Here is a 57,671-nt window from a genome sequence, read left to right as displayed (position 1 = left end):
GCCGCACGTTAACATTGGTACCATCGGCCACGTCGATCACGGTAAGACTACCCTGACCGCCGCCATCTCCAAGGTTCTGCACGAGGAGTTCCCGGACATCAACCCGGAGTACGACTTCAACCAGATCGATTCCGCTCCGGAAGAGGCCGCCCGCGGTATCACCATCAACATCGCCCACATCGAGTACCAGACCGCTAAGCGTCACTACGCTCACGTCGACTGCCCGGGCCACGCCGACTTCGTGAAGAACATGATCACCGGTGCTGCCCAGATGGATGGCGCTATCCTCGTTGTGGCCGCCACCGACGGCCCGATGGCTCAGACCCGCGAGCACGTGCTGCTCGCTCGTCAGGTGGGCGTCCCGAAGATCCTGGTCGCTCTGAACAAGTGCGATATGGTCGAGGACGAAGAGCTCATCGAGCTCGTTGAGGAAGAGGTCCGTGACCTCCTCGACGAGAACGGCTTCGACCGCGACTGCCCGATCATCCGCGTCTCCGCTTACGGCGCTCTGCACGACGATGCTCCGAACCACGAGCACTGGGTCGAGCAGATCAAGAAGCTCATGGACGCTGTCGACGAGTACATCCCGACCCCGGTTCACGACCTGGACAAGCCGTTCCTGATGCCTATCGAGGACGTCTTCACCATCTCCGGCCGTGGTACCGTTGTCACCGGTCGTGTCGAGCGTGGCCAGCTGGCCGTCAACACCCCGGTCGAGATCGTTGGTATCCGTCCGACCCAGCAGACCACCGTCACCTCCATCGAGACCTTCCACAAGACCATGGACGCCTGCGAGGCTGGCGACAACACCGGTCTGCTGCTGCGTGGTCTCGGCCGTGACGATGTCGAGCGTGGCCAGGTTGTGGCCAAGCCGGGCTCCGTCACCCCGCACACCAAGTTCGAGGGCGAAGTCTACGTGCTGACCAAGGACGAAGGCGGCCGTCACTCGCCGTTCTTCTCCAACTACCGTCCGCAGTTCTACTTCCGCACCACCGACGTCACCGGCGTCATCGAGCTGCCGGAAGGCGTCGAGATGGTTCAGCCGGGCGACCACGCTACCTTCACCGTTGAGCTGATTCAGCCCATCGCAATGGAGGAAGGCCTGACCTTCGCTGTGCGTGAAGGCGGCCACACCGTCGGCTCCGGTCGTGTGACCAAGATCCTCGCCTGATTCTTATAGAATCGCGAACGATCTACGCTTGAACTAGCGTTATAAGAAATCCCCTTCGAGGAAACTCGGAGGGGATTTCTTATATATACGGCAATGTGAATCAAGACGTGTGGCGTAACCATGCCGTGCACATATTCGCGCTAGCTGAAAGAATCTGCCTATAGTAGTCGAGAGAAGCAGGAAGGCGAACCAATGCGGGTATTTGATTTCGACGGAACAATCTACGACGGGGAAAGCCTGTTCGACCTATACCTCTTCAGCGCCCGCTACGATATGAAAGTCTTTCGCCATCTTGCGCCGGTGCTGCGTTACGCCATCAAATACAAGCTCGGCCGGGCCACATTGGAACAGATGGAACGAGGTGTAGGCAAAGTCGCGAGAAAATACCTACAGGATTTGTCAACATCAAAATCCATCGATGAATTACGCGTACGTTCGTTGAACAACGCCGCAAAAGCCGGCCTGGACACGGATATCCTTACCGCGGATGCCTCCATCATCAGTGCAGACGATTTAAACGGAGGCTTGAAATCATTGGTCAGTGCATTCTGGGATCGTAACATGTCCAAGATCAAGCCTTGGTACAAGCCACAGCCGGATGACGTGATTCTCACTGCCTCGTTTGACGTAACCGTAGGGGAGGCATGCCGCAGGTTGGGCGTGAAACGGTTGATTGCTTCGACGATTGATCCCGCGACATTTGAAGTGACGTACCTTAATTTCAACACCAATAAACCGAAGCGCCTACGCCAAGTGGTTGGCCCGGATGCGGTTATCGATGAATTCTATACGGACAGTGCATTCGATCAGCCAATGATCGATATGGCGCGCAAGGGATTCATGGTCAAAGGCAACACGATTACACAGGTCAAATAGCGTCCAATAGAGCCGGAAGTGTAATGCCATAAGCGTGGGGCATGGCTGCACATGGCTGAAGGTTATTGGATATTGCTATCGAATAGTTGTTCAATAGGAACCAACGCCAATAACCAAAGGAGCAACAATGAGCGAGACCATGAAAGCTGCCATCTTTGTTAAGCCTGGACAGATGGCTGTGGAAGAGATGCCGAAAGCGCGCCTTGAGCAGGATGATGATGCGGTTGTGCGCGTCGTGCGCGCTTGCGTCTGCGGTTCTGATTTGTGGTATTTCCGTGGGCTGAGCCCGCACCCGGAGCATGCGCAGATCGGTCACGAATCGATTGGCGTGGTCGAGGAAGTAGGTTCGGCAGTCACCTCCGTGAAGCCCGGTGACTTTGTGGTGCTGCCCTTCCCGTACAGCTGCGGCAAGTGCCCGGTGTGCAAGGCCGGCTTCGAATCCGTATGCCCTCACGGTGGCTACTTCGGCGCCAGCCAGGCCGAATATGTGCGCGTACCGGAAGCCGATGGCACCGTGGTCAAGGTGCCCGGTTCTCCTGAGGATTACGATGATGCCACGCTTGCCTCGCTGCTGACCATCGCCGACGTGATGTCCACCGGCTACCATGCAGCGGTTTCCGCCGAGGTGAAGCCCGGTGACACCGCCGTGGTGATGGGTGATGGTGCAGTCGGCCTGTGCGGCGTGCTCTCCGCGCACATGCTTGGTGCCAAGCGCATTATCGCGATGAGCCGCCATGAGGATCGTGCCGCGGTTGCCCGCGAGTTTGGCGCCACGGATATTGTGGCTGAACGCGATCAAGCTGCCATCGACAAGGTATTGGAGATGACCGGCGGCTATGGCGCAGATGCCGTGCTCGAATGCGTGGGTTCCAAGCAGTCCTTCGACACCGCCATCGGTCTCATTCGCCGCGGTGGCGTGATCGGCCGTGTTGGTCTGCCGCATGATGTCGAGATCAGCGCCGAGGGCACGTTCTACGGCAACATCGGCATCAAGGGTGGTCCGGCTCCCGTGCGCCATTATGATTTGCAGTCCGGTCTGCTGGACGCCGTGGTGAAGGGCGAAATCAATCCCGGCCGCGTGTTCACCGCCGAGTTCGACCTCGACCACATTCAGGAAGCCTATGAGGCTATGGACCAGCGCAAGGTCATCAAGTCCCTGATTCGCTTCTAAGCCAGATAGAACATTTGAAACTGCATCATACTTCTGATACACTTTAGCTGTATTAGAAGTATGGTGCAGTTTTTGTTTGGTCAAGGATGATTAAGCAGCGAAACTGTCCGTTTGCGGAATAAGGTGATTGCGATGTCAGTCATGGCTTCTTGGGTGATTGTGGCAATGCTTATCTGGCTGTTGATGCTGGTGCTCACCATAACAGTACTCGTGCTGGTAATTAGGGCGTTGCTGCGCATGAATCATGAGCCGACGCTATCGATTGGGGTGGAGCAGTTTGGTGGGGATGCTCGATTTTCCGTTGACGGTCCGGTGTCCGTGGCTCGGCATCGTGTGCTGATAGCGCTGTTTGCCGGTGCTGCCGTGCTGATCGTGGGTGTCATTATCAATGCTGTGCTATCTCAAAGCATGTATCTCGTTGCGGCTATGACACCGGGGCTTGCCGCCTGCGCAGTCATGATTGTTGTCTCAATGCCATTGCCGGACGTTCCCGTGCGTCCTGGCAGCGGTGTGCGCGTTGCATCGTTGCAATCGCGTGAACCGTGGACCTATGCTCGTCGATATGTGCTCATCCAGCCATTATTGGCCGCAGGATTGCTTATCGCATATTTGTGTTTCACTATGGCTACAGCCAGCCCCGACGATTTCGGCCTGATGCGTAGCATCTCGTTAAGCAACCAGAACGGTGAAATGATTGCCTCATCCGGACCTTATCCGGGCGCGTATTATGCAGTGCCGCTGATTGTCGTTACTTTGATATTGACGGGAGCGACCTGCTTGGCGCTGTGGCGTATTGCACACGTTCCCAGTTCTCCGGATCCGCGATATGCCAAAGAAGATAAGATATGGCGTGTGTTGCTGACACGGTTCGTAGTATTCCTGTCTTCAGGTGCGATGCTTGCCTATGCGGTCGGCGTGCTGGAGGTAGCCGGTATCGCCACCGTGCGCGTCGGTACTAATAATGGCTCGTTGTCACCTGCCTATGCTGATGACGTGTATCCCACGCTTGGTAATGCACAAATCATTATGGGTGGTGTTGTAGCTGTGATTGCCTGTGCCTATTTGATCATGGCATGCGTCTGTGTCGCCCGTCTCTGGACTGCGCCCAATGGCAGGGCTCGGCGATGAGTGGCGGTGGAGACGAGCTGCGTCTGGTGATTCGCGAATCGTCGCCGACGCCCGTCTACGAGCAGATTCGCGCGCAGATTGAAAGTATGGTGAAGGCTGGCAGTTTGCGTAATGGCGACAAACTTCCTTCGGTGCGTCAGCTTGCCGGAGACCTGCGTCTGGCTCCTGGCACTGTGGCCAAAGCCTATGCCGAGTTGGCTGAGAATGGAATCATTGAAACCGCACCCGGCCGTGCGGCTCGCATCAAGCATGTTGCTATGCTTCCTGAGCCTCTGCTTCAGGCCGCGAGCATATACGCCAAACAAGCGCATCAACTTAGTGCGGACTTTGAAGACGCGCTCAGCGCTTTGCGTGCTCAATGGAAGTGAGGCATCGTTGCCGCAGCGAATCATTCTCATTAATAACTGTGCGCGGATTGTGCACGCAATCGAACAATGTCACATTGCTGCAATCGTTGGAATGGCAGGAAATATGCGGCTGCGATGTTCGTTTGATAGTGCGTCAATCCGCGCACAGTTCTTATTGAGAACCATTCGCTGAGGTATCAGTTACTACTGATCGTGCTGAGCTTCTGATTAACTCGGGTTTGCACTTCGATATAGTACTGCAGTTCTTCGTCGGTCAGCGAACCATCGTCCACGGCATCGAACTTTTGCACCATGTCGCTGTACTGCTTGGTCCACTTGGCGTAGTCGGCAAGCATGGAAACCGGATGACCTTCGGAGTTGTACTTGTTCATGAAGTCCACGTAATCGTTCATGGTTTTCTCGTAGCTATCCATTGCGGTCTTGAAATCGCTTTCGGATAGGCTGGAAGACGCATTGGAGTCGGTGTTCGCGGAATCATCAGAGGCTGTGGAATCATCGGTAGAGGAATTTGAGGAGTCTGAAGATTCCTCAGGCGGGTAGATGGAAATATCCATCACATCCGTGTTGTATTCATTCACCGACGCATGCACACTGTAGCCGGCTGCATTCTTAGCTGTAAACGCCTCGTCGGACTTGGAATAGTCGACTGTAAAGCCCTTGTCCTGCAATGCCTTTACATAAGCCGTATATGCAGTGGAATCCGTATCGCATACGGAGATGGAGAACAGGCTGGAGCTTTCGCTTTCGATCTTACCGGTGGCGGATTGTGGTTGCGGCAGCTGTGCGACCAGGTCAGAGGACGGCCAGCTGTACGCTTTGCACGTCACCTTCATGGATTCCTTGAATGCTGCATCATCGGTTGCGCTCTTAGCGCCGGCGCGCACAATGCCAACGCCGCCGATAATCAGCGCCACTGCGGTAATGCCGACTGCCACCCAAGCGAGTATGCGGCCTTGAACTTTGCCGTCCTTGCGAGTTACGTAGAGGGAGAAGCCAGACAGTAATACCGGCAAGAGCGCGAAAAATACAAGCATGGACCAGGAATTCATGCCAAGGAATGTGGTCAGCAGAAATACCGCTGCCACAATAATGGCGAAAATCGCGAGTTTTGAAGTCTTCTTATGCGGCTTTGGTTGCTGAATGGCAGGATTGTTCGTTGGAATTCCTGTAGGGTTAGCGGGTCCGTTCGGATACACAATTGGTGTAGTGGGTTGGCTGGGCTGCCCGTTCGGTTGATGTGCCGGAGCCGGCTGATTGAATTGATTGGTCATAGTATCTTCTCTCCTTTCCAATCAAAAGCCACTAATCTCGCGGAAATTATTGCGTAGAACCAAACAGCATTCCTCAGCTGGCTGCTGAATTGCTCAGTTGCCAACTGAATTTCAGGGAATTTGTTTGATGGCTGACTCTGCTCGCCTGCAATACAGCGGTATAAAGGAAGGCATGAGAACGAACGGTACTTCAGGCGAGAAAATCCTTACCGAAGAACTGCTGGACCGGTTACTTGCCAGCAACAGCATCGAGGCATATCTGGATGAGGAGAAAATCAAGGACCGCGAGCTGGTTGATTATCTGCAGTTTCTGTTGGCTCGGCATGGTCTAAAACGTGCTGATGTGGCTCGAGCATCCGGCCTGAACGCCACGGTGGTGTATGACATTTTCGCCGGTAAGAGCAGGCCTGGACGCGATCATGCGATTATGCTGGCGTTCGGTTTGCGGTGTGATGTGCGGGAAACCCAGCGTGTGCTGCGCTTTGCCGGTGTATCCGAACTGTGGTGCCGGCAGCGTCGCGATGCCATTATCTTATGGTGTGTGCAGCAGGGTTTCGATCGGGCGTCTACGGATGATGAACTGCATCGATTTGGCGAACCGACGTTGCTGAGTGTGGATTAGCATAGAGAAAAGTATGGAGCGTGCAATGTTTGCAATGCTCCAGAAACTAAGCGATTGCGGCACTGGGGGAGGGGCGCGTCATGGATGATATGCAAACAATGCATGCCATGATGCTGGACGATGCCTACCATGTTGAGCAAGTGTTGGCGAACGGACAGTATGGTATTACCGAGCTGGTTACGCTCGATGGTACCGGCCCGTTTGTTCGTAAAAAGATTCCTCTGCAATTCGCGCGCAGACGCTTATGGTCAACGATTGCCGAATGCCGTTCGCCACGCTTGCCGCAGATTGAAGCCACATACGAACTGCCTGACTGGTTTGTGGTGATTTACGATTACGTGCAAGGCGTCACGCTCGAACAGTACATGGCCGAGCGCGGACGTTTATCTGCTGATGCGGCGATTCGCATTGTTGCGCAATTGTGCGAAGCGGTAGATGAATTGCATCGATGTGACATCGTGCACCGCGACATCACCCCGGCGAATATCATCATGGCCGCTGACGGCGTGCATCTTATTGATTTTGGCATTGCGCGCGAACACAATGGCACTGATGGAGCGAATGGCATGCCGCGCTCGCATGATACGACCACGCTGGGTACCTGGGGCTTTGCAGCTCCGGAGCAGTATGGTTTTGCGTCCACTGATGCTCGTAGCGACGTGTATGCCATCGGATGTGTATTGGGATTTTTGGTTACCGGTGTGCAGCCTTCAGATAAGAATCACTATGAGCGGCTGCTTGCGGATGCTGATGTGGTTGATTCGCGCATTCGCGCCATTGTGCAGCAGGCATGTGCGTTTGAGCCGAGTGCTCGACCGCAGGATGCTGCGGCTTTGCGTCGATTGCTGTATTCCGCGAATGCTGGATCGACAGGCGCGCATGGCAGTGGGGAAGCGCCTGATGCAGTAGATGGGAGTGCCACGCAGCGTAAACATACGCGATGGGTGATGTGGATTGCTGCGGTGCTGGTAATGGTGCTGATTGTGGCCGGTGGCATTACCGGATATGTGCTGTTGCATGGGAATCTTGGCGGTGGGCTTGCACAATCGAGCCCCGATACGCAAACTTCAACCGGTAAGATTCCTGATAAGAACGGTGGTGATTCATCGTCAGGTTCCTCGGATTCATCGTCGGCTGGCAGTAACGATGTGGAGGAAGCGCTGCAGAACAATCCTCTCGAACTGACCGAATCCGGTTGGTCGGCACCAAACGGGTATGTGGAATATGCGCTTGCTCTGCGTAATACAGACACTACACATGCCGTGCAATTCCCTCAGGTCACGGTTACCGGTAAAAGCGCCGATGGGTCGGTGATGTTTTCGCATACGCAGGTGTTCGCTATTGTGTATGCCTCGGAGACTGCGTATTTCGCCGGGCAGGCCGGGGACGGCGAGAAGCCGGCGAGTGTGGAATTCACGATGGAGACACCATCGGCAGATGATTTGTTGGATACCGGTGGCGCGGAGTCGTTCACTGTTCGGGGAGCCAAAGCACGCAAGATCGATTTAGGTGGCACGACCTTTAGCGGGGAAGTGGTGTGCGAGCGTGATGATGATAACGGCAAAGGTTTGTATGCGGATGACATCAGTGTGACGCTTGTTTTGCGTGATGCTAAGGGGCGAATCGTGTTCGGACGCAATGCCTATGTTGCCAAACCAGCCAAAGGCAGTGCCAAGGCGTTTTCCATCGAGACATATGATCTGCCGGCGTATGCATCATACGATGTGTACGCGCATGTGTACTAGAGCATTAGGGTACGGTATTGATGTATCGTTACATCAAAAGTGTGCTCTACTGACGTTGAGGTAGGGGAGGGCCTTATGGCATTCGTGACCATTCGAGATATTGCGCAGGAAGCTGGCGTTTCCGTCACGGCGGTTTCGCAGATTTTGCATGATAAGGGCCGTTTCTCTGAGCAGACACGCGAACTGGTGCGTCAGACCGCTGAACGATTGGGGTATGTGCCCGATCAGCGTGCTCGCGCGATGCGCTCGGCCTCGACTCAGACTGTAGGGCTTCTGGTGCCGGATCTGCGTAACCAGTATTTTGCCGACATGGTTTCCTCGATGGAGGAGGAACTATATAGACGAGGTTTCACTACGTTGATTGGTTCCTATGGGGAGCGAGTGGACAGGCAGGATGCATTCCTGCGCAGTCTGCTCGGCCAGCGCATCGACGGGGCTATCGTCGTGCCACAGGGCGGGCTTTCCCAAGGATTGCAACTGCTGATTGAACGTAAGCTGCCATTGGTGTTCGTGGATCGCCTTGTGCCGGGGGCGGATAATGTGCCATTTGTGGTGTCTGACCCCAGGCCTGGACTGGAGGAAGCGCTGGATCAGCTGGCCAAACTTGGGCATCGTGTGATTGGATTCGTTGCTCATTCCGCATTGGGCTCATTCAGTGTGAATGAGCGTGCGAAGGCATTCTCTGCTGCGATTCGCGAACGGATTCCTAGTGGAACCGGAGTGGTGGTCGATTGCAATTCCACGGTCGAATCGAGGTCTTCAGCGTTGGAACGTTTGCATAATGCAGGGGTAACGGCGATTATTTGCGCCTATTCGCCGGATGCCATCACAATGCTGGGGCTGTTGCAGGAAAGGGGCATCGCAATTGGCGATGCAGTGTCATTGGTTTCCTTTGATGACATTGCGGCATTCCGTTTGATGATTCCGCAGGTGTCGGTGATTTCTCAGCAGGCCGATGAAATGGGGCGGCTTGGCGTCGAAATGCTGATACGGCGTATCGCTTCGGGAACCGAAGCGGCCGCGCATACGCACTATGTGCCCACGATATTGCATATGCGCGGATCATGCGGTATCGCAGTCGCATGATGTTTGGTCTGACGCACCGGTTAGCAAGAGTGTCTGCTATGGATTGGGGAGTTTGTCGGCCTGATACGTACATAGGTTGGGTACTGTCGTGCTGATATGCAACACGCTGAAAAGGTCAATGGTTATTTGACAATGGTGATTTAACGTTTTATCTTTGATGTTGTTAGATGATAAAACGTTAAAGCAAAGGCTCTTAGAGAGGCGGAAACGCTCGTCATCACCGGTCATGGAAGACCGGTTCAACGCCATCAATGAAGAAAGGCAAACTTAATGAAGAAGCTCATTCTCGACCTCGATACCGGTGTGGACGACGCTCTCGCCATCTCCTATGCGCTCGGCAGCCCGGAGGTCGAACTCATCGGCATCACCGGCACCTACGGCAACGTGCTGCTCGATCAAGGTGTGCGCAATGCGCTAGCCATTACCGACCTGCTTGGTCACCCTGAAGTCAAGGTCTATAAGGGCCTGCCGCATTCCAGCACCACCGATTCCTTCGAAGTGCTCGACATTTCTGCTTTTATCCACGGCGAGAACGGTATCGGTGACGTGGATATTCCAGATTCGCCGCGTCAGCCGGAAATCGAATCCGCGGTGGATTTCATCATCGATGCGGTGAAGACCTACGGCAAGGACTTGATCTACGTGCCTACTGGTCCAATGACCAACATTGCTGCTGCTCTCAAGAAAGCCCCTGAAATCAAGGATGAAATCGGCAACATCGTGCTCATGGGTGGCGCACTGACCGTGCCGGGCAACTGCAACGCTTGCATGGAAGCCAATATTTCCCAGGATCCGGAAGCGGCGAACGAACTGTTCCATTCAGGTGCTCCTGTCACTATGGTCGGCCTTGACGTAACGCTGCGCACGCTGCTGACCTATAAGGAAACCCAACAGTGGCGTGATCTTGGCACCAAGGCTGGTGAGTTCCTCGCGGACATGACGGACTTCTATATCAAGGCCTATGAGACCACGTCGCCACACCTCGGTGGCTGCGGTCTGCATGATCCCCTCGCCGTGGCGGTGGCCATCGACCCAAGCCTTGTCACGCTGCTGCCACTCAATATGAAAGTCGATCTGGAAGGCCCGACCCGCGGCCGTACCATCGGCGACGAAACCCGTTTGAGCGAACCGGCCGACACCACCAAAGCCGCCGTGCAGGTTGACGTGCCCCGCTTCCTCAACGAATTTATGACCCGCATCACTAACCTCGCCAAGGCCGCCGAGTAATATCACCATCGCATATATATAAGGATTTCCATCATGTCGAATACCGCAACTGTGCCCGCAACCGCATCCGCTGATCCGTGGGCTGATCCGGAAACCAGCAGCAGCATGGCCGTCAAGGCTCTGATTCCACTGCTCATCACCTTCATCCTCGGCACCCTGTGCCTGCAAGGCTTCAATCTGGTCTTCACCCAGGTCGGAGCCGACGTTGGCGCACCGGCGCAGGCCTCGCTGATCACCGCCATCCCCGGCATCGTGCTCGGCATCGTCTGCTTCATCTACGGCTCGCTCGGCGACTTCGTCTCCCTGAAGAAGCTCGTGGTCGTGGGCCTCATCACCCTGTTCATCGGTTCGATTTTCGGCTTCGTGGCGAACTTCTTCTTTGCCGCAAACCTGTGGACTGTAATCATCGCCCGCGTATTGCAGACCGCAGGCGAACAGGTGGCTGGTTCCGCCTTCCTCGTGGTGGCCAGCAAGTACCTGAAGCCATCGCTAAAGGTGATTTTCTTCGGCCTGTTCACCGCTGGCTACCAGCTGTCCGCCTCCATTGGCGTATTCGCAGCCGGTATCCTGAGCTCCATCGCATGGCAGTACCTGTTCCTCATTCCTTCCGTCACCATCGTTTTCCTGCCGCTGCTGCTCAAGAACCTGCCGGATAAGCAAGGCAATGGCGAGAAGGTGGATTGGCTCGGCTTCACCATCTTCGGCGTGGCCACCGCATTCCTCACCCTGTTCTTCTCCTACATGGCATGGTGGATGCTGTTCGTGGCCATCGCTCTGTTCGCGGTCTTCGCTGTATACATCACCAAGGCTGCCAAGCCGTTCGTGACGCCGGACTTCTTCAAGAACAAGCGTTGGTTGTGCGCCATCAGCCTGATTCTGGTGTTCTACTTCACCAACTACTTCATCTCCCCGATGTTCAACGCCATCGGCACCACCATCTACGGCATGACCACCACGCAGGTCTCCCTGCACATCGTGTTCGCCTTCCTCGTGGCTGCCGCGTTCGGCATCTGCTCGGGCGGCATCGTGGGCAAGATCGGCATCCAGCGTGCACTGCCCATCGCCGGCACGCTGATGGCTGTGGGCTTCATCGCTTCCGGTCTCGCGGTCAACTCCGGATTCGTGGTGCTGACCCTGTGCGCATGCTTCTTCTACGCAGGCTGCGGCCTCATGTACTCGCCGGTCGTCACCACCGTGCTCGGCACCCTGTCCGCTGACGAGTCCGGCCGCGGCGTAGGCATGAACGATCTGGCCATGAACGTCAGCCCTTCCATCGGCATTGCACTGTTCTCCAGCCTCATGGGCTCGCAGGCGTTCTCCGGATTCAGCGTGATTGGTGCCTCCGGTGCGGCCGCCAGCTACTCCAACATCCTGATTCTCGCCGGTTGCGCGCCGATTCTCGGCCTGATCGTGTTCTTCGCATTCCGCAAGAAGATCTACACCGAAAAGTAAGCAATACTTCCGATGGACCCATCGGACGGCTGTAATACTACGGCCGAATACCAGTAGCCATACCAAGGCCGTTGGGCCGGTCTTATATCCGGTTCAACGGCCGTTTTTATGCGATTTCCATCCAATCCACCTCACGAAAAGGCAACTCTCATGTCTGATTCCGTTTCTTCTCTCTTCCCTTCCACTGCCACTTCCGATGTTGATGTGCTTGCCTTGCTCGACCGTATTCACGGTTCGGTCAGCGTGGTCGGCTCAATGAACGCTGATTACACCGTCGCCGCACAGCGGCTTCCGGGCCCAGGTGAGACGGTTGCAGGCGGACCGTTGCAGATCTTGCCCGGTGGCAAGTCCGGCAACCAGGCTGCTGCGGCCGCGCGCATAGGAGCCAATGTGCACATGTTCGGTGCAGTCGGCTCGGATAACAACGCTGATTTTCTGCTCGGAGCTTTGACCGATGCCGGTGTGGATATTGCCAATGTGCGTCGCGTGTCTGGTCCAAGCGGCACCACCGTCATCATGGTGGATGCGGCGGGGGAGAACGCCATCGTGTACTCACCGGGCTCCAATGCACAAGTCACCGTGGACTATATCGAAGCCTCACGCGAGGCATTGACCAGTGCCAGTGTGCTCGGTTTGTGTTTGGAAAGCCCTATGGAAGCTGTGACGGCGGCGGCACGCATGTGCCATGAGGCCGGAGTCAAGGTGCTGCTCAATAATTCACCGTTCACGCCGGTCTTGTCTGCCGAACTTATTGAAGCCTCCGATGTGCTGTTGGTCAACGAACATGAGATGGTGCAGTTGCTGGGAATCACCGCGCCTGAGAATGATGATTGGTCAGCGTTTGACTGGGAAGCCGCGCGGCAGCGTATGCACGAATACGGGTTCGAGCAGGCGATAGTCACCTTAGGCGGTGATGGTTCGATGGTGTTGGACTCCACTTGCACGCGCATTGCACCAGTGAAGGTCGATGCCGTGGACACCACCGGGTGCGGCGACTCGTTCATGGGCACTGTGCTGGCGGGGCTCGCTTCCGGCTTGGAACTACGCGAGGCAGCCAGCTTGGCATCATATGTTTCCGCCTATGCAGCCACCGGTTATGGTGCTCAGGCGTCCTATGGCACGGCAGCGCAGATTAGGGAGCGCTTCGCCGCCACCGCAGCGAATCATTCTCATTAAGAACTGTGCGGGGATTGTGTACACAATCGAACAAAATCACATTGCCATAATCGTTGGAATTGCGGGAATGATGTGGCTACGATGTTCGTTTGATAGTACGTCAATCCCCGCACAGTTCTTAATGAGAACCATTCGCTGCGGGGTCTAGGAGGACCAACCATGGCACAGGGGCAGCAGCAAAAGCCGACTTCGATTGAGGTGCGTGGCGCTCGCGTGCATAATCTCAAGAACATCGATGTCGACGTGCCATTGGGAGAGCTGGTCGGTATCGCTGGCGTCTCCGGCTCCGGCAAAAGCTCGCTGGCACTGGGCGTGCTCTATGCAGAAGGGTCCCGCCGATATCTTGAAGCGCTCTCCACCTATACGCGGCGGCGCCTAACCCAAGCCTCCCGCGCGCAGGTAGACGAAGTGCTGCATGTGCCAGCTGCGCTCGCCTTGCACCAGCGGCCGGCGGTCCCTGGCATTCGCTCGACCTTCGGTACCATGACCGAATTGCTGAATGGCCTCCGTTTGCTGTTCTCCCGCTGTGCTTCGCATGTTTGCCCGTATTGCGGCGCTCGCCAGCAGCCCACATTGAATGTGGCCGCTGAACTGCCGATTACCTGCGCAAGCTGCGGCAAGGAATTTCATGCTCCGGGCGCAGAATCACTGGCATTTAATTCAGCCGGCGCATGCCCGACCTGCTCAGGCACTGGCATTGTGCGCGAAGTAAATCGTGCGGCTTTGGTACCGGATGAATCCAAAAGTATTGACGATGGGGCCGTACTGCCGTGGGGTTCCCTGATGTGGGATCTGATGAAACAGGTCTGCGGTGCAATGGGCGTACGTACCAATGTGCCGTTCAAGGAACTGACATTTGAAGAGCGGGACATCGTCTTCAATGGTCCGGCCGTCAAAAAGCACATTCTGTACCGGCCAAAGAAAGGCGACGATTTTGCCGAGCTTGACTTCACCTATTACAACGCGGTCTACACGGTGGAAAATGCGCTTGCCAAAGCCAAGGACGAGCAGGGGCTGAAGCGTGTGGCGAGGTTCCTGCAGGAAAAACCATGCCACGACTGCGGTGGTACGAGACTGAGCGCAGCGGCCCGAGCGCCGGAAATCCGTGGGATAAATCTGGCTCAAGCAACTGCCAAAACCTTGGATGACGCGGTGACATGGGTGAAGGACGTGCCAGAGTTCTTGCCTGCCGACATGCGCCCAATGGCCAAAAATATTTGCGAATCATTCCTTGACGTGGCCAAACGATTGCTTGAGCTTGGGCTTGGTTATCTTTCGCTTGACCGCGCCGGTGCGACCCTGTCCACCGGCGAACGGCAGCGCGTGCAGCTGGCACGAGCAGTGCGCAACCGCACCACCGGCGTGCTGTATGTGCTGGATGAGCCATCCATCGGCTTGCATCCCTCGAATGTAGACGGCCTGCTCGGTGTGATGCACGATCTGGTGGCAGACGGCAACTCCGTGGTCGTAGTCGATCATGATGTGCGTGTACTCAAAGCCGCCGACCATCTTATTGAAATGGGCCCGGTCGCCGGTGCCGACGGTGGTCATGTAATTGCGCAGGGGACTGTTAAACAGGTGGCTCATAGTTCGCACAGCCGTATTGCGCCATTCCTGAGCGAAGACGGGCAGCAGCGGATTCGAGCGCGAGTTACTGAAGACATATTTGCCAATGGCCGCATCCATATGGAAACCAGCCCGCTGCACACCGTCAAGCCGCTGACTGTGGATATTCCGCGCGGGCGGCTCGTGGCCATTACCGGCGTCTCCGGCTCCGGTAAAACCACAATGGTGTTGGAATCACTGATTCCGGCGTTGAAAGCCGCGGCTGCTGGAGAAGCGTTGCCGCAACATGTGCACGCACTGCAGGCGGAAGGCATTGTGCGAGCCAATCTCATTGACGCCACACCAATCGGTGCCAATGTTCGCTCCACTGTGGCCACCTATGCCGGCATCCATGATGAATTACGTCGGGCATTCGCACGCTGTGAGGAAGCCAAGGCCGCTGGCTATAAAGCTGGTGACTTTTCCTATAACACCGGTCGACTGCGCTGCCCCACCTGCGATGGCACCGGTTCGATTTCGCTCGACGTGCAGTTCCTGCCGGATGTAACTATCGCTTGCCCGGACTGCCGGGGTTCTCGGTATGCGCCGGAAGCCGGCAACATTCATCGACCGGTGAAGAATCTGAAACCCAAGGCCGGCCGGAAGTCTGCGGCTAGTGCAACGGATGTGCTCGACGCGTCACATTCGCTGACAATGCCTCAGTTGATGTCAATGAGCGTGGACGAGGCATTGGCCGTGACCGCCGATATGCGTAAAGTGCATGCTCGGCTCACCACCTTGCATGATTTGGGACTCGGATACCTGACGCTCGGAGAACCAACGCCGGCCCTTTCCGGCGGCGAGGCACAACGGCTCAAGCTCGCCAGCGAAATGGGTCGCGCACAATCCGATGCAGTGTTTGTTTTCGACGAACCGACCATTGGACTGCACCCGCTGGACGTGCAGGTGTTGCTCAGCGTATTCGATCGACTGGTGGCAAGCGGTGCCACGGTTGTGGTCATCGAGCATGATTTGGACGTCATCGCCAATGCCGACTGGGTGATTGATTTGGGGCCGGGCGGCGGCGAAGCAGGTGGACACATCGTGGCCACTGGTACGCCCGAACAAATCGCGGCAAATCCAGCGAGCATCACCGGCAGATATCTTAACGTGCTCTAACCTCTACAGCACTTTTCGCGCGAAAAGTGTGTATGAAGGCCGGTACAGGCAAGATTTGCGTACGTTTCGCACGAAAAGAGCGGTAGGGAGTGGGGTTCGTGCCTCGCATGGCGGGCGAAAGGCGGAGCTTGGGCGCGGTGGGGGAGTAGGATAACCGGCGTGAATCAGGTACATGGCATCAAACGCGCAAGTGCGGACGCAAAGTACCATCAGATGACCGAACAGCCGATTCCCTCGCTGATTCTGACGCTGAGCGTGCCGGCGGTCGTCTCCAACCTGGTAACTACCGCCTATAATCTGACTGATACATTCTTCATCGGCCAGCTGGGCACTTCGCAGTCGGGCGCAATTGGTATCGCGTTCTCCATCATGACCGTGCTGCAGGCGTTAGGCTTCTTCTGCGGGCAGGGTGCCGGCAATTCTTTGAGCCGCGAACTCGGCAAGCGCGACATCGATCGCGCGTCCAAACTGCTGGCCATTGGATTCGTGGCGGCGTTCAGCTTCGGTTTGCTGGTGGCGATTATCTGCCTCGCGACTCTGCGGCCTCTGGTGATGCTGCTGGGTTCCACGGCCACCATCGCCCCATACGCCGTGCAATATCTGACGCCGATTCTGGTGGCCGCACCTTGCGTGTGCGGCTCATTTGCATTGAACGGATTGCTACGATATCAAGGCCAATCCGCGTATGGCATGATCGGACTGGTCACCGGCTCGCTACTCAATTTCCTGCTGGCACCGCTGTTCATTTTCGTGCTTGACATGGGTATTTTCGGTGCGGGTCTTGCCACAGGCGTCTGCCAGACGGTGAGCTTCATCATCCTCGTGGTGATGAGCGCGAAGTTCGGTGTGCTGAAGCTTTCGCTACGCAACTTCAAACCGGACCCGTTGCTGCTGCGCGAGATCCTGGGCGGCGGTCTACCGTCGCTGATCCGTCAAAGCGCGGGTTCCATCGCCACCACATGTGTGAATATCGCCGCCAACCCGTTCGGCGACGCCGCCATCGCCGGCATGGCCATTGTGATGCGCATCATGCTGGGTGTCAACTCGGTGATCATCGGTCTCGGCCAAGGATTCCAGCCAGTGTGCGGCTACAACTATGGCGCTGGTAAATTCCATCGCGTGCGCGAGGGATTCTGGTTCTGCGTCAAGCTATCGACTGTGGTTCTGGTGGTACTGGGAGCGCTGATTTGGGTGATTGCTCCGCAGCTGGTGGAGATCTTCCGTTCCGACCCTGCCGTGGTGGCGGTAGGCGTGGCCGCACTGCACTTCCAGTGCCTGTCGGTGGCACTGAACGGTGTGAACATGATGGGCAATATGATCAGCCAGACGCTTGGCAAAACCGGCATCGCCTCATTCCTCGCGGTTTGCCGCACAGGATTATATCTGGCGCCGGTGGTGCTGATTCTGCCGCAATTCATGGGCGTCACCGGCGTGGAGGTGGCGCAGACGGTTTCCGACGTGCTGACTTTTATTACCACCGTGCCATTCATGAGGTATATCTTGCATAAGTTCCTCGCACAGAATCGCGCCTAGCGGCAAGTGTGCGGGGGAAAAGGGACATTCCCGCATGGTTCTTATTGAGAACGATTCGCTGCGGGGTAGGAGAGAGCAATGGGACAATTTGGCGTAATGATCGGCCAGCTGGTCGGCTTCTTCATCATGCTGATGGTGGGCTACGGCTGCGTGCGTCTGCGCTTCTACGGCAAAGTGGCGCTGGACGGCATGTGCTCGCTGCTGCTCAACGTGCTGATTCCAGTGCTGGTGTTCTCCAATGCCGTGGATGGCACTGATCGCTCGCATCTGGAAGCCAACTGGGGCGTGATGCTGCTGACCGCCGTGATGTACGGGCTGTTGATCCTGGTGTTTTGGGTGCTTGCTCATGTGCTGCGGCTCAAAGGTTCACGCAGCCATATTTTCCAGGCCTCGCTGATTTTCGGCAACGCCGGATTCATCGGCATTCCGCTGATTATGGCGCTGTTCCCGAAGGAAGGCGCGATTTACGTGGCGCTGATGTCCATCATCGATCAGGCGCTGCTGTGGACGTACGGTGTATGGCTGTGCGAGCCGGTGAAGGAAATCGGGAAAAGCCATGAGGCGCAAGGCGTTGGCGTGGGTACCTGGTTCCGCGAGCTTGGCTCCCATGTGCTTGGACTGCTACGGCGCTTCGTCAATCCGGCCTTCATCGGTGTGATGATCGCGCTTGCTTTGATTCTGCTAGGAGTCAAGGTACCGCAGATTATTCTGAAGCCGCTGCATACCATCGGCAATATGGCTACGCCGATGTCCCTCATTTATCTGGGCGGTCTATTCGCACTGACTCGCTGGTGGAAGGTGCTGAAACGTTATGAACTGTATGTGGGGCTCGTCGCCAAGATGATTGTGTTCCCGCTGGCTTTTTACGCATTGCTTACCGCCGTTGTGGCGGCGTTGCCATTCGCTGTGCCGATCACCCATGACATGTTGCTGATGATTACGGTGATTGCAGGCCTTCCTACCATGACCACCATCGCGATGTTCACGGGACGAAAAGACAATATGCCTGAATACGCGGTGGGATTCGTGCTGGTGAGTACGCTGTTCTCCCTGTGCTCGTTGGCCGTGGTTTCCGCAATCGTCTTTTAGACTAACGGGCGACGGTCGATGCGACGATGTCAATGTTGATGAACTGCCGGCCGGAACTCCTGCGTTGACGAAGACGGCAAGGGGTGACTAGACTTGTAGAAACGTTTCGACAATGCATCGAAAGGATGTGCAATGGCGGGCATCAAGGATGTGGCGGCGCTGGCAGGGGTTTCGATCAGCACGGTTTCGTATGTCATGAGCGGCAAGCGCTCGATTGGTGAGGCAACCAAGGCCAAAGTGATGGCGGCGGCGAAAAAGCTCAATTATATGCCCAATGCGCAGGCCCGCAACCTGCGCGGTGAACCTACCAAAGTGCTGGCGTTGAGCTCGCCGATTCATGAATACACCGATTACTCCAATTATGCGGTGTTCTTCTTTGCTCTCGCCATGCGGGCCAAGCGCTATGGATATGACATTCTGCTGCTCATGCATGAGTATGGTGATCAGGAACTCACGCGTATCGCCTCGAGTGGTATGGTCGACGGCATTCTGCTGCTGGACGTGGTGATGTGTGATGCCCGTGCCGATGTGGCCAGGACCCTGGATCTGCCGGTAGTCGCGGTTGGCTACCCGAGCAACTCCGATGGCATCTATTCCGTGGACCTGGACTTCGAACGCATGGGGCGTGAGGCCATTGAAAAGGCGTATGCATTGGGCCACCGCCATGTGCTGATCGCGGGAACTGACCAAAGCGCTTACGAGGACGGTTCGAATTATCTGGTGCGTTTTCGTGACGCGGCCGCGAAAAAGGGCGACGATCTTGGTGTTTCCGTATTGTTCAAACCCTCCACCGGATTTGGACGCGACGATGTGAATCTGATGCTGGACGAGGCCCTTTCCGAAGATCCCGATATCTCGTTGATTATCTGTCAGACCAATGCCGTGCATATCACCAATGTGCTCAATGCGTTGCATATGCGTGGATTGCGGGTGCCTGAGGATGTCTCAGTGCTCGCCGCCTGCACATATGGTCTGGGCTCGCTGCCTCGCAAGGTCGATGAGTTGCCGATGCTGCCGAATGAGACGTGTTCTCGCGCCGTGGACATCATGATGGAGGTGCTGCAAGGCAAGCGCAATGATGTGGGTCATGTGGAGCTGCTGCCCTCCCGGTATCAGGCTCGGGGCACCGTGGCCGCGCACTGATTGCGTGTCTGCTGGTGCATTATCGTTCGCGCTATTGCCGTTTCGGTGGTGTCGCGCGGTAGCGTTGATAGGCGTTTCGTTCAGACTTCCATGTTTTTTTGGGGGGGTGCGATCGGAACGCCTTTGCTGTATAGTGCCTGATTCCCGCTGAGATTAAGCTATTACGTGTTTCGACGGCTTTTCGTCCACCCGAGTATTTCGAATCGTTTCGACTGTGGGTGTGGGCTATTGGTTTGCTTCGGTGGAATACTTCTTTGTTTCGTTTTATGTTCGCATATGTTCAATAGGTAGAAGAGTCTGAAAAGCCTTATTTCGTCTATATCATGAACAATTTCATAGTGAGCGTTCACAGAAGGCTGTTATCGCTCATATTGTTTATTCACTGAATTAAGTTATCGAAATCAATCGAAATAATTTGCGCGCGATGTTATCAATCCGTTATCTTAATAACTGAAAACATTCGAATCGTTTCGAAGCTTTTCAATCAGTAATGGCGCTGAATAAGGAGAAAAGATGAAAGCTACTCGCAAATTTGTCGCTGCAGCTCTCGCAGTAGCCACCATGATCGGCATGGCAGGCTGCGGTGGCAGCGAAACGGCTCAGGAGGAGAACCCCACCTCCATCAAGATCTGGCACTACGAGGAAGACAATGGCGCTCAGGGCAAGGCCTGGGCCAAGGCCATGGAGATCTTCGAGAAGGAGACCGGTGTCAAGGTCGAATTCGAAAAGAAGTCCTTCGAGCAGATTCGCCAGAACGCTTCCCAGATCCTGAACTCCGACGAAGCCCCGGACGTCATGGAATACAACAAGGGCAACGCCACCGCCGGCCTGCTTGCCAGCCAAGGCCTGCTGAGCAACCTCAACGACTATGTCTCCAAGTACAACTGGGACAAGAAGGTCTCCGGCTCCCTCGCCGACACCGGCAAGTACAACGAGCAGGGCATCATGGGCTCCGGCGATTGGTACGGCATCACCAACTACGGTGAAGACATCGTCATGTACTACAACAAGGACATGTTCGACAAGTACGGCATCGCCATCCCGACCACCATGGATGAGCTCGAAGACGCCATGCAGAAGTTCGTGGACGCCGGCGTGACCCCGCTTTCCGAAGGCGTTGCCGAATACCCGCTGCAGCACCTCTGGTGGCAGCTGGTCCTGCAGAAGGCCTCCGACAAGTTCCTCAAGGCCTACGAGATGTACGACGGTGATGTCGACTGGCAGGGTGAGGCGACCACCTACGCCACCAAGACCATCAAGGATTGGGTTGACAAGGGCTACATCTCCAAGGATTCCACCGGCCTGAAGGCCGAGGACGCCGGCCAGAACTTCATCAAGGGCAGCTACCCGATGTTCTTCTCCGGTACCTGGTGGTTCGGCCGCTTCCAGTCCGACATGGCCAACACCAACTGGACCTTCTCCCTGTTCCCCGAATCCAAGAAGGTCGTCGGCTCCTCCGGCAACATCTGGGTCATCCCTGAGAACTCCAAGCGCAAGGACCTCGCCGCCAAGTTCATCGACATCACCCTGAGCGAAGAAGTCCAGAACCTCATGGGCAACTCCGGTGGCCTGCCGATCGCTGCTGATCCGGACAAGATCACCGACGAGAAGACCAAGGAACTCATCACCTCCTTCAACGGCGTATTGAAGGACAACGCCCTCGGCTTCTACCCGGATTGGCCGACCTCCACCTTCTACGACGAGCTCAACTCCTCGCTGCAGGAGCTGGTCAACGGCACCTCCGATGTCAAGACCGTGCTCGGCCAGATGGAAGACAACTACAACAAGGGTGTTGAAGCCGCTGGCGTCAAGCAGCAGTAACAACGAGTTTTCCCCTTCCTCCTCCAACACAACCAGGGTTTTGCCGGCTTTCCTCCAAATTCCTAAGCCGGCAAACCCGCCTTTTACCTTTCATTTCTTTCAGGCCCGGCGTGAGCCTACCCAAAATCAAGCCACTCGCACATCGCAGTGCCAAATTCCAATACCAATGACGTTAACGGAAGTGAGCCGTTATGAGCGCAACAGCGAACACCAAGAAGCATGTGCAGGATGCCACTGCACGTGAGAAGGGAATGTCCCGCATTCCGGGCAGTCCATCAAGCCGATTCTGGCTGTACCTGATTCCAGGCTTCGTCATGCTGCTGTGGATCATCGTGATCCCGGCTGTGTGGAACATCTATCTAAGCTTCACTAACTACCGCGGCATCAAGCCGCCGACCTTCGCGGGCCTGACCAACTGGGCCCGACTCATGAAGGACACCACCTTCTGGACCTCGTTCCGCAATTCCATCTGGATGATCATCGCCATGGTGGTCATCCCGATTCTGCTCGGTCTGATCCTCTCCTCCCTCGTCTTCGACGTGGTACAGAAGAAGTTCGGCCCGAAGGCCGCATCCACGATGCGCGCCATCTACTACTTCCCGCAGCTGCTGCCTATCGCAGTCGCATCCCTGGTCATGGGCTGGATCTTCCGCCCAGAAAACGGCGCACTGAACGCTCTGCTTGAAGCCATAGGCCTTGGCAATCTCCAACATGACTGGCTCGGCAAACCGGATACGGCATTGATCTTCCTGATGCTCATCATGATCTGGATTCAGGTGGGCTACCCGCTGGTCATCTTCATGTCCGGCCTGCAGCGCGTCGATCCGGAACTGTATGAAGCCGCAAGCCTCGATGGCGCCAACTGGTGGCAGCGCTTCCTCGCCATCACCCTGCCGTCCATCAAGCCTGAGATCTTCGTGGTGGCCCTGACCTGCACCATCGCAGCCTTGAAGGTGTTCGGCCCGGTCTACATGCTGACCAAGGGCGGTCCGGGCACCAGCACCATCGTGCCGTCCTACTACTCGTACGTTCAGTTCTTCCAGTCGCAGCAGGTTGGCTACGGTGCCGCGATTGCTACCGCTCTGACCATCGTCATCATCATTGTGGCCGTTGTGTTCACCAACCTTCAGGAGAAGGTTGCAAAGGAAGATGAGGAGTAGACCATGACTTCTGCAACTGCACGCAAAATGAATATTCCCAGGGCCCACAAGAACCGCACGGTCGGCGACTGGACGATCATGGTGCTGCTGATCATTGGCGGCCTGATCATGCTTTTCCCGTTCATCGTCCTGCTGCTCAACGCATTCAAGACCACCGCCGACTACAACGCCTCCGGCCCTCTGGCCTGGCCGCATGAGTTCAGCCTCGACGGTCTGGTGAAGTTCTGGACCCGCGTCAATTACCCTGAAAAGCTCTGGAACTCCATCTGGACCTCCGGCCTTGTGGCAATCTTCGCAGTGATCCTGTCCATGTTCAACGCCTTCGCACTCGGCATCGGCCGCGTCAAGGGTCGCCGTTGGATCGTGCTGCTCATCATGCTCGCCAACATGCTGCCGCAGGAAGCCATGCTGTACCCGCTGTACATCATGTTCAAGGAGATCGGCCTGTACAACAGCCCGTGGGCCATCGTCATCATCTTCACGGTGATCCAATCCGCATTCGGCACCTACCTGCTCTCCTCGGTGTACGGCACCTTCCCGAAGGCGATCCTTGAAGCCGCCACCATCGATGGCGCAAGCCGCTGGACCATCTTCAAGGACATCGTGTTCCCGATTTCCAAGCCCACGCTGAGCGTCATGCTCGTGTTCTTCTTCATCTGGACTTGGAACGAATACATGATCCCGATGGCCTTCCTCATCGACAACTCCACCCAGACCATCCCGATTGCAGTCAGCTCGCTGACCGGCGACCGTCTGATGGATGTGACCACCACCGCTGCCGCATCCCTCATCAGCATCGTGCCTACCCTGATCTTCTACTTGATCTTCCAGCGCACGCTGTCCCGCGGCATCACCTCCGGTGCTGTCAAGTAGTGGAATAACGGCCCGAAGTAGCAACCCAGGGTCATAATACAAACCAACATAACCCGATAAACCAAGGTTCCGGCCGGTTCTAATTCCCTGCCGGCCGGAACCGCCTCTCCCACAAGGAGTACAGCAACAATGAAGTTCACCAACGGTTACTGGATGATTCGCGACGGCGTCGAAGCCCTCTACGCGCGTGAAGCCTATGAATTGAGCGCCGATGCCGCTGCCGAGCAGCTCAATGTGCTCGCCACCACATCCGTGGTGCGTGGCCGCTACGATACGTTGAACCTTCCTACATTCGATGTGGACATCACCTCGCCGGCCGAAGGTGTGATCCGTGTGCGTGCGGCACACTGGCTGGGCGCTACCGAATATCCCGGCTTCCCACTCAATGCAGACGAGCCGGGCGACCGCGATTATGTGAGCGTTGCCGCCCACGGTAACGGTGATGGCGAAGTGGGCGTCAACGGCGCGGACGTCACCCTGACCACCGGTGGACTGACCGCCAAGGTCGTCAAGGGCTCACCTTGGAACCTGACCTTCCTCGGTGAAGACGGCAAGGTGCTGACCAAGTCGGAAGGCAAGTCTCTGGCTCGCTTCAAGCTCGGTGCTGAATCCAACGTCACCGCGCAGCCGGTTGGCGAATTCGGCGTGACCATGGATGGCTCCGCCCGCGATGAATCCGACGTGTTCACCGCCATCCAGCTGCACCTCGGCGTGGGCGAGAACGTCTACGGCCTGGGCGAACGCTTCGGCGCCTACGTGAAGAACGGCCAGACCGTCGACATCTGGAATGAGGACGGCGGCACCGCATCCGAGCAGGGCTACAAGGATGTGCCATTCTACATGACCTCCAACGGCTACGGCATTCTGGTCAACAACCGTGGTCACGTCTCCTTCGAAATCGGTTCCGAAAACACCGAAGCCGTGCAGTTCTCCGTGCCGGGTGAAGGCCTTGACTTCTGCGTGATCTACGGCCCGACCCCGAAGCAGATTCTCGACCGCTACACCAAGCTCGTGGGTCGACCGGCCAACGTGCCGGCATGGAGCTACGGCCTGTGGCTCACCACCTCGTTCACCACCAAGTACGATGAGCAGACCATCAACTCCTTCATCGACGGCATGGCCGAGCGCGATATTCCGCTGGCAGCCTTCCACTACGACTGCTACTGGATGCGTGAATTCCACTGGTGCGATTTCGAATGGGACAAGCGCTTCTTCGGCGACATCGAATCCACGCTGAAGCGTCTGCATGAGGACAAGGGCCTGCACATCTGCGCATGGATTAACCCATACATCGGCCAGCGCGGCGACATGTTCAAGGAAGGCCGTGACAAGGGCTACCTCGTCAAGAAGGCCAATGGCGAAGTTTGGCAGACCGACTTCTGGCAGGCTGGCATGGGCTTGGTGGACTTCACCAACCCCGAGGCTCGCGAATGGTTCAAGGGCAAGGTCAAGAAGCTGCTGCATCAGGGCGTGGATGCCATCAAGACCGACTTCGGCGAACGTATCCCGCGCGACGTGGTCTGGTATGACGGCTCCCCGAAGCTCTCCATGCACAACTGGTACACCCAGCTCTACAACCAGACCGTGTTCGAGGCGATCGAGGAAACCTACGGCAAGGGCAACGCCTGCCTGTACGCCCGCTCGGCAACCGTGGGCGGCCAGCAGCAGCCCGTACACTGGGGCGGCGACTGCGAATCCACCTTCAACGGCATGGCTCAATCCCTGCGCGCAGGCCTGTCCCTGACCTCCTCCGGCTTCGGCTTCTGGAGCCACGACATCGGTGGTTTCGAAGGCGCCTTCCCGGATCCGGCCGTCTACAAGCGTTGGGTGGCGTTCGGCCTCCTGGGCTCCCACTCCCGTCTGCACGGCTCCACCGTGTACCGCGTGCCGTGGCTGTTCGACGAGGAAGACAAGAAGAACGGTGTGGAGCTGGTTCCCGGCCAGACCGCCGTGGACGTGGCCCGCAAGTTCACCAAGCTCAAGCTCGAACTCATGCCGTACGTCTACGAGACCGGCCTGAAGCCGCACATCAACGGCACTCCGGTAATGCGTTCCATGTTCGTCGAATTCCCGGATGACCAAACCTGCCGCACGCTGGACCGCCAGTACATGTTCGGCCCGAACTTCCTGGTGGCCCCCGTGTTCACCTACTCCGGCGAAGTCTCCTACTACCTGCCGGAAGGCGTGTGGACCAACTGGCTCACTGGCGAGAAGGCGCAGGGTGGCGTGTGGCGCAACGAGGTGCACGGCTACGATTCCATCCCGCTGTGGGTGCGCGACGGCTCCGTCATCGTCACCAACCCGGGCGAAACCAAGCCGGACCGTGTCTACGGCACCGACGCTCTGGTTTCCGTGTTCCTGACCGATGCCGAATCCGCCGAAGCGGTGGTCAGCGAAATCGATGGCTCCTCCGTGACCTTCACCGCCCGCCGTACTCCGGCTGGTGTGGAAGTCTCCAGCTCCGATGGTCGCGCATTCTCCGCCCGACTGGGTGCGGACGGCGAGATCGTCAAGGCTGAATCCGGCACCGTGGTGCTGTAATGCATAAATGATGGCAGCTCCTTCCTCTCGAGGGAGCTGCCGCTTTGTTATCAATGGAGATACCGCAATGACATTCACATTCCCCAAAGACTTCACCTGGGGCACCGCCACCGCCTCCTATCAGGTCGAAGGCGCAATCCATGAGGACGGCCGCACTGCATCCATCTGGGATACCTATTGCGCGGTACCCGGCAACATCCTGGATGGCTCCAGCGGCGAATTCGCCTGTGACCAATACCATCGCTATCCGGAAGACATCAAGCTCATGCAGGAGCTTGGCGTAGAAGCCTACCGTCTTTCCGTAGCATGGCCGCGTATTATTCCCGAATATGATGGTCCGGTCAATCAGGCCGGCATCGACTACTACAAGCGTGTGCTCGAAGCCTTGCGAGAAGCCGGCATCAAGCCTGCCGTAACGCTCTATCACTGGGATCTGCCCCAGTATCTGGAGGATCGCGGTGGCTGGGCGAACCGTGAAACCGCGCTTCGCTTCGCGGATTACGTCGCCGTGCTGGCCCATGAGTTCGGCGATCTGGTGGACACCTGGATCACATTGAACGAGCCATGGTGCGTCGCCTATCTCGGCTACGGCAATGGCGCTCATGCACCCGGCCTGCACGACCATGCCAAGGCGCTCGCAGCCGTGCACCATCTCAATCTGGCCCATGGCCTGGCGGTTAAGGCGATTCGCGCTGAACTGGGGGAGAAGGCCAAGGTGGCCGTCACACTGAATCTGGCTGCGAACATCGCCGAAACCGATGCGCCGGAAGATATCGCAGCCAAGCGGCGGGCCGATCTCATCGCCAACGAGGTATTCCTCGGCCCAATGCTCGATGGTGCCTATGATCCGGAGATTTTCGAGGCCACCAAGCATGTCACCGACTGGTCGTTCGTTCAGGACGGTGATGTGGAAATCGCACATCAGCCGATTGACGTACTGGGCTTCAACTACTACTCCACAAACCATGTGCGTGGATGTGCCGCGGCGGCTACCTTCGAAGGCGACCGTCACGCCAACGCCATGCCTGCGCAGGAATGTGTGGAAACGTTGCCTCCCGCCGACGAACTGACGGCGATGGGGTGGAATCAGGAGCCTGAAGCATTGACTGCCATGCTGGTGGAACTCAGCAGGCGTTGGCCTGACCTGCCGGTCATGATCACCGAAAATGGCTCGGCGTGGGAAGATGAGGTCAGCGAGGATCCGACCGCTCCCGGTGGTCTCATTGTCCATGACCCCAAGCGTGTGGCCTATCTCGAAGCTCATGTGAAGGCCGTGGCCGCCGCCATTGAAGCCGGAGCGAACGTGACGGGCTACTTCGCATGGAGTCTGCTCGATAACTTCGAATGGGCGCTGGGCTATACCAAGCGATTCGGCATCATTCGTGTGGATTACGACACCCAAGCGCGTATCTGGAAGGATTCGGCGCTGCGATTCAGGCAGATCGTCCAGGAGAACGCCATCTAGGCGTCGTTCTCCGTGAAGCTTGCGCGGTGAAAGCGCTCATCACCGCGCATAACGGATAGTGGGTGGAACTTTAATTGAAGGTTCCACCCACTATCCGTTATGCGCTCGCGCAGTTACTGCCTGTTCGGAGATGAATACAAGCAGTAACTGCGCGAGCGCTTCGTTAAGACGCGCACATACTGCCGGTTTCGGGATAAAAACAGGCAGTAACTGCGTGGGAGGGGTTCGGAGTCTTACTTCACGACCTTGAAACCGCCGGTCCACGGGGTCTGCTCGGTGACGCCGAGGATGATTTGCAGAGCGCCGTAGCCTTCGAGGTACTGGGCGCGCTTCAGCGGGCCGGCGTCCACGGTCTTCAGGCCTGCGCCCTCGATGAAGGCGGCGACGGCCTTCTTGGCGTCCTCATCGTCGGAGGCGAGCTGCACCACGGTCGGAGCGCCATCGTTCTCACCGGTGGCAAGCGTGGCGGCGAAGGTGGTGTTGAAGCCCTTGACCACCTTGGAGTTCGGCAGCTTGGCGGCAACGTATTCGGCGGCGGACTTGGCGCTTTCCGGCAGAGCCAGATCGAAGGTGGTGAAATCGATTGGGTTGGCAACGTCCACCACGGTTTTGCCGGCCAGCTGGTCGGAGTAGGCGGCGAGCACTTCGTCGTAGGCCGGGAACGGGAGGGCCAGGACCACGATGTCACCGGAGATGGCGGCTTCGCCGAACTTGGCGCCGGTGACGCCTTCGGCTGCCGCGGCGGCCTTATCCGGGTTTCGGTCGATGACCTGCACGGAAGCGCCGGACTTGACGGCGATGCCCGCCACTGCGGAACCGATGTTGCCTGCGCCGAAGATGGTGATGTTGCTCATGGTGAGTCCTTTCGATATGGGTGTGTGCTTCGTACTGCTTTGCGATTGCTTTGGTTGGTGGTCCGCTGCGTTCGCGTTGATGCCAGTATGCACCTCATTGAGAGATATTTCAAACTGAGATATATCAGAAAGGTTTATATCGAATTGAAAATGGTTGAAATTGCGGGGGTTGTGGGATGGGCCAAGGCTTTCGCTTTGGGCGTGTCGTTCTGAGATATCTCGGCTTGAGATATCATGGAGGGCATGATGAACACGATAGAACTGATGACTTTGGGCTTCCTTTCCGAAGAACCCCTGTGCGGCTACCGGCTGCGCAAAAAGATGGAACAGCTGCAAGGCTATATGCAGGCGGTCTCCGACGGCACCCTGCATTCGGTGACCAATAAATTCGTCAAAGCCGGCTATATCGGCGAAACCTTCAATGTGGTGAACGGCCGCCGTCTGCGCGAATTCCATCTTGAAGATGCTGGACGCGCCAAGCTCATTGAGGAACTGAAGGAAACCAGCGGCTACAACCTCACCAACATCACCAAATGGGCGGTGGTCATGTCGTTCCTCTCGGTGATTCCCGATGAGGCCGATCGCCGCGCTGTGCTGCAGCGCCGCCTCGACGTGCTCGAATCCGATGTACGCCGCCTCTACAGCGATGGCGAAGGCCCGATTGACAACGACAAGGTGGAGGACAAATACCGTCGTGCCATCATTCTGGTGCACGATGCCGAAATCGATGCCGAACGCCAGTGGCTCAAAGAGGAACTCGGTGTTGCTTGATAGCGAAAGCCGCGAGAAAACGGCACAATAGAAGTACACGCTTCAACAAACATTGCGAGGGCTGTTCGACGCAGAACAGCCCCGCATGCTATGTGGTGGAAGGAGATGCAATGGCCTATATCGAATTCGACCATGTGGTTAAGGAATATCCAGCTGGAGGCGGCACACCGATTCGTGCACTCGATGAGGCCAACTTCACCGCCGATCAAGGCGAACTGACAGTGATTCTCGGCCAATCCGGAGCCGGCAAAACTACGGCATTGAACATTCTGGGTGGCATGGATGTGGTCACTTCAGGCCGCGTGGTGGTTGGCGGGCGAGATATCACTGGGTTAAGAAAACGCGACCTCATCACCTATCGTCGCAATGATATTGGATTCGTATTCCAGTTCTACAATCTAGTGCCAAACCTGACAGCGCTCGAGAACGTGGAACTCGCCAGCCAAATCTGCCCCGACCATTTCGATCCGGCCGAAACATTGCGCAAAGTCGGCCTCGGTGATCGCCTCGATAATTTCCCTGCACAACTCTCCGGCGGGGAACAGCAGCGCGTATCCATCGCCCGTGCCATCGCCAAGAAGCCAAAGCTTTTACTGTGCGATGAGCCGACCGGTGCGTTGGATTACGAAACCGGCAAGGAAGTACTCGAACTGTTGCAAGACATTTGCCGAACTCAAGGCATGACAGTGATGATCATCACCCATAATTCCGCGCTTGCGCCGATGGCACATAAGGTAATTCGATTCCGCTCCGGCAAGGTGACCAGCGAGGAGATCAATCCTGATCCCACGCCGATAGCCGATATTGAATGGTAGGCGGATGATGACTCGGGGTAGGCATGCGAAGACGCGGGCTCGGTTTGAGCGGCAACCGCGGGCGAGTATGTGGTCTGCCGCATTCGCCAAAGACATGCTGCGCGCATGGGGACGCAATTGGAAACGATTTGTGTCTCTCGCTGTGATTTCCATGCTCGGTGTGGCCGTGCTTACCGGTATTTACGCCGGCTGCCGAGATATGTTCCAAGGTGCTGACCGATTCTTCGACCAACAACGGCTTTATGACATCCAAGTCGTGTCCACGTTGGGGCTCACCAAGGATGATGTCGCGGCCTTGCGGGCGGTGGATGGTGTCAAAGCAGTGCAAGCCGAACGCACCGCATCCGCAACGGTCAAAGTTGATGGCTCGGATGAGTCGGTGACACTAAGCGAAATCGGTGCAAACGGCATGAACCAGCCGTACCTTCAACAAGGCCGATTGCCCAAAAAGTCCGGCGAAATGGCGGTGACACGTAAATTCGTTCGCGACAGCGGACTCAAGATAGGAGATACGCTGACCGTTACGCCAAAAACATCTGCGGCGAATGATGCAGACGAATCCAGCGACGATTCGCCGCAATTCCCAACCAAACTCACTATCACCGGCATCGTGCTCGACCCACTCGACTTGCAGAACCCGGACGGCTACTCGCAGGGCGCGTTCCGCAGCTCAGCCACATCCGGGTACACCTTCTTCCTGCCATCCAGCGGCGTGATCGGCAGCACCTATACCGCTATGTCCCTTGAACTTGACGGTACTGCCGCACTTGATACCTTTACCGATTCCTATGATTCCGCCGTGCGCACGGTACGCGATCGCATCGAAGACCAGGTGCAGTCCAAGCGTCAGCAGGCACGCCGCCAGCAGCTCATTGATGATGCCAAGCAACAGATCGATGATGCGCGCTCGCAAGCAAATACGAAATTCGCCGACGCCCAATCGCAGATAGATGCCCAACGCTCGCAATTCAACGCCCAAGTCGATGCACTTATCCAAGCTCGCGGCGGCAAAGCCGGAGATGATGCTCAGCGGAACGCAATCATCGCGTCGAATGCGCAGCTCACCCAAGCCAAACAACAGTTGGATGATGCACAAGCAAAACTCGACCAGCAGAAAACCGACGCCACGAAACAGCTTGATGAGCAGGAGTCGAAAATCGAGTCCGATATACCGCAAGCGCGCTGGTATGTGAACACGCGCTCATCGGCGGGCACGTTCTCGTCGCTGAAGTCTGACTTGAGCTCAATCGAATCCATTGGGCGGGCATTCCCGATCGTGTTTCTACTCGTCGCCGTATTCATGAGCCTTACTGCCATGACCCGCATGGTTGAAGAGGAACGCGGACTCATCGGCACCTACATGGGGCTCGGATATGGTTCTGCAGCCATCGCCTCCAGGTATGTGCTGTTTGCGTTGCTGGCTTGCCTGATCGGCGGCGGACTCGGCGACCTGATTGGATTCCTTGGTATTCCGGCATTCCTGTTGATTGTGCTGGAAGGCATGTATGTGGTGCCGAACGTTACGATGCTCTATGACTGGGTGTACGGTTCGGCTGGCGTGGTCCTGTTCGTGCTCGGTATTGGTGCGGCGACCATTGTTGCTTGTTGGAGTGAAGTGCGCCAGACTCCCGCAGCGCTGATGCGCCCGAAAGCGCCGAAAGCCGGGTCGCATGTGCTGTTGGAATACATTGGCCCACTATGGCGTCGCATGAAATTCCTCAACAAAGTCACCGCCAGGAATCTGTTCCGCTTCAAAGGTCGCCTGTTCATGACCATTGGTGGCGTGGCCGGATGCACCGCGCTTATCGTCTGCGGACTGGCCATCAACGATACGGTGGACGCGTTACCGGCCACGCAATATCAGGACATCTATCGCTATCAGCTGATGGTCGTCACCGACCATGACCAGCTTGACTCGGTGCTGCAGAAGCTGAAGAACAACTCGAGTGTGCGCGCTACTGATGATGCCGGTACCTTAGCCAAAGTCGAAAGCGGCGAACTGACCAATGCAGCAGAGGAATCAGAAACCGTACAGCTGATCACCGTGCCAGAAGCCGCCGATCTCAAGGCCATCGCAGACCTGCGTGATGCTGATGGCGGCGAGCCGATTGATGGTAGCAGCATTGCCGGCAGCAATGGGGGAGTGATTGTCTCGCAAAGTGCAGCCAACGCACTCGACGTGCACGCGGGCGATACCATCACCCTCGAAAACGGCGATGTCGAACGTGAATCTGTGCGCGTCGCAGCGGTAAGTAAGTCGGTCATCGGCTCGGATATCTACATGGCTGCCGACTACTACAGTCACATCTTTGGTGCTGACTCTGATACTGCCGACGGTGATGGTTCTGCAGACACCGTGGCTGATGGCGTGGCGATGAACGCGATATTCGCACAATACCAAGGTTCCGATGATAGCCAGATTGCTTACGCAGACAAGCTTGCCAAGGATACTGATGTTCTGAACGTGGTGAGCACGGCGGATATGCAACGCAGCTTCAGCTTCGACCTGATGGGCGCAGTGGTAGCGCTGATTGTGGCGCTCGCCGGCGCGCTCGCATTGGTGGTGCTGTTCACGCTGGCGAACACGAATGTGTCCGAACGTGTGCGCGAAATGGCCACACTTAAGGTACTCGGCTTCTACGATGGGGAAGTGCACAAGTACGTCAATCGTGAAATGCTGCTGCTGACGCTGATGGGTATCGCCGTAGGACTTCCGCTCGGCCGTTGGATTGGTGGGCTGCTGACTGCCGCGCTCAATATGCCGGGATTGTATTTCGCGGTGACCGTACGCTGGACCAGCTATGCGATTGCCGCCGTCGTGACGCTGGCATTCGCGCTGCTGGTACAGGTGTTCACGAACCCGGTGCTCGACCGCATCGACCCGGTCTCGTCGTTGAAATCCGTGGAGTGAGGGAGGAAGTGTTGCCGATATGGCGAAGCATGCGCTGAATCTTCCCTCACCGGATTATATTGAGTCGCTTTATGATGCGATGGAGCATGAGCTCGGGCCGACGAATTGGTGGCCGGCTGAGACCCTGTTTGAAATCATGGTCGGCGCGGTGCTGACGCAAAACACTGCATGGGGAAACGTGGACCGTTCGCTAGATGCTCTCAAAGCTGCCAATGCGCTTGAACCGCACGCGATAGCGGGATTGGCGCCGGAAGAATTGCAGGATTTGATTCGTCCGTCCGGGTTCTACCGGAATAAGGCGAAAACATTGCAATCATTGAGCCAATGGTATATCGAACGGTGTGATGCGCGACCGGAAGGTGCGGCTGGTATCGCCGATGATGAGCTACGTGCTGAATTGTTGGGATTGTTCGGCATCGGTGGAGAGACTGCGGATGATTTGGTGCTGTATGTATTCGGCCGCCGTGCATTCGTGGCCGATACCTATGCGCGGCGGCTTTTCGCTTTTCTGGGATTCAATGTTCCGTCTGGATACCCTGCATTTCATAAAGCTTTTGCGCCGGCCGTGCTGGCAACAGGTTTGGATGTGGCGCAATTGCAGGAATTTCATGGTCTCATCGATGAATACGGCAAAGCGTATCGCACCGACGAGGCCAAAGCGGAATCATTCCTGCGCGGTTTCAAGGTGTGAGCGTACTTTCACCACTACACACCAGACGAGCAGCGCCACTACGATGGCGGCCACTGCGTACTGGAATTTATCAAGGAAGCCCAAAATCGAACACCAGCTGGAGCCGAGCACATAGCCAGCCATAACCAGAATCGTGTTCCATACCGCGGAACCCAACGTGGTGAGCAATGTGAACTTCAACAGATTCGTGCGGGCGATGCCAGCCGGAATCGAAATCAACGAACGAACAATCGGAATCACACGGCCGATGAGCACGGAAGCCAAGCCGTATCTTGCGAACCAATTGTTGGCCTTATCGATATCGGACGCGTCGGTAAGCGGCATGAGATCGAACAGTTTACGCATGCGCTCGGCGCCGATCGCATAGGCGATGCCATACAGTACTAAGGCACCAATCACGGAACCGATGGTTGCACCGGAGATGGCTTCGATGAGGGTCATGCGACCTTGAGCGGCGGTGAATCCGGCGAGAGGCAAAATGACTTCGCTTGGGATCGGCGGGAACAGGTTTTCAAGGAACACGGCGATACCGGTGCCAAGCCAGCCCATCACGGACATAAGACCGACGAGCCAGTTGGTGATAGCGCCAATGAATCCGCCCGTGGAAACCGGGCACTGGGTGATCGTTGCAATGTTCATGGCGCTTACGCTATGGTATCCGTGCTTATCCGAAGCTAAGGCACTTGCGGGGACTAGCTGTGTCGTCAATCATGCATTTTGCGCATAGCAAATCATCGTTGTTTTCTATTGGACGGATATGGGTATCAGCGATTCAATGGAGCTGAACATTGTGACGGGAGGAATCGATATGAGTAAGAAGATTCTGGTTACGTACTTTTCTGCTACTGGCACTACGCGTGCGGTTGCGGAATGTTTGGCGAAGGCTATTGGCGCTGATTTGACCGAGATTGAGCCGGCCGAGCCGTACACTGCGGCCGATGTGGACTGGCGCGACTCGTCCAGCCGTTCGTCTGTGGAGCATGCGCACCGTGAGATGCGCCCGGCATTGGCTAAGCCGATTGATGTGAAGCCGTATGACGTGGTGTTTGTCGGCTACCCGCTGTGGTGGGAGACCGCGCCGCGCGTGGTGCGCACGTTCCTCGAGAGCGAGGATTGGGCTGGCAAGACCATTGTGACGTTCGCCACCTCCGGTTCCAGCACGCGCGGTGCTGACGGTGTGCAACTGCATGATTCCGCGCCTGCCGCGCATTGGATCGCGGGTCGCCGTTTGGCTGCGAACGTCAAGGAATCCGAACTGGCCAAGTGGGTCTCGGGGCTCAATCTGTAACAAAGAAAGGACGCAGCAATGGACAATCCAAGCGCATTCCCGCTAGGCAAACCAAATGATGCCTTCGCCCAGTATTTCGACGGCCAAAGCTACTTGGCGCCGCTGGCCGGCGATGATCAGGTGAACGTAGCCAACGTGACCTTCGAGCCCGGTTGCACGAATCATTGGCACATCCATCATGGCATCTGCCAGATTCTGTTGGCCGTGGGCGGTCGTGGCTACTATCAGATCGAAGGCCAGGAGCCGGTGGAGCTGAAGCCCGGCGAAGTGGCATATATTCCGCCGGACACCAAGCACTGGCATGGTGCCGCGCCAACCGAGGCGTTCGCCCATGTGGCCGTGATGCCCAAGAAGGAAGGCTCCTCCACCGAATGGCTCGAGCCGGTCGATGAGGAAGCTTACAAGAAGTTGGCGTGACGGCTTGATGCCTGCTACCGCATTTCCGGGGGCTTGTATTGGTCGTCGGCGGTGAAGCAGGTGCGGTAGACCATCGCCATGATGAGGCTGTCGGCCACCAGGGTCAGCGCGGCAATGGCGGCGAATACCACGAACTGGTATTTGGCAGCTTCAAGCGGGTCGCCTCCGGCGATGACCTGGCCTGCCATCATGCCTGGAATCGTCACGATGCCGCAGGACGCCAAGGTCGCTGTAGTGGGCAGAAGCCCCAATCGAATCGAGGAGACAATCGAAGGACGGGCTGCCTCCCAAGCGGTGGAGCCCAAGGCCAGGAGCGTGTCAATCTCATCGCGGCGCTCGTTCATGCTCTCGTAGAAACGGCTCAAGCCCACAGCCAAAGCCGAGACCGTATTGCCGAGCAGCATGCCGGTCAGCGGCACCACCAGTTGCGGGGCATACCACGGATGCGGGCGCACCACGAGTTCGGTGACCAGCGAAATCATCAGTAGCATCGTGATGGTCAGGCTCAGCAGCACCGGGCCGGCAAGGCCTTTCGGCACACCTTTGGCGCGAGACAGCGTGATCTGCACGGCGGCCACCAACATCACCGCAATCACCGCGAACACCAAGAACACATTGTTCGCGCGAATCACATAACCGATGATGAAGCCCATCGCGCACAATTGCAGCAGTGCGCGGCATGCGGACCACAGCAGTGTCTTGCCGATGTTGATGCGCATGAGCTCGCTGATACCGGCCGCGATGGCCACCATCGCCAGTGCGACCAACAGGCCCCAGATATCAATGTCGTACGCGTTATCAGTCATGCCTGCTCACCAGCTTGTTCGCTTAAGATTCCGTTAGCCAACGTCATGATTCGAGAGGCGCGGCCATCCGGCGGACGATGACGAATGCGAATGATTGCCATGCCTTGAGCTGCGGCGGTAGCCATAATATCGGCGACTTTTTCGGCATTCTCATCATCCAAGCCGGCATCCACCTCATCGGCCAGCAGCACTTTCGGTTCGGTCAGCAACGTGCGGGCAAGAGAAACGCGCGCGGCCTGGCCACCGGACAAATCATGCGGCGGGCGAGCAAGATCGATATCCTCGCAACCCATCGCATCCAAAGTCATACGAATCTTCTGATCGGTGAGCAGCTTGCGCGCCTGCTGATCATTGTTGTGGAACAGTGCCATGAATTTGCGACCCAAACCGACTTTGCCGATGCGATGTGGGGCGGAAGCACTGGCGGGCGCAGTATGAGGCGTGGAGATGCTGGTGGCAGAAGACGCGGCAAGCGAGGCAGCGGCTGCCGCATTGGTGGTGGCATTTGCAGCGGCAGTCGCACTGTCAGCGTTCTGATTGCCAATGGCATCAGCTCCCGCGCGAATCGCCAAAGTAAATGGCAGTCGAATCGCTTCAGCCACTGTCTCACCCGGCAGAATTGGCTTTTGTGGCAGATACGCCACCTCATGCCGCCATTGCTGCGGTGTGAATTCGCTGGAATCGTGCCCATGTAATGCGAAGGTGCCGGTCGCATGCGGGTTCAGTCGCGCGAATGCGGTCAACAAACTGCTCTTGCCGGAACCGGACGGCCCGACCAAATCCACAATCTCACCAGGGGCTATCGCAAATGCAAGATTATCGAAAATCGTACGGCTCTTACCTTGTGCCGGTACGATACAAGTCACCCCATTTGCGGTGAATACACTCTCCGTACTGCTCATAGTGCGCACGTTACTTCGCCCGCGGCATTGCGCCAATGTTCGCGCGTTTCTTAGCGAACTCTTAGATGGCTGGCAGTCTGATATAACCGTAAGAAAAGGCTCAATTATCAGGACACAGTAATAATGACGACGGCGAATGGATATGCGACTGATCCGGAACGACTACTGCTGCCGGCGGTGCTGTTTATCGAAGACGATCCGAATTTGGGGTCGATGACTTCGGAAATGCTGGGACTCGATTATCGCGTCGATTGGGTGCAGACGATTACCGATGCGCGGGCGCGTCTTGCCGCAAACACGTATGATGCACTGATTGTGGACCGCCGATTGGCGGATGGCGATGGGCTGGATTTGATTCGCAGTTTGCGCGCGGGCGGTGTCACGACTCCCGCGCTGATGCTGACCGCGCTCGCCGAAGTGGACGATATCGTGGACGGCTTGGATGCGGGAGCCAACGATTACCTCACCAAACCATTCCATGTGGTGGAACTTGAGGCCCGACTGCGTGCGTTGTTGCGCGGCTTCCATGCGCAGGCGGCAAGCGTCATGATCGGCGACTGGCTCCTGAAGCCCAGTGCCAACATCATCGAAGATCCGGACGGGCGAACAGTGCCGTTGACTGATGTGGAATCGAAACTGCTGGCCACGCTTGCGGCCGCGCCGGACCATGTGTTCAGTCGTGAGGAACTGCTCAAAAACGCGTTTTCAAACGGCAGTGATATCGGAGCGGTGGATGTGTACGTGTCATATGTTCGCGGCAAAACCACGCGCGGCATCATTGCCACTGTGCGAGGCAAGGGATATCGCATCGGACATCCGCAGGATTAGGCGTATTGGCGTATTAATCAATAAGCTAATCAACAAGCCTGCGAATCATTCATAGGGGAGTGTGAACTATGGCGAGCGATAAGCAAACGCAGCGCAATCACAACCGTCATGCCAGCACTGTGGCCGGGCTGATCAGCCTGCGCATGACCATCGCGATGACCGTCATCACCGTGGTGGGTGGACTCATATTCGTAGCCGGCGTGCTGCTTGGCTCGCGTCATGAATTCACCGAGCGTGGTCTCGACCCGAATGCCATGTCCGTCACCGAACAATTCGGTTCGGGAATGATGGAGATCGATACCAAAAAGGCCGTGGGCTTCACCTTGCTGTTCGTGTTTGGCGTCATTGCCGCTGTGGCGCTGGTCGGTCGGTATTATTCGCGCAAGGAAGTCGCGCCGCTGGAGCACGCCTTCGAACTGCAGAAGGATTTCGTGGCGGATGCTAGCCATGAATTGAAAACCCCGTTGGCCGTGATCTCCACGCGCATCGATCTGATTGAATTCCGCCGCGCACATGGGCAGCCGATTGATAGCGTCATCTCCGACTTGCGCGGTGATGTGGATCGTATGAACGCCATCATCACGGATTTGTTGGTGGCGGCTCGAGGCGCTGTGGATGCCAAGCCGGTGATGCTAGCCGGTGTGATCAGTCAGTCGGTGGATTCGGTGAGGCCTTTGGCGGACAAACGCAGCGTGGAGTTGTATACCCATATTGACGGCGATCCTGCGCGGTTCGTGGTGCGTGGCAATGCCGTAGGGCTTTCGCGCTGCTTGGTGGCGGTGCTCGACAATGCCATTGCGCATTCGCCGGCTGATTCTGCGGTCACGGTTTCACTCGGCTACCATCATCATGGCGATGTGGCCATTCGCGTCACCGATTGCGGCAGCGGCATCGGCTCGGACCCGGAGCGGCTGTTCCACAGATTCGCGCGTGATGATGACGGCACCGAACATCAGGGTTATGGCTTGGGATTGGCGTTGGCGCGCGATGTGGCCAATCGCTACGGCGGTACGCTGAGCGTGGAATCCACCTCTTCGCACGGCACCACGATGTTGATTACCTTGCCGTTGGCGGCATAGCACGTTGCTTTTCTCCCACCGTGTGGTAATTCCTCGCCGTGTGGTTTTAGAAAAATGGCGTCATTCTGCGGTTTTTGAAAGATTCTGATTATGGCGTTTGCCACATCGTGGAGAAAAGGCCACACGGTGGGCGGACTATTGCGCCGTAGCAAGCTCGCGGATGCGCGCGATGAACGCGGCGACTGCGGGAGATGGGGCAAGCGGATACAACAGGCCATACGATAGCCCCACCTGAACCGGCCAGTCCACGGGAACATTGACCAACTGCGGATGCACGTCGGCCCACAGCGGCTTGGAAATGAGCAGATCACCGGCCTGCGCGCATTCGTTGAACGTGTCAAGTCCGTAATGGTCGATGTCGATTAGTTCGATATCGGCATGCTGGGACAGCAGATTGCGTGCGGTTTCGTCGCCGCCATGATGCTGGGCGATGATATGAATGCGTGTGCCAGCCAATTCATCCAAGGTGATGATCGGCAAGCGGGCAAGTGGATGCTCGCGCGGCACGGCAAGGCACAGCGGCTCATAATCGAGCACCAAAGTGCCGCAATACCGGCTCCAATAGTCGGCGTCGAATGCGGTGGACACCATATCGATGTCCTGACCTAAATGCGCGATGATGTTGTTGATGGTCGTCGTATTGTCCGAAAGCGAGACCAGTTCCAAACGGATTTCCGGATGCTTGCCGGCATCCTTCTGCCAGAGGTCGAGAATGCGGCGTCCGGAGCGCAATACCGAAACGCCAAGTCTCACCGGTTCGATGTTATCTGCGGAGCGGCGTTGCATACGACTGATGATTTCATTGCATTCATGCATGACCGGCCGCGCATCGGCGACGAAATCGCGCCCTTGAGGCGTGAGCTCCACGCCGCTGCGCGAACGGGTGAACAACGTGAGGCCGTATTCCTTCTCGAACGTATTGATTTGCTTGGCCAATGCCGGTGTGGAGATGTGCAGCATACGGCCGGCGCTGGCGAAACTGCCGGTATCCGCCGCCGCGATCACCGCATCCAGTCGCTTGTCATACATAGTGCAACCTTTGTATAAACCAATGGTTTACAAGCTATAAACCATAATCATCAACAAGCCGATATGTTTCAACGCTTCTCAAGTGTACAGTATCTCATGCAGTAACTAATAGTATATGAATAAAGGATACCAGTGAGTTCTGTATCAAAGCTTTCCGCAAATCTCACCACAGTTGCGGCTGCGGTCGCCTCATTCTTGGCAGGCATGGATGTGCTCATCGTCAACGTGGCGTTACCCACTATCGCCAAGGAACTGGGCGGTGACATGGCCGTGCAGCAGTGGGTGGTGGACGGCTACACGTTGCTGTTCGCCGCGTTGCTACTGCTTGCTGGTAGCCTCGCCGACCAATTCGGGGCTAAGCGGATTTTCATCATCGGAGCGGCATTATTCGGTGCTGCCTCACTGTTCTGCACCTTTGCATGGTCGATGATGGCCCTGGTCGCAGGCCGCTGCGCTCTCGGCATTGCTTCGGCTCTGCTGCTGCCGGCGTCAATGTCGCTGATTAATGAGGCCAGTCCGAATCCACGATATCGCGCATGGGCATTGGCGTTGTGGGGTGCGGGTGGTGCCTCGGCTTCGGCGGTCGGGCCATTGCTCGGCGGATTATTGACGCCGATTCACTGGAGCCTGGTATTCGCCATCAATGTGCCATTCTGCCTGATGATTCTGGCGGTTGCGTCGCGCATCGCACCTTCGCCGAAGCGGGCAACCAAGTTTGATTGGATTGGTCAGACGCTGGCATTGATTGGATTGACCACGCTGGTCGCCGGCATTATTCAGGTTGGTTCGGCGGGATTATCCGCGCCCTCGACGCTGGTGCTGCTGATTGTTGGCATAGTGACGCTGGCGGCATTCGGATACTCACAGGCCAAAGTCGCGCACCCGATGATGCCGCTCGGTTTATTCCATGTGCGCGGTATGCAGGTGGCGTTGCAGATCGGCTTCATCATGATTTTCAACTGGTATGGCATGGTGTTCATCTGCACGATGTTTCTGCAGAACGAGCTTCACATGAACCCGTTCGCGGCTGGTCTGGTATTCGTGCCATCTGCATTCGTAACCATTTTCGGCAATCTGATGGGTGGGCGCATCGTGACCGCGCGAGGATCGAAGTTCTCGATTACTTTGGGGCTGAGCATCATGATTGCCGGATTCCTGTTCGAGTTCCTGACCCCTCAGCCGATTCCCGTCTGGGTGATTGCCACAGGACTCAGCGTGGTTGGTTTCGGTGCTGCCATCACTACGCCGGCCGCAGCGGGAGTGGTACTCAAAAGCGTGGACGCTTCGCAAGCGGGCATCGCGTCCGCCATGTTCAACACATTCCGACAGGTCGGTGGCGCGATCGGAGTCGCGGTGTTTGGCGTGATCGCCACATTTCTGCCCTCGTTGGATCTTGCGCTGCGGTCGGTATTCCTTGCCTCCGCTTTGCTGCTCGTGTACGTACTGGTATTTGAACTGCTGCGTTGGAAGGATACTGCTATTGCTGCCGCTGGCGCTCGATCAGTGGCATAATCAGGAACTGCTAGGTCATCAACGTCGAAGATGAATGGAGATGGTGGCGATGGCACAAGAGCAGGATGATGCGGTGTCGCTGAACGCAATACAAGCGAGCGATATCAAGGTGATTGCCAATGTAGGCACAGGCACCATGGGTCATGCCATTGCGCTGCAGTTTGCGCTCGCCGGTTACGAGACGCGATTGGTTGGCCGCAGTGAGGCTTCGCTTGACCGTGGTATGGGCCGCATTCGCGCGGATGCTGAGACTTTTGCCGATGCTGGATTGCTGCATGCTGGCGAGACCGTGGATGATGTGCTCGCACGTATCACGCCGATTGTCGGTTATGAGCAGGGTGTGACCGGCGCTGATTTCGTCATCGAATCAGTGGCTGAGAACCTTGAAGTCAAGCAACAGGTGTGGCGTGAAATCGAACAATTCGCGCCGAAGGATGCGATTTTCGCCACCAATACTTCGGGGCTGAGTCCCACGGCTATCCAATCGGTGCTGGACAAGCCCGAGCGGTTCGTGGTCGCCCACTTCTGGAATCCTGCGCAACTGATGCCGCTGGTGGAGGTGGTGCCCGGTGCCCACACCGATCCGCATGTGGTAGACGTGACCTTTGATCTCATGAATCTCATCGGCAAGAAGCCGGCGAAAATCAAGAAGGAATCACTGGGATTCGTGGGCAACCGACTGCAGATGGCCGTGCTGCGCGAGGAATTCCATATCATTCAAGAAGGCATCGCGGACGCAGCCACTGTGGATGACGTGATGAAATACAGCCTCGGTCGCCGTTGGAACCTGGTCGGTCCGGTGGCCAGCATCGACCTTGGCGGGCTCGACGTATTCTATAACATCAGCACCTACCTGTTCGACGACATGGACAACGGTACCGGCCCCTCGCCGCTGCTTGCCGAGAAAGTCAAGGAAGGTAACCTTGGCGCCAAAACCGGGCGCGGCTTCTTCTCCTGGCAGGGCGAGGATGGCAAGCGCGTCATCGAGCAGCGCGACAAGGCCTTGCTGCGTGCGCTCAAAGAGGATGCGGCTGAAGCTGCCGAGTGAGCTACTGAAGATCGAACGTCAGTAACGACACCGCGTGCGTGGGCATGGTGAACCGCAAGGTTGCCGTGCCTGCACTCGTGGCGGTTATGATTTCCTCGGGGGTCAACAATTCCAATGCGTCCGCGGTTTTGATGCGATCATATTTCTCACCTGCGGGATACTTCGGGTGACCTTCTGCAAGCCACTGCGTATGCGCATTGGAGTGTGTACCGTCAATGCGCCAATGATGCAGCTGGTAGCGTTGATTCGGCTCCAGCCCAGTGATTTGCAGCTCAATGGAACGCTCTTCATGCACATCGATATCATCACAGTGGGAGTACAGCAGCACTTGCAATTGTCCGGCGTCGTTGCGCGCAGCCCAACCAGAGACCATCGTTGGTGCGCCTAATCCTGTGTAATGATGCGGCGCTGCCTTGCCGTAGTCGCTGTCAAGCTGTTGCTCCAGCGCTGAATCCGCAGTACTGTCGCTGCTGAGCTCAAGTGCATGGGAACCAAGCCGGCTCAACATGTCGAACGCGCGGAACACCGGTTTGACGATATCCTGCGTGGCGAACGTGCGGGTTGCCGGGAAACATTCCTCCTGAGGGAATACGAATGCCCAAGCCAGCGGATGAATCGGAGCACCATAGCGCTGCGCAATCTCAGCGATACGTTGGTAAGCGCATGCGACGAACGAAGCGTAATACTCGGTATCGCGGAATCGCATATTGGCGTTGTCGTTGATGCCGCCTGCCGCCCATGTATCCGGGTCAGCCTCGGACAGTACGATTTCGAGGCCTCCGAAACCGGCCGCTTCAATCATCTCCACGCCGGATTCAATCTGATGCACCAGATTGCCAACGCTCGGCACCGCTTTCGTGGCATTGGCATTGCGCGGGAATTCCGCGCCTTTGACGTGGAAAGTGATGAAATCAAGCCGGGTGCCGGTCGCGCTGGTTGCCGCATTGGTCCCGGTTTTGCAGTGTTCCAGAAATGTCTGCATCAATTCCCGGCCGCCGCCTTGGTCAAAGATTCCAGTGCAGGTCGGGCCGCCGAGCCGAGCGTTCGGCAGCACGGTGTGCAGCGCTTGTTCCGTGAAGTCGAACAGCATGCAGTAATCCTTGTCGCTGCCGGACCAATAGAAGATATCAGGCTCGTTCCACAGTTCGAAATACCAAGTGTCGACTTCCTTGCTGCCATATCGTTCGGCCAGATGCCGTGTGAAAGTGCGGATGAAGCCATGCCAGCGATGGTAATCCTTCGGCGGGTACGTCCAGCCGGATTCGCGGTACGGGTCCAAGCCGCCGAGCCAAGGATTATTGCGGAAACTCGGGTCCGCCAAATCCTCGGGCATAAAGCCGAGCTCCACGTATGGCTTATTGCCGGATTCAAGAATCGTGTCGAGAATCAGATCGATGTAAGTGAAGTCATAGATTGGATTGCCTTGCGCATCCTCATGGTAGAGGTTCGTGGAACCGAACTTCTGCGTGCCTGTGCAACTGCCGTTGCAGAACAGGAAATGCGTACGCACATAATACGGCGCATCGCCGAGCTTGCCGAACCGTTCCAGCATGCGCCGGCCTTCCGGTGTATAGGTGTAGTTGCATTCATCGTAACCGAAGAAGCGCCAGTCGTGGTTTAGCGGGCCGATTTCGTGTGCGGCGTTGACACTGATGTGTGTGACGGCGGTGCATAGTGTGCTTTGCGCGGTGGTGATCATGGCTTTTAATCCCATACGTCGAGCTTGCGATTCTTGAAATAGAATTCCTTGTCCTTCTCGCCAATCGGGCGGGCGACTTTGCAGGGCGCGCCATAGGCTACGGAATTTGCGGGAATGTCGTGGGTGACCACCGAGCCGGCGCCGATGACGCAGTTGTCGCCGATGGTGACGCCCGGCAATATGGTCACATTTGCGCCGACCCAAACATTGCGGCCGATGGTGACCGGAATCGCGTACACGTAATGATGCTCGCGTAGCACCGGCAGCACCGGATGGCCGGCGGTGGCGATGACCACGTTCGGGCCGAACATGCACCAGTCTCCGATGGTGATAGCTGCGTCATCCACGCAGGTGAAGTTCACATTGCAGTAGATGCCCTTGCCCATATGCACATGGTGGAATCCCCAATTCGCGTGCGCCGGCGTCTCCACATGGCAGCCGTCGCCGATTTCGGCGAACATCTCTTTGAGGAGCCTCTGCTTACCGGTCTGATCCGTGGGGTGCGTCTGGTTGAACTCCCATAGCTTCTCCTGATATTCGAGCTGGCCGTCCATGATGCTCGGGTCGTCATAATGGTAGGGGAGCTGCTCCTCGCGCCGCTTCGCATTATCCATGATTGCCGCCTTCTGGATTCCTGTGATTCCAATGATGTTTGCGTTATCATCCAGTATAGTCGTTGCCCGTCTGCTGGCTGTGTGTTCTAGGATGGGTGGAGCAACTTAGTGGAGGCCAGGGGCATCCTGCGGTGGCGAGTCTTCGCCTTCGCGCAGTTACTGCCTGTTTTGGAGCCGTAATAGGCAGTAACTGCGCGGATGAACGTGACGCATGCGCAGTTACTGCCGCTTTGTACCCGGAAACAGGCAGTACCTATGCGTCAACTGTGTTCCGACGCGCAGTTACTGCCTGTTTTGATACGTGATTTAACAGGCTTTCTGCCATCCCGTGTTTGTGGGACCCGCGAATGCCGGGGTTAATCCGATTAGGGGAACTCCGGCTTCAATGAGTTTTTGAATGAGTGGCGTTTGCAACCGCGCCTCATCGAAAGTCGTTCGAATAATTGTTGTTGCGCCGGCTTTACGTAATATGTCTTCACGCTCTTTTTCTTGATGTACTACGTCTTGGATACTGCGCCGATTCGTCATTTCAGGATCGACGTACTTCTGTGTCCCGTCATATTCCAGAATGATTAATCGACCGTCGGGCATTTGCCAACAGAAATCAGCGCGGTATTGTTTTCGAGGATTATCCGGATCTGTGAATACTCGTTGTAGTTGTGGAACTGCGAAGCCCGCCTCGATGAGTATGGCTCTGCAGAGCGATTCTCCTCCGTTTTCACTCAGTGGGTTCATGTAATGAATCAGTCTGAATATTCGGCCACAATCGATTGGCATATCGTCGCAGATATCGATTATTTGTTCAGCTGTAGTGAGCCCTTGTCTCATGGCGGAATCGAATAGTGAGAGAGCTTGGACAAAGGAGTATCTCAATCCGCAGTCAACCAAGGTGCGAGCAGGTGATGTGATCGTTACGGCATTAATGATGTCGGACGTTGCTGTGATTTGGGCGGCAGAAGTATTCTTAACCATTGTCATCTGTATGCTGTCGCCGGTTTTGCGGGAGGATATTAATACTGATGTGGGTGGGTCGGTGATGATAATCCTGCGTATTTTTCGATACGTTTGTTTGGAATTCCCTGTCTTACCGGCGATAAAAACAGCGCCATCGGCATGGAGTTTCCAGCCGTAATCAAGATACATCATTGCCGCTGCGCTGATACCGGCGAATATGCGGTTGGGGAATTGCTGTGACAGCGTACGAATGATGTGCCGCATCTGCTCCGCGGGATTGAGCGTTGACCAGTATGCTGTTCTTGCATAAACGTTACGAAATGGTCGAATGATATATCCGTTTTGCAGACGAACGTGAATTGCTCGGCGTATGGCGTTCGTGGTTGGGTAGAAGCATTGTAAATTGCGCTCGGCTTCGTTGCAGAGCTGCTCAAGTTCAGCATGTGTTCTCATGACTTCATGGTCATGGATACAAGGCGATGAAAGCAAGCTCAAACGGGGTATGTGGTTCTAGCTTCAGTTTTGCCGCGAAAATGTGGATAACTTCGATAGGGTTTTGTGCGGATGTGTGTTTTCGTGGTCCTATTTATTGGTTGCTGAGCGAGCTAGTGCCTGTGAAGCGGGCAGCGGCTGCGCGTTGTAACGACAGGTGCGCGCAGTTACTGCCTGTTTCGGCAACATAGGAGGCAGTAACTGCGCGGATGGACGTGATGCACGCGCAGCTACTGCCGCTTTGCGGCACCAAACAGGCAGTAACTGCGCGAGATGGTGGGGTGGATTGGTGTCTGGGCCCTCGTCGTCTGCGCTGCGGCTGCTGCATGATGGACACGTTGATTCCCGGGGATTGTAGGGGCGTCAGTAGGTTCGGGGAATTCGGAGTCAGTGTCCCATCGTTCGGTAAATTTGCGAAGCCGGTAAGACGGTACGTCAATCCGTGAGGAAGGCTTGGTACTGCTTGGCGGTTTCGGCCAGGGTCTCGTCCGAAAGCTCCATCGAGCCGAAGACTACGAACGGCTCACGCCAAGTGGCATGCACGTAGCGGGCCATCATGCGGTATGGTGAGAGTACTTCGCGCATCGTGGCACCATTGTCTTCCGTCTGATACTCGCTTTCCGGGCCGCCTGCCGTGGTGGCCACGGTGATTTCCTTGCCCTCAAGCGCTTTGCCGTCCGGGCCATACGCCCAGCCGAATGCCAGCACCTGGTCCTCCCACTCCTTGAGCAAGGCAGGGGAGGAGTACCAGTAGAGCGGGAATTGCAGCACGATACGGTCATGTGCTTCGATGAGCTGTTGCTCGGCGGCGACGTCGATGTTGCCGTCCGGGTACTGTGCGTATTCGTCACGCACGGTGACCGTTGCATCGCTGTCGGCTGGCAGCGCTTGCGCCGCCGCCTTCAGTGCTGCGTTGGCGCGAGATTTTGCCATATTGGGGTGGAATACGAGTACCAGAGTCTTCATGGTGACTGCTCCTTGTCGGTAACCTATCTGATTTTTCGGTGTTCCTTGTCTCTATGGTACGTTCGGTGGCATTCGTGCGCGACTAAAACGATGCGCGCGGAGGAATGCGGTGTGGCCGCTATGGATGTCGGCGGGGTTGCATGGCTATGGCTGTGCGGCAACTTTCCCGATAGCGCTGCAGTTCGCAATGTGGCCAATATTATGGACGCGATTGATGCGAGGATTAGCGTGAGCCGCATGGTCGTATGGGATTCCGAACAGTACCTTCGCTTCAAGAGCGAGCGCACGCAGCCTTCGCGTGACTTGGCAATGCAGCTGCCGCCTGATGACGGCACGGTCAAACGTCTGTTGGATATAGGCTGCGGTCCGGGCAATAGCACTGCGGTATTGCGCGAACGCTATCCGCATGCGGAAGTCCTTGGCGTCGATAATTCGCCGGAAATGATTGAAGCCGCACGCAAAGCACACCTTGATATCGACTTTGCGTTATGCGATGTGTCGAATCCGGAAGAACTATCCGCACTGCCCGGTGACTTTGACGTAGTGTTCTCCAACGCCTGCATCCAGTGGGTGCCGAATCATAAACGGCTGATTCCTGAATTGCTTGCGCGGCTTAAGCAAGGTGGTGTGCTCGCTGTGCAGACGCCGATGAATTATGAGGAGCCGATTCACCGCATTATCGCTGAGATTGTGCATTCGCCGGAATATGCGGACCGACTGCCACAGCAGCGGGAATTCTACAATCTAACGCCGCCTGAATATTGGGAGTTGCTGCGTAAGCATGCGTCGCATTTCCGTATGTGGAAGACCTCGTATATGCATACGCTGCCCTCGCATGAGGCGATTATGGATTGGTATCGCGGCACCGGACTGCGCCCCTATCTGCAAGCGCTGCCGGATGATGAAGCGCGCGCGGTGTTCGAATCCAAGGTCTATACCCGCGTATGCGAAGCGTATCCGACCCAGTCGGACGGCAGCATCATCTTCCCGTTCCCTCGATTCTTCTTCACTGCAGTGAGGTGATACGGGTCAGGTTGCGGGTTGCGAAAGGCTTGCGCAGAGAAAGGAAAGCTTGTGATTGCTTCGCATCACAATCGGGTGGTGATCGTCGGCACCGGCAGCGTTGGCTCGGCGGTGGCCGGCGCCATCGTGGAGCAAGGGCTGTGCAATGAGCTGGTGCTAATCAACCATAATCCGAATAAAGCAAAAGGCTTGGCTATGGATTTGGCCGACGGCTCCGAATTTCTGGGCCGGTTCATCACCATTCGGTCAGGTGACTGGGATGATTGCGCCAGCGCTGATGTGGTGGTCATCACGGCCGGTCCGAAACCCAAGCCGGGCGAGACCCGTATGCAGGAGCTCGATGCGGCTATCGACATTGTGGACCCGATACTGAAGCACATCAAGGATTCAGGTTTTGACGGTATCTTGATTATGGTGTCGAATCCGGTTGACGTGTTGAGCTGGTTCGCGTGGCGACGTACCGGTTTACCTCGTGCGCAGGTGTTCGGCTCGGGTGCCGCGCTCGATACGTCCCGAATGAAGGCGATTATCGGTGCGACCACGCACCTGGATCCCAGACTGGTATCTGGGTATGTGATTGGTGAACACGGTGATTCACAGTTCGTGCCGTGGTCCACGGTTTCATTCATTGGCAAATCGTTTGCGCAGTATCTGGAAGACAATCGTGACCGATACCCTGGGGTCACGTTGGCCGGCATCGAGGAGCAGACCCGCCGGCGAGGTCTTGATATCAAGGGTTTGCGTGGCGGAACCAGTTACGGCATCGCCGCCACCGTCGCCGGGCTGATTCGAACGATTCTCTGGAATGAACGCAGTGTCGTATCTGTATCCACATTGATAAGCGGTGAATACGAGTATGAGGAGCGAGATGTATTCCTTTCGCTGCCGGTTGCGCTTGACGGCAGTGGCGTGGGTGACTTCGTTGACCTTCATCTGAGCGATGAGGAACTGGCGAAATTCCGCGCGTCTGCTGCCGTGGTACGGGAACATTGCGTGCTGATTGGCGGCCGATTGGAGGCTTGAAATACGAACACGGCTCCTTCGTGATTGAAGGAGCCGTGGTTTGAAAACAGCGCTTGAGACTACTTGGTCAGGTAATCCTTGTAGTTCTTGACAGCCTCAGCCAGAGCTTCGTCGGAAATGCCGAAGGAGCCGAAGGTCACGAACGGCTTGAGCCAGGTGGCGTTGATGTGGTTGGCAGTGCCCTGGAACGGCACGAGCACCTGCTCGATCTTGAACTTGTTGTCGCCTTCCGGCTGGTACTTGGACTCCGGGGAACCGGTGGAGACGGCGACGCCGAACTCCTTGCCTTCGAAGGCGTGGCCTTCAGCGCCGTAAGCCCAGCCGTGCTCCAGCACGTCGTCCTCCCAGGTCTTCAGCAGCGCGGGGGAAGAGAACCAGTACAGCGGGAACTGGAACACCACACGGTCTGCAGCCTCGACGGCGGCCTGCTCAGCCTTGACGTCGATCTTGCCATCCGGGTACAGCGCGTACTCGTCGCGCACAGTCATGTTTTCCAGGCCCTCAGCAGCCTCGGCCAGAGCGGCGTTGACGTGGGACTGGCCCTTCAGAGACGGGTGGAATACGAGCACCAGAGTCTTCATGTTGCTTCTCCTTGATATGACATTCCTATGGCTCACTCAGTAATATCGCAAGCCGATATATCTCAGAATGAACTATATAGGTAGCTCTGTAACAAATAACGGATGGTGTGTCGGATTCATCTCACGGCTGATTGATTGCAACGATGGGATCAGCGCGCGGCATTGCGGGCGGCAATGCGCTCGCAGAACCCGGTTTTGTCCGCCTCGGTGATCGGGCGAACCACGCGAGCTGGATTGCCGACCGCGACCACGCCGGCTGGGATATCCTTGGTGACCACCGAGCCGGCACCGATCACCGAACCGCGGCCGATGGTCACGCCGCCGAGCACCGTCACATGGCCTCCGAGCCAAACGCCATCCTCAATCACAATCGGCTTGGCCTGGCATGCGCCATTCTTGCGCTCCTCGAAGTCAAGCGAATGATTGGTGGCGAACAGGCCCACCATCGGGGCGATCCACACGTAGTCGCCCAAAGTGATAGGCGCGTTGTCGAGCATCACGCAGTCGAAATTGATATAGGCGTGTGAACCAATGGTGATATTGCGGCCCATCTCACAGCGGAAATTCGGCTCGATGAACACGTCTTCGCCGACTGCCGCGAACAACTGCTCCATGATGGCGCGACGTTCGGCTTCCTGGTCGTAATCAAGCTGGTTGTAGGCGCGGAACAGCTTCTTGGCTTCCACGCGCTTGCGTTCGATTTCCGGGTGAGAATCCTCATAGACCTCGCCGGCCACCATGCGTTGCCATTCCACCAGTCCTTCCGGGGTGAGATCGGCGGTGACGTCGTACGTGTTGATGGTCATAATCGCTCCTTTGCTTGAGATCAGTTCGCCGTTGAAATATGACGTGCCATTACCTCACGCATTCCACGGTCTACTGTCATCGTAGTTTCCTTGAAGTGTGCGCAACGCTTGAAAGCGGGCAACTATAGCGCAATGGTTCCAGTCACTATCACGATTATTCCATTGTGATGATTATTGTGCGCGAATCTGTGGGCAATGGAGATGCCTAAACTCAAAGTTTTACTGATCTGTTATAGAAAAAGGTCGCTGTGTGAAGCACTGAAAGACAGTGCATCGCACAGCGACCTATGCAAAAACTATTGCTCGTAACCTCACAGGCGGCAGAGTGCTGCTGCGGCAAGGGTAGTGATAGTTGCGATAGTAATGGCGGCCATAAGAACTTCCTTCCTCTCTTTTCCAATAGCCGGAACCGGATACTAGTGCCAGGGGTGCGACAAGGAAGGCGAGAACTGTTCGCTTTTTGGACGGCGATGCATTGAAGGCGGTCTTATGGGCGGCGGGCACTTGGATTTGCTCCATTGTGATTCGTCAGTAGGTAGATGCCGATGGCCATCGGCATGGTGAGCATCAATATCGGGTAGAACCATGCCAAATCAACATTGGCGTAGAGTGCGCCGCCAATGATTGGCCCCAATGCCATGCCCAAGTCAAGACCAATGTAGTACGTAGCATTTCCGCGGCCGCCATGCCCGGTGCCGGCCAGCCGCACGGCAGAGGATTGGCTGACCGAACTCATGATGCCGTACGATGCAGCCATGAAAATGGAGGCGATGAACAGCACGCCATTATTGTTGAGCGTGGCCAGCGCACCGAGCGCAACAATCATGCATGCGGCGCAGAACCATAGGAACCATCGAAATGAGCGTCGGTCGAACATGTTGCGCATTGCTACGCGCAGAATCAGCAGTGCAACGGCATAAAGCGGGAAGAATAGGCTGACATTGATGCTCAGATGGCGAGCTTCCGTATACGTGACGATATAGGACTGCGTGGCGCAATAGGGGATGGCGAACAGCATGAACACTGCCGCCACTGGAATCACGCGAATGGAAATCACCTGCTCTATGCGATCGCGGAGAGTCGGATACTGCGGTTGTTGCGATGGCGTACATAGAGGCGTGGATTCTCCGGTGCGCGTTCGTGATGTCGAACGTGAGCCGTCTTTGCGAACCAGCAGCACCATGATGAGTGCCGCGGTCATCGCCGCAGTGGTCACTGCGAAAGCGGCGCGATAGCCCAGTGAGGCGCATATGCGAATGCCGATTGCCGGTCCAAGCGCCATGGCCAGGGCATTGGCCAAGCCGTAATACCCCATGGCCTTGCCGATATGCGCCAGCGGAATGAGCGACGACATCCAAGCCGCAAGACATACGGACAGACCGGAAAATCCGATGCCATTGATGATTCTGGCTGCAAACAGCGTTGATGCATGAGGGGATGCCATATAGCCGGCATTGGCTGCAATCATCAGCAGGACGGCGATGATGGAGAACCGTTTCATCGGTATGCGGTCGCTTAAGCGGCCCGCCCAAGGCCTGCAAAACAGAGAGACGATGTTCATTGTGCCGGCAATGATACCGGCGAACTCTCCGTTCGCTCCCAAAGAGTGCGAGTAGCCCACAATCAGCGTGGTGCCCATCATGGTGCCGGACATGTAGAAAAAGGCGGCTGTCATGATTAAGATGATGCTGCCGTTCATGAACGAATCATTGTCTGTGGGCTCATTAGTATGGTCAAAACCTTGTGTTTGTGCCGATAATGCCGGCATATGCATGCTCTCCTTATGCTTTGCTGCGAATGCAGGCCAATCATCGATAGGCCCCTTGTGCAGCACTTCCAAGCAATGCATTGTAGGGAATCATATGAGTGCACGCAGTGGTCAACTGCTCTCTATTATGGGTTGGGTTCACTCTTTTGGTGAGTAAGGTTCCCGGTGTCACGTTGATTGACATGGAGCAATACACCTTCGAGGAATTCAATACATGTGCCGCCAATGGCGATCTCATCGTCGCGCGAACATTCGGCACCGACATCCACCCGATGATACGCACCATACCGGTGGAGTGGAATGTAACCATTGGTTACGGATTGTTCTATCCGATTAATCCATCGGAAGCGGTACGGCTGTTCGTGGACGCGATGACCGCCGTGCGATAGCAGTAAGTGCACAGCGGGCGGCGTTATGGCAGGAGCCGATGCAGGGCTGCAGCCAAGCCGTTGTTATCGACGTGTGGCGCAATCATATCGGCGACTGACTTGGCAGGTGCTGTGCCATTGCCCATCGCCACGCCGATGCCTGCGGCCTGAATCATCTCAAGATCGTTTTCGCTGTCCCCAATGGCGATGGTATCGGCTATCGGCACGTTGAGACGCTGAGCAATGGTGGTGAGCGCGGTTCCCTTGTTGACTCCGGGGATAAGAATTTCACCGTTGTCGTCGCTGGAAGCGTGGATGGATCCGTGGATGATGGTCGCGTATCCTGCAAGTGCGTGCTGCACGTCCTCTATGGTGAGACTGCCATCTTCGGGGATGTAGAACGTGCCTTTGCGAACCAATGGCAGAGGGACGGAATGGTCGGTGATGGTGTGCCAGGAACCGCGCATCTGCGGATGCCGCAGCAGTTTGCGCCAGATGCCAATCCGGTACAGGTAGCGTTCGGTAGCGTGCATGCCGTCGGGGCAGTGCCAGGCATACGGCATGGAGTGTGCGGTGAAGAACGAGGTCGCCATGCGGACGGAGTCAGCGGGCATACGCTCGTCGATAATGGTCTCGCCGTCGAGCTTGGCGCATGCGCCGCCGTCGGATACGATGCCGTCGAACCCAAGTTCGAGCACCGGCGGATCGATGTCCAGCGCCGCACGGCCCGAACAGATGAACAGTCGGTGACCGGCCTGTTGTGCTCGGTGGCACTCCTCTCGCGCGGATTCGGGAATGCGGTGGCTGCTGTCCAGCAGTGTTCCATCGATGTCAATGAATACTAGTTTGGGCTTGCTCATGCGCGTACTCTCCTATGGAATGTCGACATCAGCGTCTGAACTGTAGATGGTGTTCCCTAAGAATAATTCATTCGAATGAATCATGCAATTATGGGTGATGGATGTGTCTGTAATTCGAATGAATATGAGTCATGCGATAATATGGATTATGTGTGTCGCGGCGATGTGGCGCGGCTGGATGATGCGATTTCGGAGGGCATGTCATATGAAGTACCGTGAACTGGCGAAGATTCTTAAGGTGGAGATCGACAAGGGCAAATATCGTGACACGGGAAAGCTGCCCACCGAGCCCGAGCTCATGGAGCAGTTCGGCGCGACCCGGTACTGCGTGCGTAACGCCATTGCCATGTTGGTCGAGCTTGGCGATGTGTATCCGGTGCAGGGCAGCGGCATGTTCGTCCGGGAGAACAGGCGTGAGGGCTGCCTCAACATCAACGGCACGAGAGGCATGACTTCGGAGTTTCCCGGCCATTCCGTGTCCTCCAAGCTGATCAAGCTGGAGCAGCGCGAAGCGGGCGCGGATTCCGCGCGCCTCAAGTGCGCCGTCGACGCCAAAGTCTATAGCGTCTCGCGCCTGCGTCTGTTGGATGACGAGCCTTTCGCCATCGAGTACGCCCTGTATCTCAAGGAGTTCGTGCCGTATCTCAACGAGGAGATCGCCAGCGGCTCTATCTATGCGTATATTCGCGAGGACCTGGGGCTGAGTACGGGCTTTGCAGACAAACTGATATACGCGCGAGAGCTGGATCATGGCCGGGCCGACCTCCTTGGCCTGTCGGCTGGGGATCCTGCCCTGGTGGTCGAGGACGACGCCTATCTGGCCAGCGGCCGCATGTTCAACGCCGGCACGGTCTACTACCACTATAAGAAGGCCACGTTTTTTAATTTTGCCGACCTGAAGTAGTCCCTTATATGCGTGAGGCGGCGTCGCCGGTGGGGGAGGCGCGTCGTCTCGCGGTATTCCCTCGGGGAGGCGACACGCCGTATCCAAAAATCATTCGAATGAATTTGACGCAGCCGAATGAAACTCGTATATTGTAGTCAAGTCATTCGGATTATGCCTATTCATTCGAATGACTTGATACTGAACAAGAGGAATCGGGCCGGCAACAAGGACGCCGGCCCGGGGACATCAACCAGTCCAAAGGAGGACGAGAATGAAGGAGTTCGGCAACAAACTGCTCAACGGCTTCATGAAATTCGCGACGACCAAGGCGGTCACCGCTCTGAAGGACGGCTTCGTGCTCACGATGCCGGCCACCTTGGTGGGTTCGCTGTTCCTGCTGCTCGCGAACCTGCCGTTCGAGGGCTACACGGACTTCATGAACAATCTGCTGACCGACAAGTGGAACATCGGCCTGAACCAAGTTTCCGCCGGAACATTCAATATCCTGGCCGTCATCATCGCGGTCGGCATCGGCTTCGCCTACGCGCGCAACGAGAAGGAAGACGGCATCTCCTCCGGTCTGCTGGCTCTGGTCGCCTTCTTCATCCTCTCCCCGTCCTCGGTGAGCATCGACCACAGCACCGTCGACGCGATCAAGGAGGGCACCACCGCCTCCGTGTCCGGCGCGATCTCCACCTCATGGACCGGCGGCAACGGCGTGATCACCGCCATCATCGTCGGCCTGCTGTCCGGCCTGGTGTTCGTCAAGTGCATGAAGCACAACCTCAAGATCAAACTGCCCGACTCCGTGCCCGAAGGCGTGTCCAACGCGTTCTCCGCCATGATCCCCGGTTTCTTCGTGGTGCTCGGCTCCGCCGTCATCTACCACCTGTGCCAGGTGTTCGGCGGCGTGAGCTTCACCGAACTCATCTTCAAGATTCTGCAGACCCCGATGCAGAACCTCACCGACAACTGGGCCGGCGCGATCATCATCACCCTGCTCATCTCCATCCTCTTCTGGTGCGGCATCCACGGCCCGAACGTCGTCATGGGCATCATGGCTCCGCTGCTGACCGCCAACTCCGTGGCCAACCAGGCCCTCATGGATGCCGGCAAGGCCGTGACCACCGCCGACGGCGGCCACATCCTCACCCCGCAGATCGTCGACTGCTTCGTCAAGTTCGGCGGCACCGGCATCACCCTCGGCCTGCTCATCGCCGGCCTGATCGTGGCCAAGTCCAGCCAGATGAAGGAAATGTCGAAGCTGTCCGTCGTGCCCGGCCTGTTCAACATCAATGAGCCTGTCATCTTCGGCCTGCCGATCGTGTTCAACCCGTTCTTCCTGATCCCGTTCATCGTCGTCCCGCTGATTGCCATGATCATCACCTACGGCGCGATGTACATCGGCTTCCTGCCCCCGTTCGGCGCCGTCCAGGTGCCGTGGACCACCCCGGTGATTATCTCCGGCTTCCTGCTGGGCGGCTGGAAGGCCGCGCTCATCCAGCTCATCATCCTCGTGATCTCCGTGGTCGTCTACCTGCCGTTCGTCAAGAAGCAGGACCAGGCATGGGTCGCCGAACAGGCCGCCAACGACGCCGACATCGAGACGGCCGCCGCCGCGGCCAAGGCCTGAGACGCCGCATCGAACGGCCCAACTCTTCCGATCGGCAATGGTCGGATGACATGGGAGCCCGGTACGAGCAACCACCCTTGCCGGGCCCCCTCCTTAATCAACACTCAATACACCCATAACAACCAACCGCCCCACGATCGGTGTGGGGCCCACTGAAAGGAAAACACCATGAAGATCGTACTGTGCTGCAACGCTGGAATGTCCACCAGCATGCTGGTCAAGAAGATGCGCGCCGCCGCCGAGGCCAAGGGTATCGAGGCCGAAATCGACGCCTACCCGATCTCCGAGGTCGAGGAGAAGGCCGCGAACGCCGACGCCGTGCTGCTCGGCCCGCAGGTGCGCTACGAACTCGACCACGTCAAGAAGCTGCTGCCCGGCAAGCCGGTCGAAGCTATCAACCCGCAGGACTACGGCATGGTGCGCGGCGACAAAGTGCTCGAACACGCCATCGCCATCGCCTCCAAGTAACCCGGCATCAACAGACAGACAACCGACAACCAAACGAACGAACCAAGGGTGGTAACAATGGCAGAAGACAACAAGGACTTCGACTGGGAGACCCTCTGCTTCCAGATGATCACGGCCGCGGGAAGCGCCAAATCCGACTACATCGAGGCGCTGCAGGCGGCCAAGGCCGGCAAATACGACAAGGCCGACGAACTCATCAAGAGCGGCGACCAGAGCTTCGCGACCGGCCACGACCTGCACACCAACCTCGTGCAGCGCGAGGCATCCGGCGAGAAGATCGAGATCAGCCTGCTCATGACGCACGTCGAGGACCAGATGATGGCCGCGGAGACCGTCAAACTGTTGGTCAACGAGCTCATCGCGCTGTACAAGAAGATCAACTGACCCACAGGGCTTATCAGGAAAAGGAACACAACATGGGTTTCCCAAGCAACTTTCTGTGGGGCGGCGCAGTGGCCGCCCACCAGCTCGAAGGTGCGTGGAACGAAGACGGCAAGGGCGTATCCATCGCCGACGTGATGACCGCGGGCGCGCACGGCGTGCCCCGGCAGATCACCGATAGCGTCGAGACCGGCAAGATCTACCCGAACCACTGGGGCAACGACTACTACCACCGCTTCCGCGGCGACGATTCGCTGTTCCAGGAGATGGGCTTCAAATGCTTCCGCACCTCCATCGCCTGGTCGCGCATCTTCCCTAACGGCGAAGAGGACGAGCCCAACGAGGCCGGACTGAAGTTCTACGACGACCTGTTCGACGACCTCAAGGCCAAGGGCATGGAACCGGTAGTGACGCTCTCGCACTTCGAGATGCCGCTCAACCTGAGCCTCAAATACGGAGGGTTCACCGACCGAAGGCTCATCGACCTGTTCGTCAAGTTCGCGCTCACCGTCATGGAACGCTACAAGACCAAGGTGAAGTACTGGCTGACCTTCAA

The 57,671-nt window shown here is 56.8% G+C and carries 52 protein-coding genes (2 of these 52 running past the window's edge); 38 read left to right on the top strand and 14 right to left on the bottom strand.

Features of this window, described 5'->3' with window-relative positions:
- From tuf to CSQ86_RS07110, 5 genes are all read left to right on the top strand, one after another.
- Window positions 1-1,171 carry the 3' portion of an elongation factor Tu gene (gene tuf / locus CSQ86_RS07130; protein WP_100494426.1) on the top strand. The gene continues 29 nt to the left of window position 1, outside the view, so the window shows 1,171 of its 1,200 coding nt (coding positions 30-1,200); the start codon falls outside the window, past its left edge; its stop codon occupies window positions 1,169-1,171.
- A 192-nt stretch (window positions 1,172-1,363) separates the two neighbouring features.
- Window positions 1,364-2,047 carry an HAD family hydrolase gene (locus tag CSQ86_RS07125; protein WP_100494425.1) on the top strand — a complete coding sequence of 228 codons (684 nt, stop codon included), beginning with the start codon at window positions 1,364-1,366 and terminating at the stop codon, window positions 2,045-2,047.
- A gap of 127 nt (window positions 2,048-2,174) precedes the next feature.
- Window positions 2,175-3,218, top strand: a complete 1,044-nt coding sequence (locus tag CSQ86_RS07120; RefSeq protein WP_100494424.1) for a zinc-dependent alcohol dehydrogenase family protein — start codon at window positions 2,175-2,177, stop codon at window positions 3,216-3,218.
- 153 nt (window positions 3,219-3,371) lie between these two features.
- Window positions 3,372-4,346 carry a hypothetical protein gene (locus tag CSQ86_RS07115; RefSeq protein WP_133119274.1) on the top strand — a complete coding sequence of 325 codons (975 nt, stop codon included), beginning with the start codon at window positions 3,372-3,374 and terminating at the stop codon, window positions 4,344-4,346.
- Complete coding sequence (locus CSQ86_RS07110) at window positions 4,343-4,714, top strand: GntR family transcriptional regulator (protein WP_100494422.1); 372 nt, start codon at window positions 4,343-4,345, stop codon at window positions 4,712-4,714. The genes CSQ86_RS07115 and CSQ86_RS07110 overlap by 4 nt, the downstream gene beginning before the upstream one ends.
- A gap of 176 nt (window positions 4,715-4,890) precedes the next feature.
- Here CSQ86_RS07110 and CSQ86_RS07105 read toward each other — a convergent pair whose 3' ends face one another.
- Complete coding sequence (locus CSQ86_RS07105; RefSeq protein WP_100494421.1) at window positions 4,891-5,985, bottom strand: DUF6591 domain-containing protein; 1,095 nt, start codon at window positions 5,983-5,985, stop codon at window positions 4,891-4,893.
- Window positions 5,986-6,157: 172 nt separating this feature from the next.
- Between CSQ86_RS07105 and CSQ86_RS07100 the strand changes: the two genes are divergently transcribed.
- From CSQ86_RS07100 to CSQ86_RS07030, 15 genes are all read left to right on the top strand, one after another.
- Window positions 6,158-6,607: a helix-turn-helix domain-containing protein gene (locus CSQ86_RS07100; RefSeq protein ID WP_100494420.1), complete on the top strand. Its 450-nt coding sequence runs from the start codon at window positions 6,158-6,160 to the stop codon at window positions 6,605-6,607.
- 80 nt (window positions 6,608-6,687) lie between these two features.
- Window positions 6,688-8,352: a serine/threonine protein kinase gene (locus tag CSQ86_RS07095; protein WP_100494419.1), complete on the top strand. Its 1,665-nt coding sequence runs from the start codon at window positions 6,688-6,690 to the stop codon at window positions 8,350-8,352.
- 75 nt (window positions 8,353-8,427) lie between these two features.
- Window positions 8,428-9,438, top strand: a complete 1,011-nt coding sequence (locus CSQ86_RS07090) for a LacI family DNA-binding transcriptional regulator (RefSeq protein ID WP_100494418.1) — start codon at window positions 8,428-8,430, stop codon at window positions 9,436-9,438.
- Window positions 9,439-9,708: 270 nt separating this feature from the next.
- Complete coding sequence (locus tag CSQ86_RS07085) at window positions 9,709-10,665, top strand: nucleoside hydrolase (protein WP_100494417.1); 957 nt, start codon at window positions 9,709-9,711, stop codon at window positions 10,663-10,665.
- 33 nt (window positions 10,666-10,698) lie between these two features.
- A complete protein-coding gene (locus CSQ86_RS07080) occupies window positions 10,699-12,117 on the top strand; it encodes an MFS transporter (RefSeq protein ID WP_100494416.1) in 1,419 nt (472 codons plus the stop codon).
- A 150-nt stretch (window positions 12,118-12,267) separates the two neighbouring features.
- On the top strand, window positions 12,268-13,293 hold the full coding sequence (locus CSQ86_RS07075) for a ribokinase (RefSeq protein WP_100494415.1): 1,026 nt from the start codon (window positions 12,268-12,270) through the stop codon (window positions 13,291-13,293).
- Window positions 13,294-13,452: 159 nt separating this feature from the next.
- Window positions 13,453-16,017, top strand: coding sequence for an excinuclease ABC subunit UvrA (locus CSQ86_RS07070; protein WP_100494414.1), 2,565 nt, complete (start codon window positions 13,453-13,455; stop codon window positions 16,015-16,017).
- 213 nt (window positions 16,018-16,230) lie between these two features.
- Window positions 16,231-17,550, top strand: a complete 1,320-nt coding sequence (locus CSQ86_RS07065; protein ID WP_423734811.1) for an MATE family efflux transporter — start codon at window positions 16,231-16,233, stop codon at window positions 17,548-17,550.
- 78 nt (window positions 17,551-17,628) lie between these two features.
- Window positions 17,629-18,639, top strand: a complete 1,011-nt coding sequence (locus CSQ86_RS07060) for an AEC family transporter (RefSeq protein WP_100494412.1) — start codon at window positions 17,629-17,631, stop codon at window positions 18,637-18,639.
- A gap of 132 nt (window positions 18,640-18,771) precedes the next feature.
- Window positions 18,772-19,782, top strand: a complete 1,011-nt coding sequence (locus CSQ86_RS07055; RefSeq protein ID WP_100494411.1) for a LacI family DNA-binding transcriptional regulator — start codon at window positions 18,772-18,774, stop codon at window positions 19,780-19,782.
- A 513-nt stretch (window positions 19,783-20,295) separates the two neighbouring features.
- Window positions 20,296-21,603, top strand: a complete 1,308-nt coding sequence (locus CSQ86_RS07050) for an ABC transporter substrate-binding protein (protein WP_100494410.1) — start codon at window positions 20,296-20,298, stop codon at window positions 21,601-21,603.
- A gap of 191 nt (window positions 21,604-21,794) precedes the next feature.
- Window positions 21,795-22,763 carry a carbohydrate ABC transporter permease gene (locus CSQ86_RS07045; protein ID WP_100494409.1) on the top strand — a complete coding sequence of 323 codons (969 nt, stop codon included), beginning with the start codon at window positions 21,795-21,797 and terminating at the stop codon, window positions 22,761-22,763.
- A gap of 3 nt (window positions 22,764-22,766) precedes the next feature.
- Window positions 22,767-23,636: a carbohydrate ABC transporter permease gene (locus tag CSQ86_RS07040; protein ID WP_100494408.1), complete on the top strand. Its 870-nt coding sequence runs from the start codon at window positions 22,767-22,769 to the stop codon at window positions 23,634-23,636.
- Window positions 23,637-23,765: 129 nt separating this feature from the next.
- Entirely contained in the window at window positions 23,766-26,177 is a 2,412-nt protein-coding gene (gene yicI, locus CSQ86_RS07035) for an alpha-xylosidase (RefSeq protein ID WP_100494407.1), read from the top strand.
- A 67-nt stretch (window positions 26,178-26,244) separates the two neighbouring features.
- Window positions 26,245-27,642: a GH1 family beta-glucosidase gene (locus CSQ86_RS07030; protein ID WP_100494406.1), complete on the top strand. Its 1,398-nt coding sequence runs from the start codon at window positions 26,245-26,247 to the stop codon at window positions 27,640-27,642.
- A gap of 233 nt (window positions 27,643-27,875) precedes the next feature.
- On the opposite strand, the gene CSQ86_RS09915 is transcribed toward CSQ86_RS07030, so the two are convergent.
- Entirely contained in the window at window positions 27,876-28,589 is a 714-nt protein-coding gene (locus tag CSQ86_RS09915) for an NADPH-dependent F420 reductase (protein ID WP_243387693.1), read from the bottom strand.
- Between the two features lie 150 nt (window positions 28,590-28,739).
- Between CSQ86_RS09915 and CSQ86_RS07020 the strand changes: the two genes are divergently transcribed.
- The 4 genes from CSQ86_RS07020 (at window position 28,740) to CSQ86_RS07005 (ending at window position 33,684) form a co-directional block, all read left to right on the top strand.
- Entirely contained in the window at window positions 28,740-29,267 is a 528-nt protein-coding gene (locus CSQ86_RS07020; RefSeq protein WP_243387691.1) for a PadR family transcriptional regulator, read from the top strand.
- A 110-nt stretch (window positions 29,268-29,377) separates the two neighbouring features.
- Window positions 29,378-30,082 (top strand): ABC transporter ATP-binding protein, encoded by a 705-nt coding sequence (locus CSQ86_RS07015; protein WP_100494404.1) that lies wholly within the window; start codon window positions 29,378-29,380, stop codon window positions 30,080-30,082.
- A gap of 67 nt (window positions 30,083-30,149) precedes the next feature.
- A complete protein-coding gene (locus CSQ86_RS07010) occupies window positions 30,150-32,993 on the top strand; it encodes an FtsX-like permease family protein (RefSeq protein ID WP_100494403.1) in 2,844 nt (947 codons plus the stop codon).
- Window positions 32,994-33,012: 19 nt separating this feature from the next.
- Entirely contained in the window at window positions 33,013-33,684 is a 672-nt protein-coding gene (locus tag CSQ86_RS07005) for an endonuclease III domain-containing protein (RefSeq protein WP_100494402.1), read from the top strand.
- Here CSQ86_RS07005 and CSQ86_RS07000 read toward each other — a convergent pair.
- Complete coding sequence (locus CSQ86_RS07000; RefSeq protein ID WP_100494401.1) at window positions 33,658-34,323, bottom strand: DedA family protein; 666 nt, start codon at window positions 34,321-34,323, stop codon at window positions 33,658-33,660. The two genes, CSQ86_RS07005 and CSQ86_RS07000, sit on opposite strands and share 27 nt — an antisense overlap.
- A gap of 169 nt (window positions 34,324-34,492) precedes the next feature.
- On the opposite strand from CSQ86_RS07000, the gene CSQ86_RS06995 reads away from it, so the two are divergent.
- Both CSQ86_RS06995 and CSQ86_RS06990 read left to right on the top strand, forming a co-directional pair.
- Complete coding sequence (locus tag CSQ86_RS06995; RefSeq protein WP_100494548.1) at window positions 34,493-34,972, top strand: flavodoxin; 480 nt, start codon at window positions 34,493-34,495, stop codon at window positions 34,970-34,972.
- 18 nt (window positions 34,973-34,990) lie between these two features.
- On the top strand, window positions 34,991-35,389 hold the full coding sequence (locus CSQ86_RS06990) for a cupin domain-containing protein (RefSeq protein WP_100494400.1): 399 nt from the start codon (window positions 34,991-34,993) through the stop codon (window positions 35,387-35,389).
- A gap of 14 nt (window positions 35,390-35,403) precedes the next feature.
- Here the strand turns inward: CSQ86_RS06990 and CSQ86_RS06985 are convergent, their stop codons facing one another.
- Both CSQ86_RS06985 and CSQ86_RS06980 read right to left on the bottom strand, forming a co-directional pair.
- A complete protein-coding gene (locus CSQ86_RS06985) occupies window positions 35,404-36,195 on the bottom strand; it encodes an ABC transporter permease (protein ID WP_100494399.1) in 792 nt (263 codons plus the stop codon).
- Window positions 36,192-37,097 (bottom strand): ABC transporter ATP-binding protein, encoded by a 906-nt coding sequence (locus tag CSQ86_RS06980; RefSeq protein ID WP_100494398.1) that lies wholly within the window; start codon window positions 37,095-37,097, stop codon window positions 36,192-36,194. The genes CSQ86_RS06985 and CSQ86_RS06980 overlap by 4 nt, the downstream gene beginning before the upstream one ends.
- Before the next feature lie 123 nt (window positions 37,098-37,220).
- Here CSQ86_RS06980 and CSQ86_RS06975 point away from each other — a divergent pair, with 123 nt between their 5' ends.
- The gene (locus tag CSQ86_RS06975) at window positions 37,221-37,925 is read left to right on the top strand and encodes a response regulator transcription factor (protein WP_100494397.1); all 705 of its coding nucleotides are present in this window, start codon (window positions 37,221-37,223) and stop codon (window positions 37,923-37,925) included.
- 68 nt (window positions 37,926-37,993) lie between these two features.
- Complete coding sequence (locus CSQ86_RS06970; RefSeq protein WP_100494396.1) at window positions 37,994-39,004, top strand: sensor histidine kinase; 1,011 nt, start codon at window positions 37,994-37,996, stop codon at window positions 39,002-39,004.
- A 135-nt stretch (window positions 39,005-39,139) separates the two neighbouring features.
- Here CSQ86_RS06970 and CSQ86_RS06965 read toward each other — a convergent pair whose 3' ends face one another.
- Window positions 39,140-40,033 carry a LysR family transcriptional regulator gene (locus CSQ86_RS06965; RefSeq protein ID WP_100494395.1) on the bottom strand — a complete coding sequence of 298 codons (894 nt, stop codon included), beginning with the start codon at window positions 40,031-40,033 and terminating at the stop codon, window positions 39,140-39,142.
- Window positions 40,034-40,165: 132 nt separating this feature from the next.
- On the opposite strand from CSQ86_RS06965, the gene CSQ86_RS06960 reads away from it, so the two are divergent.
- Together CSQ86_RS06960 and CSQ86_RS06955 are read left to right on the top strand one after the other, a co-directional pair.
- Entirely contained in the window at window positions 40,166-41,545 is a 1,380-nt protein-coding gene (locus CSQ86_RS06960; RefSeq protein ID WP_243387690.1) for an MFS transporter, read from the top strand.
- A gap of 49 nt (window positions 41,546-41,594) precedes the next feature.
- On the top strand, window positions 41,595-42,593 hold the full coding sequence (locus CSQ86_RS06955; RefSeq protein WP_100494546.1) for a 3-hydroxyacyl-CoA dehydrogenase family protein: 999 nt from the start codon (window positions 41,595-41,597) through the stop codon (window positions 42,591-42,593).
- A 1-nt stretch (window position 42,594) separates the two neighbouring features.
- Here the strand turns inward: CSQ86_RS06955 and CSQ86_RS06950 are convergent, their stop codons facing one another.
- From CSQ86_RS06950 to CSQ86_RS06935, 4 genes are all read right to left on the bottom strand, one after another.
- Window positions 42,595-44,307: a GH39 family glycosyl hydrolase gene (locus tag CSQ86_RS06950; protein WP_100494394.1), complete on the bottom strand. Its 1,713-nt coding sequence runs from the start codon at window positions 44,305-44,307 to the stop codon at window positions 42,595-42,597.
- Complete coding sequence (locus tag CSQ86_RS06945; protein WP_100494393.1) at window positions 44,298-44,906, bottom strand: sugar O-acetyltransferase; 609 nt, start codon at window positions 44,904-44,906, stop codon at window positions 44,298-44,300. The genes CSQ86_RS06950 and CSQ86_RS06945 overlap by 10 nt, the downstream gene beginning before the upstream one ends.
- A gap of 306 nt (window positions 44,907-45,212) precedes the next feature.
- On the bottom strand, window positions 45,213-46,313 hold the full coding sequence (locus tag CSQ86_RS06940) for a CTP synthase (RefSeq protein ID WP_100494392.1): 1,101 nt from the start codon (window positions 46,311-46,313) through the stop codon (window positions 45,213-45,215).
- Between the two features lie 474 nt (window positions 46,314-46,787).
- Window positions 46,788-47,318, bottom strand: a complete 531-nt coding sequence (locus CSQ86_RS06935; RefSeq protein WP_100494391.1) for an NAD(P)H-dependent oxidoreductase — start codon at window positions 47,316-47,318, stop codon at window positions 46,788-46,790.
- Between the two features lie 120 nt (window positions 47,319-47,438).
- Between CSQ86_RS06935 and CSQ86_RS06930 the strand changes: the two genes are divergently transcribed.
- Both CSQ86_RS06930 and CSQ86_RS06925 read left to right on the top strand, forming a co-directional pair.
- The gene (locus CSQ86_RS06930; protein WP_243387744.1) at window positions 47,439-48,341 is read left to right on the top strand and encodes a methyltransferase domain-containing protein; all 903 of its coding nucleotides are present in this window, start codon (window positions 47,439-47,441) and stop codon (window positions 48,339-48,341) included.
- Window positions 48,342-48,392: 51 nt separating this feature from the next.
- Window positions 48,393-49,364, top strand: a complete 972-nt coding sequence (locus tag CSQ86_RS06925; RefSeq protein ID WP_100494390.1) for an L-lactate dehydrogenase — start codon at window positions 48,393-48,395, stop codon at window positions 49,362-49,364.
- 59 nt (window positions 49,365-49,423) lie between these two features.
- On the opposite strand, the gene CSQ86_RS06920 is transcribed toward CSQ86_RS06925, so the two are convergent.
- The 3 genes from CSQ86_RS06920 to CSQ86_RS06910 form a co-directional block, all read right to left on the bottom strand.
- Window positions 49,424-49,945 carry an NAD(P)H-dependent oxidoreductase gene (locus tag CSQ86_RS06920; RefSeq protein ID WP_100494389.1) on the bottom strand — a complete coding sequence of 174 codons (522 nt, stop codon included), beginning with the start codon at window positions 49,943-49,945 and terminating at the stop codon, window positions 49,424-49,426.
- A 149-nt stretch (window positions 49,946-50,094) separates the two neighbouring features.
- A complete protein-coding gene (locus CSQ86_RS06915; protein ID WP_100494388.1) occupies window positions 50,095-50,751 on the bottom strand; it encodes a sugar O-acetyltransferase in 657 nt (218 codons plus the stop codon).
- A 487-nt stretch (window positions 50,752-51,238) separates the two neighbouring features.
- Window positions 51,239-52,426 (bottom strand): MFS transporter, encoded by a 1,188-nt coding sequence (locus tag CSQ86_RS06910; RefSeq protein ID WP_165773785.1) that lies wholly within the window; start codon window positions 52,424-52,426, stop codon window positions 51,239-51,241.
- A gap of 242 nt (window positions 52,427-52,668) precedes the next feature.
- On the opposite strand from CSQ86_RS06910, the gene CSQ86_RS06905 reads away from it, so the two are divergent.
- Window positions 52,669-52,908, top strand: a complete 240-nt coding sequence (locus CSQ86_RS06905) for a hypothetical protein (RefSeq protein ID WP_133119273.1) — start codon at window positions 52,669-52,671, stop codon at window positions 52,906-52,908.
- A 23-nt stretch (window positions 52,909-52,931) separates the two neighbouring features.
- On the opposite strand, the gene CSQ86_RS06900 is transcribed toward CSQ86_RS06905, so the two are convergent.
- Window positions 52,932-53,747, bottom strand: a complete 816-nt coding sequence (locus tag CSQ86_RS06900; protein WP_100494385.1) for an HAD family hydrolase — start codon at window positions 53,745-53,747, stop codon at window positions 52,932-52,934.
- A gap of 205 nt (window positions 53,748-53,952) precedes the next feature.
- Between CSQ86_RS06900 and CSQ86_RS06895 the strand changes: the two genes are divergently transcribed.
- The 5 genes from CSQ86_RS06895 to CSQ86_RS06875 all read left to right on the top strand — a co-directional run.
- Window positions 53,953-54,651, top strand: a complete 699-nt coding sequence (locus tag CSQ86_RS06895) for a GntR family transcriptional regulator (RefSeq protein ID WP_100494384.1) — start codon at window positions 53,953-53,955, stop codon at window positions 54,649-54,651.
- Between the two features lie 253 nt (window positions 54,652-54,904).
- The gene (locus CSQ86_RS06890) at window positions 54,905-56,266 is read left to right on the top strand and encodes a PTS sugar transporter subunit IIC (protein WP_100494383.1); all 1,362 of its coding nucleotides are present in this window, start codon (window positions 54,905-54,907) and stop codon (window positions 56,264-56,266) included.
- A 168-nt stretch (window positions 56,267-56,434) separates the two neighbouring features.
- A complete protein-coding gene (locus tag CSQ86_RS06885) occupies window positions 56,435-56,734 on the top strand; it encodes a PTS sugar transporter subunit IIB (RefSeq protein WP_100494382.1) in 300 nt (99 codons plus the stop codon).
- Window positions 56,735-56,791: 57 nt separating this feature from the next.
- Window positions 56,792-57,118 (top strand): PTS sugar transporter subunit IIA, encoded by a 327-nt coding sequence (locus CSQ86_RS06880; RefSeq protein ID WP_100494381.1) that lies wholly within the window; start codon window positions 56,792-56,794, stop codon window positions 57,116-57,118.
- A gap of 32 nt (window positions 57,119-57,150) precedes the next feature.
- Window positions 57,151-57,671: the start of a 6-phospho-beta-glucosidase gene (locus CSQ86_RS06875; protein WP_100494380.1), read on the top strand. 916 nt of this gene lie beyond the right edge of the window; only the first 521 of its 1,437 coding nucleotides appear in the window; its start codon is at window positions 57,151-57,153; its stop codon lies off the right edge, out of view.

Origin of the sequence: Bifidobacterium felsineum, assembly GCF_002802915.1 — a bacterium.
GTDB lineage: Bacteria > Actinomycetota > Actinomycetes > Actinomycetales > Bifidobacteriaceae > Bifidobacterium > Bifidobacterium felsineum.
The sequence above is the reverse complement of the archived record's forward strand: the minus strand, read 5'-3'. Positions and strand labels throughout refer to the sequence as shown.

What these genes read in the sequence shown, in the direction of transcription:
- CSQ86_RS06915 (WP_100494388.1), bottom strand. Translation starts at nt 50,751, where the DNA reads ATGACCATCAACACGTACGACGTCACCGCCGATCTCACCCCGGAAGGA.
- CSQ86_RS07020 (WP_243387691.1), top strand. Translation starts at nt 28,740, where the DNA reads ATGATGAACACGATAGAACTGATGACTTTGGGCTTCCTTTCCGAAGAA.
- CSQ86_RS07125 (WP_100494425.1), top strand. Translation starts at nt 1,364, where the DNA reads ATGCGGGTATTTGATTTCGACGGAACAATCTACGACGGGGAAAGCCTG.
- CSQ86_RS07060 (WP_100494412.1), top strand. Translation starts at nt 17,629, where the DNA reads ATGGGACAATTTGGCGTAATGATCGGCCAGCTGGTCGGCTTCTTCATC.
- CSQ86_RS06945 (WP_100494393.1), bottom strand. Translation starts at nt 44,906, where the DNA reads ATGGATAATGCGAAGCGGCGCGAGGAGCAGCTCCCCTACCATTATGAC.
- CSQ86_RS06930 (WP_243387744.1), top strand. Translation starts at nt 47,439, where the DNA reads ATGGATGTCGGCGGGGTTGCATGGCTATGGCTGTGCGGCAACTTTCCC.
- CSQ86_RS06955 (WP_100494546.1), top strand. Translation starts at nt 41,595, where the DNA reads ATGGCACAAGAGCAGGATGATGCGGTGTCGCTGAACGCAATACAAGCG.
- CSQ86_RS06975 (WP_100494397.1), top strand. Translation starts at nt 37,221, where the DNA reads ATGACGACGGCGAATGGATATGCGACTGATCCGGAACGACTACTGCTG.
- CSQ86_RS07040 (WP_100494408.1), top strand. Translation starts at nt 22,767, where the DNA reads ATGACTTCTGCAACTGCACGCAAAATGAATATTCCCAGGGCCCACAAG.
- CSQ86_RS07015 (WP_100494404.1), top strand. Translation starts at nt 29,378, where the DNA reads ATGGCCTATATCGAATTCGACCATGTGGTTAAGGAATATCCAGCTGGA.
- CSQ86_RS07070 (WP_100494414.1), top strand. Translation starts at nt 13,453, where the DNA reads ATGGCACAGGGGCAGCAGCAAAAGCCGACTTCGATTGAGGTGCGTGGC.
- CSQ86_RS07055 (WP_100494411.1), top strand. Translation starts at nt 18,772, where the DNA reads ATGGCGGGCATCAAGGATGTGGCGGCGCTGGCAGGGGTTTCGATCAGC.
- CSQ86_RS07005 (WP_100494402.1), top strand. Translation starts at nt 33,013, where the DNA reads ATGGCGAAGCATGCGCTGAATCTTCCCTCACCGGATTATATTGAGTCG.
- CSQ86_RS07100 (WP_100494420.1), top strand. Translation starts at nt 6,158, where the DNA reads ATGAGAACGAACGGTACTTCAGGCGAGAAAATCCTTACCGAAGAACTG.
- CSQ86_RS06990 (WP_100494400.1), top strand. Translation starts at nt 34,991, where the DNA reads ATGGACAATCCAAGCGCATTCCCGCTAGGCAAACCAAATGATGCCTTC.
- CSQ86_RS07050 (WP_100494410.1), top strand. Translation starts at nt 20,296, where the DNA reads ATGAAAGCTACTCGCAAATTTGTCGCTGCAGCTCTCGCAGTAGCCACC.
- CSQ86_RS07105 (WP_100494421.1), bottom strand. Translation starts at nt 5,985, where the DNA reads ATGACCAATCAATTCAATCAGCCGGCTCCGGCACATCAACCGAACGGG.
- CSQ86_RS06935 (WP_100494391.1), bottom strand. Translation starts at nt 47,318, where the DNA reads ATGAAGACTCTGGTACTCGTATTCCACCCCAATATGGCAAAATCTCGC.
- CSQ86_RS07010 (WP_100494403.1), top strand. Translation starts at nt 30,150, where the DNA reads ATGTGGTCTGCCGCATTCGCCAAAGACATGCTGCGCGCATGGGGACGC.
- CSQ86_RS06885 (WP_100494382.1), top strand. Translation starts at nt 56,435, where the DNA reads ATGAAGATCGTACTGTGCTGCAACGCTGGAATGTCCACCAGCATGCTG.
- CSQ86_RS06910 (WP_165773785.1), bottom strand. Translation starts at nt 52,426, where the DNA reads ATGACAGCCGCCTTTTTCTACATGTCCGGCACCATGATGGGCACCACG.
- yicI (WP_100494407.1), top strand. Translation starts at nt 23,766, where the DNA reads ATGAAGTTCACCAACGGTTACTGGATGATTCGCGACGGCGTCGAAGCC.
- CSQ86_RS06895 (WP_100494384.1), top strand. Translation starts at nt 53,953, where the DNA reads ATGAAGTACCGTGAACTGGCGAAGATTCTTAAGGTGGAGATCGACAAG.
- CSQ86_RS06880 (WP_100494381.1), top strand. Translation starts at nt 56,792, where the DNA reads ATGGCAGAAGACAACAAGGACTTCGACTGGGAGACCCTCTGCTTCCAG.
- CSQ86_RS07095 (WP_100494419.1), top strand. Translation starts at nt 6,688, where the DNA reads ATGGATGATATGCAAACAATGCATGCCATGATGCTGGACGATGCCTAC.
- CSQ86_RS07000 (WP_100494401.1), bottom strand. Translation starts at nt 34,323, where the DNA reads ATGAACATTGCAACGATCACCCAGTGCCCGGTTTCCACGGGCGGATTC.
- CSQ86_RS07110 (WP_100494422.1), top strand. Translation starts at nt 4,343, where the DNA reads ATGAGTGGCGGTGGAGACGAGCTGCGTCTGGTGATTCGCGAATCGTCG.
- CSQ86_RS06995 (WP_100494548.1), top strand. Translation starts at nt 34,493, where the DNA reads ATGAGTAAGAAGATTCTGGTTACGTACTTTTCTGCTACTGGCACTACG.
- CSQ86_RS07065 (WP_423734811.1), top strand. Translation starts at nt 16,231, where the DNA reads ATGACCGAACAGCCGATTCCCTCGCTGATTCTGACGCTGAGCGTGCCG.
- CSQ86_RS06890 (WP_100494383.1), top strand. Translation starts at nt 54,905, where the DNA reads ATGAAGGAGTTCGGCAACAAACTGCTCAACGGCTTCATGAAATTCGCG.
- CSQ86_RS06965 (WP_100494395.1), bottom strand. Translation starts at nt 40,033, where the DNA reads ATGTATGACAAGCGACTGGATGCGGTGATCGCGGCGGCGGATACCGGC.
- CSQ86_RS06950 (WP_100494394.1), bottom strand. Translation starts at nt 44,307, where the DNA reads ATGGGATTAAAAGCCATGATCACCACCGCGCAAAGCACACTATGCACC.
- CSQ86_RS07080 (WP_100494416.1), top strand. Translation starts at nt 10,699, where the DNA reads ATGTCGAATACCGCAACTGTGCCCGCAACCGCATCCGCTGATCCGTGG.
- CSQ86_RS06970 (WP_100494396.1), top strand. Translation starts at nt 37,994, where the DNA reads ATGGCGAGCGATAAGCAAACGCAGCGCAATCACAACCGTCATGCCAGC.
- CSQ86_RS06980 (WP_100494398.1), bottom strand. Translation starts at nt 37,097, where the DNA reads ATGAGCAGTACGGAGAGTGTATTCACCGCAAATGGGGTGACTTGTATC.
- CSQ86_RS07085 (WP_100494417.1), top strand. Translation starts at nt 9,709, where the DNA reads ATGAAGAAGCTCATTCTCGACCTCGATACCGGTGTGGACGACGCTCTC.
- CSQ86_RS06985 (WP_100494399.1), bottom strand. Translation starts at nt 36,195, where the DNA reads ATGACTGATAACGCGTACGACATTGATATCTGGGGCCTGTTGGTCGCA.
- CSQ86_RS07030 (WP_100494406.1), top strand. Translation starts at nt 26,245, where the DNA reads ATGACATTCACATTCCCCAAAGACTTCACCTGGGGCACCGCCACCGCC.
- CSQ86_RS07120 (WP_100494424.1), top strand. Translation starts at nt 2,175, where the DNA reads ATGAGCGAGACCATGAAAGCTGCCATCTTTGTTAAGCCTGGACAGATG.
- CSQ86_RS07045 (WP_100494409.1), top strand. Translation starts at nt 21,795, where the DNA reads ATGAGCGCAACAGCGAACACCAAGAAGCATGTGCAGGATGCCACTGCA.
- CSQ86_RS06920 (WP_100494389.1), bottom strand. Translation starts at nt 49,945, where the DNA reads ATGAAGACTCTGGTGCTCGTATTCCACCCGTCTCTGAAGGGCCAGTCC.
- CSQ86_RS06940 (WP_100494392.1), bottom strand. Translation starts at nt 46,313, where the DNA reads ATGAGAACACATGCTGAACTTGAGCAGCTCTGCAACGAAGCCGAGCGC.
- CSQ86_RS06900 (WP_100494385.1), bottom strand. Translation starts at nt 53,747, where the DNA reads ATGAGCAAGCCCAAACTAGTATTCATTGACATCGATGGAACACTGCTG.
- CSQ86_RS07090 (WP_100494418.1), top strand. Translation starts at nt 8,428, where the DNA reads ATGGCATTCGTGACCATTCGAGATATTGCGCAGGAAGCTGGCGTTTCC.
- CSQ86_RS07075 (WP_100494415.1), top strand. Translation starts at nt 12,268, where the DNA reads ATGTCTGATTCCGTTTCTTCTCTCTTCCCTTCCACTGCCACTTCCGAT.